At 53.2% G+C, this 57,671-nt stretch carries 51 protein-coding genes and 1 tRNA gene (2 of these 52 running past the window's edge); 28 read left to right on the forward strand and 24 right to left on the reverse strand.

The window, feature by feature from the left end; genetic code table 11:
• The 3 genes from yieE to QMZ30_RS03490 form a co-directional block, all read right to left on the reverse strand.
• Positions 1 to 260, reverse strand: the start of a protein-coding gene (gene yieE / locus QMZ30_RS03480) for a DNA-binding transcriptional regulator YeiE (protein WP_039333762.1). It extends 607 nt beyond the left edge of the window; 260 of the gene's 867 nt are visible here — the first part of the coding sequence; it begins with the start codon at positions 258 to 260; its stop codon lies off the left edge, out of view.
• Positions 235 to 645 (reverse strand): YkvA family protein, encoded by a 411-nt coding sequence (locus tag QMZ30_RS03485; protein WP_283226425.1) that lies wholly within the window; start codon positions 643 to 645, stop codon positions 235 to 237. The genes yieE and QMZ30_RS03485 overlap by 26 nt, the downstream gene beginning before the upstream one ends.
• A gap of 82 nt (positions 646 to 727) precedes the next feature.
• Positions 728 to 1,117, reverse strand: a complete 390-nt coding sequence (locus QMZ30_RS03490) for a hypothetical protein (protein WP_283226426.1) — start codon at positions 1,115 to 1,117, stop codon at positions 728 to 730.
• Between the two features lie 137 nt (positions 1,118 to 1,254).
• Here QMZ30_RS03490 and nfo point away from each other — a divergent pair, with 137 nt between their 5' ends.
• On the forward strand, positions 1,255 to 2,100 hold the full coding sequence (gene nfo, locus QMZ30_RS03495) for a deoxyribonuclease IV (protein ID WP_283226427.1): 846 nt from the start codon (positions 1,255 to 1,257) through the stop codon (positions 2,098 to 2,100).
• A gap of 52 nt (positions 2,101 to 2,152) precedes the next feature.
• On the opposite strand, the gene fruA is transcribed toward nfo, so the two are convergent.
• The 4 genes from fruA to QMZ30_RS03515 form a co-directional block, all read right to left on the reverse strand.
• On the reverse strand, positions 2,153 to 3,847 hold the full coding sequence (gene fruA, locus QMZ30_RS03500) for a PTS fructose transporter subunit IIBC (protein ID WP_283226428.1): 1,695 nt from the start codon (positions 3,845 to 3,847) through the stop codon (positions 2,153 to 2,155).
• A gap of 16 nt (positions 3,848 to 3,863) precedes the next feature.
• Entirely contained in the window at positions 3,864 to 4,802 is a 939-nt protein-coding gene (gene fruK / locus QMZ30_RS03505; RefSeq protein WP_038645831.1) for a 1-phosphofructokinase, read from the reverse strand.
• Positions 4,799 to 5,929, reverse strand: a complete 1,131-nt coding sequence (gene fruB, locus QMZ30_RS03510) for a fused PTS fructose transporter subunit IIA/HPr protein (protein ID WP_058969210.1) — start codon at positions 5,927 to 5,929, stop codon at positions 4,799 to 4,801. Before fruB ends, fruK begins: the two co-directional genes overlap by 4 nt.
• 279 nt (positions 5,930 to 6,208) lie before the next feature.
• On the reverse strand, positions 6,209 to 6,463 hold the full coding sequence (locus QMZ30_RS03515) for a YkgJ family cysteine cluster protein (RefSeq protein ID WP_071885732.1): 255 nt from the start codon (positions 6,461 to 6,463) through the stop codon (positions 6,209 to 6,211).
• 152 nt (positions 6,464 to 6,615) lie between these two features.
• Here QMZ30_RS03515 and yeiP point away from each other — a divergent pair, with 152 nt between their 5' ends.
• The 9 genes from yeiP (at position 6,616) to yejF (ending at position 17,552) form a co-directional block, all read left to right on the forward strand.
• Entirely contained in the window at positions 6,616 to 7,188 is a 573-nt protein-coding gene (gene yeiP / locus QMZ30_RS03520; RefSeq protein WP_039333751.1) for an elongation factor P-like protein YeiP, read from the forward strand.
• Positions 7,189 to 7,283: 95 nt separating this feature from the next.
• Positions 7,284 to 8,258: a CobW family GTP-binding protein gene (locus tag QMZ30_RS03525; RefSeq protein WP_283226429.1), complete on the forward strand. Its 975-nt coding sequence runs from the start codon at positions 7,284 to 7,286 to the stop codon at positions 8,256 to 8,258.
• A gap of 45 nt (positions 8,259 to 8,303) precedes the next feature.
• Positions 8,304 to 9,011, forward strand: coding sequence for a phosphatase PAP2 family protein (locus tag QMZ30_RS03530; RefSeq protein ID WP_058969209.1), 708 nt, complete (start codon positions 8,304 to 8,306; stop codon positions 9,009 to 9,011).
• Positions 9,012 to 9,527: 516 nt separating this feature from the next.
• On the forward strand, positions 9,528 to 10,103 hold the full coding sequence (gene mepS, locus QMZ30_RS03535) for a bifunctional murein DD-endopeptidase/murein LD-carboxypeptidase (RefSeq protein WP_039333745.1): 576 nt from the start codon (positions 9,528 to 9,530) through the stop codon (positions 10,101 to 10,103).
• 298 nt (positions 10,104 to 10,401) lie between these two features.
• Positions 10,402 to 11,967: a cyclic di-3',5'-guanosine monophosphate phosphodiesterase PdeN gene (gene pdeN, locus QMZ30_RS03540; RefSeq protein ID WP_283226430.1), complete on the forward strand. Its 1,566-nt coding sequence runs from the start codon at positions 10,402 to 10,404 to the stop codon at positions 11,965 to 11,967.
• A 65-nt stretch (positions 11,968 to 12,032) separates the two neighbouring features.
• Positions 12,033 to 13,841: an extracellular solute-binding protein gene (locus QMZ30_RS03545; protein WP_283226431.1), complete on the forward strand. Its 1,809-nt coding sequence runs from the start codon at positions 12,033 to 12,035 to the stop codon at positions 13,839 to 13,841.
• A 10-nt stretch (positions 13,842 to 13,851) separates the two neighbouring features.
• A complete protein-coding gene (locus QMZ30_RS03550) occupies positions 13,852 to 14,943 on the forward strand; it encodes a microcin C ABC transporter permease YejB (protein WP_283226432.1) in 1,092 nt (363 codons plus the stop codon).
• A complete protein-coding gene (locus tag QMZ30_RS03555; protein WP_283226433.1) occupies positions 14,943 to 15,965 on the forward strand; it encodes an ABC transporter permease in 1,023 nt (340 codons plus the stop codon). Before QMZ30_RS03550 ends, QMZ30_RS03555 begins: the two co-directional genes overlap by 1 nt.
• A complete protein-coding gene (yejF, locus tag QMZ30_RS03560; RefSeq protein WP_283226434.1) occupies positions 15,966 to 17,552 on the forward strand; it encodes a microcin C ABC transporter ATP-binding protein YejF in 1,587 nt (528 codons plus the stop codon).
• Here yejF and QMZ30_RS03565 read toward each other — a convergent pair.
• The 3 genes from QMZ30_RS03565 to rsuA form a co-directional block, all read right to left on the reverse strand.
• Positions 17,549 to 17,875 carry a YejG family protein gene (locus QMZ30_RS03565; RefSeq protein ID WP_058969199.1) on the reverse strand — a complete coding sequence of 109 codons (327 nt, stop codon included), beginning with the start codon at positions 17,873 to 17,875 and terminating at the stop codon, positions 17,549 to 17,551. The genes yejF and QMZ30_RS03565 overlap by 4 nt on opposite strands.
• A gap of 359 nt (positions 17,876 to 18,234) precedes the next feature.
• Positions 18,235 to 19,425 carry a Bcr/CflA family multidrug efflux MFS transporter gene (locus QMZ30_RS03570; RefSeq protein WP_283226435.1) on the reverse strand — a complete coding sequence of 397 codons (1,191 nt, stop codon included), beginning with the start codon at positions 19,423 to 19,425 and terminating at the stop codon, positions 18,235 to 18,237.
• A 12-nt stretch (positions 19,426 to 19,437) separates the two neighbouring features.
• A complete protein-coding gene (rsuA, locus tag QMZ30_RS03575; protein WP_283226436.1) occupies positions 19,438 to 20,160 on the reverse strand; it encodes a 16S rRNA pseudouridine(516) synthase RsuA in 723 nt (240 codons plus the stop codon).
• Between the two features lie 165 nt (positions 20,161 to 20,325).
• Between rsuA and radD the strand changes: the two genes are divergently transcribed.
• Positions 20,326 to 22,080 carry a DNA repair helicase RadD gene (radD, locus tag QMZ30_RS03580; RefSeq protein WP_283226437.1) on the forward strand — a complete coding sequence of 585 codons (1,755 nt, stop codon included), beginning with the start codon at positions 20,326 to 20,328 and terminating at the stop codon, positions 22,078 to 22,080.
• Positions 22,081 to 22,210: 130 nt separating this feature from the next.
• Entirely contained in the window at positions 22,211 to 22,495 is a 285-nt protein-coding gene (gene rplY / locus QMZ30_RS03585; protein ID WP_039333718.1) for a 50S ribosomal protein L25, read from the forward strand.
• Between the two features lie 57 nt (positions 22,496 to 22,552).
• Here rplY and yejK read toward each other — a convergent pair whose 3' ends face one another.
• Positions 22,553 to 23,557 carry a nucleoid-associated protein YejK gene (gene yejK, locus QMZ30_RS03590; protein WP_058969192.1) on the reverse strand — a complete coding sequence of 335 codons (1,005 nt, stop codon included), beginning with the start codon at positions 23,555 to 23,557 and terminating at the stop codon, positions 22,553 to 22,555.
• Positions 23,558 to 23,715: 158 nt separating this feature from the next.
• Here yejK and QMZ30_RS03595 point away from each other — a divergent pair, with 158 nt between their 5' ends.
• The 3 genes from QMZ30_RS03595 (at position 23,716) to QMZ30_RS03605 (ending at position 25,869) form a co-directional block, all read left to right on the forward strand.
• Entirely contained in the window at positions 23,716 to 23,943 is a 228-nt protein-coding gene (locus QMZ30_RS03595; protein ID WP_034824987.1) for a YejL family protein, read from the forward strand.
• Positions 23,944 to 23,965: 22 nt separating this feature from the next.
• Positions 23,966 to 25,720, forward strand: coding sequence for an LPS biosynthesis-modulating metalloenzyme YejM (gene yejM, locus QMZ30_RS03600; RefSeq protein WP_283226438.1), 1,755 nt, complete (start codon positions 23,966 to 23,968; stop codon positions 25,718 to 25,720).
• Between the two features lie 72 nt (positions 25,721 to 25,792).
• Positions 25,793 to 25,869 (forward strand) — tRNA-Pro (locus tag QMZ30_RS03605).
• Positions 25,870 to 25,936: 67 nt separating this feature from the next.
• Here the strand turns inward: QMZ30_RS03605 and QMZ30_RS03610 are convergent.
• A complete protein-coding gene (locus QMZ30_RS03610) occupies positions 25,937 to 26,488 on the reverse strand; it encodes a GNAT family N-acetyltransferase (RefSeq protein ID WP_283226439.1) in 552 nt (183 codons plus the stop codon).
• Between the two features lie 210 nt (positions 26,489 to 26,698).
• On the opposite strand from QMZ30_RS03610, the gene QMZ30_RS03615 reads away from it, so the two are divergent.
• Together QMZ30_RS03615 and QMZ30_RS03620 are read left to right on the forward strand one after the other, a co-directional pair.
• Complete coding sequence (locus QMZ30_RS03615) at positions 26,699 to 26,902, forward strand: hypothetical protein (RefSeq protein WP_039328329.1); 204 nt, start codon at positions 26,699 to 26,701, stop codon at positions 26,900 to 26,902.
• Between the two features lie 77 nt (positions 26,903 to 26,979).
• The gene (locus QMZ30_RS03620; RefSeq protein ID WP_283226440.1) at positions 26,980 to 27,723 is read left to right on the forward strand and encodes a 4'-phosphopantetheinyl transferase family protein; all 744 of its coding nucleotides are present in this window, start codon (positions 26,980 to 26,982) and stop codon (positions 27,721 to 27,723) included.
• A 136-nt stretch (positions 27,724 to 27,859) separates the two neighbouring features.
• Here the strand turns inward: QMZ30_RS03620 and QMZ30_RS03625 are convergent, their stop codons facing one another.
• The 3 genes from QMZ30_RS03625 to apbE form a co-directional block, all read right to left on the reverse strand.
• Entirely contained in the window at positions 27,860 to 29,512 is a 1,653-nt protein-coding gene (locus QMZ30_RS03625; RefSeq protein WP_283226441.1) for a multidrug ABC transporter permease/ATP-binding protein, read from the reverse strand.
• 70 nt (positions 29,513 to 29,582) lie between these two features.
• Entirely contained in the window at positions 29,583 to 30,239 is a 657-nt protein-coding gene (gene alkB, locus QMZ30_RS03630) for a DNA oxidative demethylase AlkB (RefSeq protein ID WP_283226442.1), read from the reverse strand.
• 15 nt (positions 30,240 to 30,254) lie between these two features.
• Positions 30,255 to 31,292: an FAD:protein FMN transferase ApbE gene (gene apbE, locus QMZ30_RS03635; protein ID WP_283226443.1), complete on the reverse strand. Its 1,038-nt coding sequence runs from the start codon at positions 31,290 to 31,292 to the stop codon at positions 30,255 to 30,257.
• A gap of 404 nt (positions 31,293 to 31,696) precedes the next feature.
• Between apbE and QMZ30_RS03640 the strand changes: the two genes are divergently transcribed.
• Positions 31,697 to 31,849 carry a hypothetical protein gene (locus tag QMZ30_RS03640; RefSeq protein WP_283226444.1) on the forward strand — a complete coding sequence of 51 codons (153 nt, stop codon included), beginning with the start codon at positions 31,697 to 31,699 and terminating at the stop codon, positions 31,847 to 31,849.
• Between the two features lie 3 nt (positions 31,850 to 31,852).
• Here QMZ30_RS03640 and QMZ30_RS03645 read toward each other — a convergent pair whose 3' ends face one another.
• The gene (locus tag QMZ30_RS03645; RefSeq protein ID WP_283226445.1) at positions 31,853 to 32,308 is read right to left on the reverse strand and encodes a nuclear transport factor 2 family protein; all 456 of its coding nucleotides are present in this window, start codon (positions 32,306 to 32,308) and stop codon (positions 31,853 to 31,855) included.
• Between the two features lie 93 nt (positions 32,309 to 32,401).
• Between QMZ30_RS03645 and QMZ30_RS03650 the strand changes: the two genes are divergently transcribed.
• On the forward strand, positions 32,402 to 32,962 hold the full coding sequence (locus QMZ30_RS03650; protein WP_283226446.1) for a TetR/AcrR family transcriptional regulator: 561 nt from the start codon (positions 32,402 to 32,404) through the stop codon (positions 32,960 to 32,962).
• 56 nt (positions 32,963 to 33,018) lie between these two features.
• On the opposite strand, the gene ompC is transcribed toward QMZ30_RS03650, so the two are convergent.
• Positions 33,019 to 34,119 (reverse strand): porin OmpC, encoded by a 1,101-nt coding sequence (gene ompC, locus QMZ30_RS03655; protein ID WP_283226447.1) that lies wholly within the window; start codon positions 34,117 to 34,119, stop codon positions 33,019 to 33,021.
• Positions 34,120 to 35,036: 917 nt separating this feature from the next.
• Here ompC and QMZ30_RS03660 point away from each other — a divergent pair.
• Genes QMZ30_RS03660 through rcsB form a run of 3 tightly spaced genes read left to right on the forward strand, consistent with a single transcriptional unit; the run spans position 35,037 to position 39,524 of the window.
• Positions 35,037 to 36,191, forward strand: coding sequence for an MFS transporter (locus tag QMZ30_RS03660; protein ID WP_283226448.1), 1,155 nt, complete (start codon positions 35,037 to 35,039; stop codon positions 36,189 to 36,191).
• Positions 36,192 to 36,214: 23 nt separating this feature from the next.
• Positions 36,215 to 38,872, forward strand: a complete 2,658-nt coding sequence (rcsD, locus tag QMZ30_RS03665; RefSeq protein ID WP_283226623.1) for a phosphotransferase RcsD — start codon at positions 36,215 to 36,217, stop codon at positions 38,870 to 38,872.
• 1 nt (position 38,873) lies between these two features.
• Entirely contained in the window at positions 38,874 to 39,524 is a 651-nt protein-coding gene (gene rcsB / locus QMZ30_RS03670; protein ID WP_039328341.1) for a response regulator transcription factor RcsB, read from the forward strand.
• Positions 39,525 to 39,667: 143 nt separating this feature from the next.
• On the opposite strand, the gene rcsC is transcribed toward rcsB, so the two are convergent.
• Positions 39,668 to 42,520 carry a two-component system sensor histidine kinase RcsC gene (gene rcsC / locus QMZ30_RS03675; protein WP_283226449.1) on the reverse strand — a complete coding sequence of 951 codons (2,853 nt, stop codon included), beginning with the start codon at positions 42,518 to 42,520 and terminating at the stop codon, positions 39,668 to 39,670.
• Between the two features lie 166 nt (positions 42,521 to 42,686).
• Positions 42,687 to 45,323: a DNA topoisomerase (ATP-hydrolyzing) subunit A gene (gyrA, locus tag QMZ30_RS03680; protein WP_283226450.1), complete on the reverse strand. Its 2,637-nt coding sequence runs from the start codon at positions 45,321 to 45,323 to the stop codon at positions 42,687 to 42,689.
• A 177-nt stretch (positions 45,324 to 45,500) separates the two neighbouring features.
• On the opposite strand from gyrA, the gene ubiG reads away from it, so the two are divergent.
• Entirely contained in the window at positions 45,501 to 46,226 is a 726-nt protein-coding gene (gene ubiG, locus QMZ30_RS03685) for a bifunctional 2-polyprenyl-6-hydroxyphenol methylase/3-demethylubiquinol 3-O-methyltransferase UbiG (RefSeq protein WP_283226451.1), read from the forward strand.
• Between the two features lie 253 nt (positions 46,227 to 46,479).
• Here ubiG and lsrG read toward each other — a convergent pair whose 3' ends face one another.
• Entirely contained in the window at positions 46,480 to 46,770 is a 291-nt protein-coding gene (lsrG, locus tag QMZ30_RS03690; RefSeq protein ID WP_283226452.1) for a (4S)-4-hydroxy-5-phosphonooxypentane-2,3-dione isomerase, read from the reverse strand.
• 208 nt (positions 46,771 to 46,978) lie between these two features.
• Between lsrG and lsrK the strand changes: the two genes are divergently transcribed.
• From lsrK to yfaE, 4 genes are all read left to right on the forward strand, one after another.
• Positions 46,979 to 48,550: an autoinducer-2 kinase gene (gene lsrK, locus QMZ30_RS03695; RefSeq protein ID WP_283226453.1), complete on the forward strand. Its 1,572-nt coding sequence runs from the start codon at positions 46,979 to 46,981 to the stop codon at positions 48,548 to 48,550.
• Positions 48,551 to 49,016: 466 nt separating this feature from the next.
• Entirely contained in the window at positions 49,017 to 51,302 is a 2,286-nt protein-coding gene (nrdA, locus tag QMZ30_RS03700; protein WP_058969170.1) for a class 1a ribonucleoside-diphosphate reductase subunit alpha, read from the forward strand.
• A gap of 65 nt (positions 51,303 to 51,367) precedes the next feature.
• Positions 51,368 to 52,498 carry a class Ia ribonucleoside-diphosphate reductase subunit beta gene (gene nrdB, locus QMZ30_RS03705; RefSeq protein WP_039328348.1) on the forward strand — a complete coding sequence of 377 codons (1,131 nt, stop codon included), beginning with the start codon at positions 51,368 to 51,370 and terminating at the stop codon, positions 52,496 to 52,498.
• 2 nt (positions 52,499 to 52,500) lie between these two features.
• Positions 52,501 to 52,761: a class I ribonucleotide reductase maintenance protein YfaE gene (yfaE, locus tag QMZ30_RS03710; RefSeq protein WP_039328349.1), complete on the forward strand. Its 261-nt coding sequence runs from the start codon at positions 52,501 to 52,503 to the stop codon at positions 52,759 to 52,761.
• 70 nt (positions 52,762 to 52,831) lie between these two features.
• Here yfaE and QMZ30_RS03715 read toward each other — a convergent pair whose 3' ends face one another.
• Together QMZ30_RS03715 and elaB are read right to left on the reverse strand one after the other, a co-directional pair.
• Complete coding sequence (locus QMZ30_RS03715) at positions 52,832 to 54,028, reverse strand: nicotinamide mononucleotide deamidase-related protein YfaY (protein ID WP_283226454.1); 1,197 nt, start codon at positions 54,026 to 54,028, stop codon at positions 52,832 to 52,834.
• A gap of 152 nt (positions 54,029 to 54,180) precedes the next feature.
• Positions 54,181 to 54,489: a stress response protein ElaB gene (gene elaB / locus QMZ30_RS03720; RefSeq protein WP_039328351.1), complete on the reverse strand. Its 309-nt coding sequence runs from the start codon at positions 54,487 to 54,489 to the stop codon at positions 54,181 to 54,183.
• Between the two features lie 291 nt (positions 54,490 to 54,780).
• Between elaB and QMZ30_RS03725 the strand changes: the two genes are divergently transcribed.
• Complete coding sequence (locus tag QMZ30_RS03725) at positions 54,781 to 56,439, forward strand: glucan biosynthesis protein D (protein ID WP_283226455.1); 1,659 nt, start codon at positions 54,781 to 54,783, stop codon at positions 56,437 to 56,439.
• A gap of 28 nt (positions 56,440 to 56,467) precedes the next feature.
• On the opposite strand, the gene QMZ30_RS03730 is transcribed toward QMZ30_RS03725, so the two are convergent.
• Together QMZ30_RS03730 and nuoN are read right to left on the reverse strand one after the other, a co-directional pair.
• Entirely contained in the window at positions 56,468 to 56,920 is a 453-nt protein-coding gene (locus QMZ30_RS03730) for a GNAT family N-acetyltransferase (RefSeq protein WP_283226456.1), read from the reverse strand.
• Between the two features lie 258 nt (positions 56,921 to 57,178).
• A protein-coding gene (gene nuoN, locus QMZ30_RS03735) for an NADH-quinone oxidoreductase subunit NuoN (protein WP_039328356.1) crosses the window boundary here: on the reverse strand, positions 57,179 to 57,671 show its 3' portion. The gene runs 971 nt beyond the window's last position; the window shows 493 of its 1,464 coding nt (coding positions 972-1,464); its start codon lies off the right edge, out of view; its stop codon occupies positions 57,179 to 57,181.

The raw sequence follows: 57,671 nt of genomic DNA on the forward strand, positions 1-57,671 counted from the left end.
TCTTCTTTAAACAGTTGCTCGATCTCACCGGCCTGCTCCAGTAATCCGACCGCCCGCGGGTAAAGCAGACGCCCATGCTCGTTCAGGACTAATCGTTTACCGACGCGATCAAAGAGCTGCACGCCAAGCTGATTTTCAAGATCGGCCAGCGCCGCACTGACGGCTGACTGCGACAATGACAATACCTGTGACGCCTGGGTGGTCGAACCGCTTTTCAGCACTTCTGTAAAGACTTCAATCTGACGCAGCGTAATGTGCATGCGCCCTCCTCACATTGCGTATCGCTTCACAAGATAAACCACCACCGCCAGCCAGATCAGTACCGTCAGGCCGAATCCGGCCCAACTGACGATTTTCTTGCCGCGCGCGCTGCACCTCCGCTCGCTCCGCACTGCTAATGCGGATTTCACGTGGCAATAAGCGCAGCAGGATAATGACGCCAAGCGGAACTATGATGGCGTCATCCAGTAGACCGATGATGGGAATGAAATCAGGGATGAGGTCGATAGGGCTAAGTGCATACGCCACAATGCCAAACGCCAGCAGCTTAAACCACCATGGCGTACGCGGGTCGCGGCAGGCAAACCACAGTGTTAACACATCACGTTTGATCAGCCGTGCCCAGCGGCGCAAGCGCATGAACATCCCATCGTCCCTTATTACTTATTCTGGTTGGTGATAAATATATTACCAATATTACGTTTAAACCAGCCAGATTGCAGGGCGGCTAGGATTTCAATCCTATCAACTCTTCCAGAGCGGTGTCACAGGCGGTGAACTCATCGGTGATGGTGCGGATCAGCCAGTCTTGATAGCCGAAGTTTTCTCGACGTGAGTAGAGGCATTCCGAGCGATATAACTTTTTAGGCTCACTGTGATTCACGCCATAGCGGTAAAAATGCACCAGTGAGTTATCGGTTTCGGGAACGGCCAGGGTGAACCCGACGGTGCCGTTTCCATTATAAAAGAGGGTAATATCTTTGCGATTACCTAAAGTTATTTTATGGATAACATTGAAGTTTTCATGCTGTAAAGCGGTATCAAAGGTACTTCTATAGGCTGTTTTCATAGTTATAGTTAAAAGAAACTGATTTGTGAAACTATAGTTAACTTGCAAAATCTTGCACCTGCCAATTTTGGTAGGTGTTTCATTGTGCCGTTTTTCTGTCAGGGGCCAATGCAAGATGTCACGGCGCTATTGCATCCGCTATGATGTTCCCTTTGCAGCAGCAATCGCCCAACCAGGAGAGCGGCATGAAATATATCGGCGCACACGTCAGTGCATCAGGCGGCGTAGACCTGGCAGTTATCCGTGCCCATGAACTCGAAGCCACAGCCTTTGCGCTGTTCACCAAGAACCAGCGCCAATGGAAAGCCGCGCCGCTGTCAGGTGAAGTCATCGATGCCTTCAAAACGGCCTGTGAGCAGTATCACTTCACCTCAGCGCAGATTCTGCCGCATGACAGCTATCTGATTAACCTCGGCCATCCGGTGATGGATGCGCTGGAGAAATCCCGGGATGCGTTCCTGGATGAGATGCAGCGTGCGGAGCAACTTGGTCTGACGCTGCTGAATTTCCATCCCGGCAGCCATTTGCAACAGATTGAAGAAGATGCCTGCCTGAAGCGCATCGCCGAATCGATCAATATCGCGCTGGATAAGACAAACAATGTGGTGGCGGTGATCGAGAATACTGCCGGTCAGGGGAGCAACCTTGGCTTCCGCTTTGAGCATCTCGCCGCCATTATTGAGCACGTAGAAGATAAATCGCGTGTCGGCGTGTGTATCGATACCTGCCATGCTTTCGCCGGGGGTTACGACCTGCGTACGGAAGAGGATTGTGTGGCGACCTTTGCCGAGTTTGAACGCATTGTCGGCTTCCAGTATCTACGTGGCATGCACCTGAATGATGCCAAAAGCACACTCGGCAGTCGGGTCGACCGCCACCACAGTTTGGGTGAGGGCAACATTGGCAAGACGGTATTTAGCTGGCTGATGAAGGATAAGCGTTTCGACGGCATTCCGATGATTCTGGAAACCATTAATCCTGATATCTGGAAAGATGAGATTGCGTGGTTGAAGTCGGAACAGCAGGGTTAAAATGATAGCGGCGCAATAAATGCGCCGCTACTTTATGTGCCTGGTTTTGAGATTAAGCTGCTTTCGCCAGCTCTTCTTCTGGACGTTTCAGCACTGCGTAGCCCAGGCCCGCCACGGCGGTACCGATGATGATTGCCATCAGGTAACCCAGCACCGGCGTAATCGCCCCCGGAATCAGCAGCACGAACAGACCACCGTGTGGTGCCATCAGTTTCGCGCCAATCGCCATGGAAATCGCACCAGTCACTGCGCCACCCACGATGCAGCACGGCAGTACACGCATTGGGTCACGGGCGGCAAACGGAATCGCACCTTCTGAGATGAAGCACAAGCCGAGTACCAGTGCCGCTTTTCCGCCTTCTTGCTGACCTTTGTTGAACTTACGGCGTGCAACAATCGTCGCCAGGCCCATCGCCAGCGGTGGCACCATACCGGCCGCCATAATCGCTGCCATCGGCGCATAGGTTTGCGAACTCAGCAGACCAACACCAAAGGCGTAAGCCACTTTGTTCACCGGACCGCCCATATCGGTACACATCATGCCACCGAGAATAGCGCCGAGCAGAACCGCGTTGGCGGTGCCCATGTTTGCCAGCCAGTGGGTCAGGCCGCTCATGATACCCGCAACCGGTTTGCCCACCACGTAGATCATCAGCAAGCCGGTGATCAAACTCGCGACCAGCGGAATGATCAAGATCGGTTTCAGCGCTTCCATACTCTGTGGCAGTTTGACCTTACTGCTTAGCATCTTCGCAGCATAACCGGCGATGAAACCGGCAATGATACCGCCAAGGAAGCCCGCGTTAATGCTGGTGGCGATCATACCGCCAATCAAACCCGGCGTCAGACCAGGACGGTCCGCAATCGAGAAGGCAATAAAGCCTGCCAGCACTGGCACCATCAACGCAAACGCGCTGCCGCCACCGATTTGCATCAAGGCTGCGGCTAACGTGCCCTGCTCTTTAAACGCCGTGATACCAAAGGCAAAGGAGAGCGCAATGCTCAAGCCGCCTGCGACGACCATTGGCAGCATGTAAGAGACGCCCGTTAACAGGTGACGATAGGCACCGGCTTTCTCTTTGCTGTCGCTCTGCGTACTCGCCGCCTGGTTGCCACTCGGCTGATAGGTTTTGGCTTCAGCCTGTGCTTTGTCCAGTTCCTGCGCGGTCTTTTTCAGTGCCAGGCTGGTCGAGGTGCGATACATCGGCTTACCGGCGAATTTCGCCAGGTCAACGTCAATATCGGCTGCCACGATCACCAGATCGGCCGCGGCCACTTCTTCCGGTGTAATGGCATTCCCTGCACCGACAGAACCGCGGGTTTCCACTTTCACCCACCAGCCACGTTTGGTGGCTTCGGCCTGAATCGCCTCTGCGGCCATAAAGGTGTGCGCCACGCCGGTTGGGCAAGCGGTCACAGCAACGATGCGTTTCTGCCCGCTACTCTGCGCGGTTACCGGTGCGGTTGTCACCGCCGCCGATTGCCATACCTGCGCGCTCGCCTTGGCCTGATTGATTGCCGCCAGCGGATCACGCAGCGCCTGCTGGACATCCACCAGGGCCACAGATTTCCCCGCCAGCCCTGCATCATTTGGCACGTTTTGGCCAGCCACGAGCACCAGCTCAGCGTCGGCCACGTTATCGGTCAGGGTCAGGTCCGCCTGAGCAGCGGTAGCCCGCAGGCGTTCTAAAGCCAAGTGTCCTGATGCCAGTCCCAGTAAAGAATCTTTTATCAGCAGCGTTTTCATTATCGCTCTCCTGCTGTTAGTTAACGGGTTGTAAGTCGACACGCGCCATCATCGCGGCCAACTGGGTACGGTCGGTAACGCCAACGTTGCTCTGGCTAACCGCCATCGCGGCCACGGCGGTGGCAAGGCGCAGCGTATGCTCGCTGGATTCGCGCATCAGCAGGCCGTAAATCAGGCCGCCAACCATCGAATCACCCGCGCCTACGGTGCTGACCACTTCACAGGCTGGCGGTTTGGCGATCCATTCGCCAGAGGCGTTCACCCACAGTGCGCCTTCCGCACCAAGGGAAATCACCACATGAGCAATACCCTGCTCACGCAGTTCATGCGCAGCTTCGATCACATCCTGCAGGGTTGGCAGTTTGCGATCGGCCCAGATTTCCAGCTCACGGCGGTTCGGTTTCACCAGCCACGGAGCGGCTTTCAGGCCGGCCACCAACGCTTCACGGCTGCTGTCAAAAATGATGCACGGGCACAGGGTGCGCAGGTCGCTCATCCATTTAGTAAACGCTTCTGGTGCCACGCCCGCAGGCAAGCTGCCGCTGACGCACACCATGTCAAACTGCCCCAGCCAGGTGAGAGAATCTGCGGTAAAGCGATCCCAGTCCTGCGCTGTGACATTAAAGCCAGAGAAATTCAGGTCAGTGACTTCACCGTCTTTTTCCGTCAGCTTCACGTTGATACGGGTACGACCCTGCACCACCTGGAAACGGTTGGCGATACCCAGCTCGCTAAATAATTGCTGGAAGCCATCCTGATTCTCTTTACCGAGGAATCCGCCAACCGTGACGTCGATACCGAGATCTTTCAGCACCTTGGCAACGTTAATGCCTTTACCCGCAGCGTGCAGACCGGTGGTTTTCACCAGGTTAACTTCACCACGCTCGATTTCTGGCGTGTAACCCACCAGATCATAGGCCGGGTTGAGAGTGATTGTGGCAACACGACGGCTCATGCAACCCCCTCGCCCAAGCCCGCATTAATGGCTTCTTCAATGGCGTTTAAGGCTTGCTGTGCGTCTTCACCGCTGGCGGTAAAGCGCAGGCGATGGCCTTTCTTCACGCCCAGCGCCACCACTTTCATCAGGCTGCGTCCGTTAGCCGGTTTGCCGCTGCCATCAAGGTTAGTGACGGTGATATCGCTGTTGAACTGTTTGATGACGGTGACCAGCGCCGTGCCTGGACGCGCATGCAGTCCGTGCTCATTACGAATGGTGAATTCAGCGGTCAGCAGGTCTGCCGTCTCGTCCACTTCACTGGTCAGGAGTGCCAGAATGCCTGCCGCATCTGCTTTCAGCAGGCGTTCAGCTTTGTTGTTCAGCAGCAGGTTGCTCAGGTAGCCGAGCACCTCCAGCGGGCGTTCATCGCTGGCGGCAACCGTCACTAACAGTGCAACGTTCTCACCCTGATGAACAAATGGCGTGGCCGTACGGCTCACCGCAACGGCACTGTTGAGGTTGCCGTGAGTACTGTCGCTCAACCAAATCCCCTGGCCGAGACTGAGCGGTGTACGGGATACCACATCAGCCACAAACGACGCTTCTACCGCGCCTGCGGCCTGTAAACGTCCTGCGTTCAGCGCCTGTAGGGTAATGAGGTCACTGGCTGCGATATCTACCGCAATCAGCGAAGTGTCGAATTTGAATTCCGCCGCCTGCTTCTCGCCCATCAGCAATGCACGCAAATCTTCAGCTGAGGCGGTTTTCAACTGCTCAGCAATGCTGTCATCACTTAAAACGTGGGTGAGCTGACGCAGCAGCGCAAGATGTTCATCAGATTTTGCGGCGATACCGATGGCAACATAGGCCGTCTGGCCGTCGCCCCAATCCACGCCTTGCGGGAATTGATAGACCTGCACGCCCGTTTTCAGCACCAGATCACGCGTATCGGTGGTGCCATGGGGGATCGCGATGCCATTGCCCAGAAACGTGGTGGTCTGCTGTTCGCGCGCCAGCATGCCGTTAACGTAGCCTTCCGACACATTGCCTGCCGCGGTTAACGCAGCTGCAACCTGGCGGATTGCCTCTTCTTTATTTTGTGCCTGCGCACCGGTATGAATGGCCTGAACTTCGAGCTGGAACATATTTCTCCTCGCTTGCTGAAACTGAATCGGTTCAGCTTAATGGCGAAAAAATACGCTGTGCGCTGCGGACTTAGCCGCGACGACAACGCTGAAACGTTTCAGGGAATATGGTACAGCAACGTCAGGCAGGCAAGAAAATGCGCAATCGGCGTAGCAGATTTTTGATGTTCCGCACACTTCAGTTTGGATTTCGGATTTTTCATACCCTTAAAGCTGACGTTTTTGCTGTAACGCAATAGTCAGTTTAGGCCAGTTCTTCAGCAAAGCGTCAGCAACGACTCAGGGAGCGGTATCGGCTTCCAGCTTCAGCAGGAACGTCATCGCCGCATCACGACTACTGCCGCACATTTCAGCGCTGGGTTGTAATCCGGCACAGACTGCTGGGCGCAAAGGAGAGCCAAATATCTTGCAACGTTGATTGTCGTCAAGCTGAACGCAACGGGTATTGGCCGGCTTGCCGTGCGGCATTCCGGGAATGGGGGAAGAGATGGAAGGGGCTGTGCAACAGGCACCGCACTGGTCACGACAAAACATCATGCGCTCCTGCAAGGATTTCGCCGCGACAATAGCAGCCCAGCACGGGGAATGCTATGCACAGACAACAATTTTACGTTGCCTCACTTGCCTGTTTTTCACGGCGCGAGTAACGTGGCGCGCATTAACCTTCATTAAGCGAGTCACACACCATGCCAAAGGCAAATGAAATCAAAAAAGGGATGGCTGTCACCTGGAACGGCAAACTGTTGCTGGTGAAAGACATTGATGTGCAGAGCCCTAGCGCACGCGGTGCGGCAACCCTGTATAAGATGCGTTTTACCGACGTGCGCACTGGCCTGAAAGTAGAAGAGCGTTTCAAAGGCGACGATATTATCGATGCCATCCAGCTAAGCCGTCGCGCCGTCACCTTCTCCTATATAGACGGTGACGAATATGTGTTTATGGATGATGAAGACTACACACCTTACATCTTCAAGAAAGAGCAGATTGAAGAAGAGCTGCTGTTCATCCCAGAAGGCGGCATTCCGGGTATTCAGGTATTAACCATGGAAGGTCAGGTGCTGGCGCTGGAACTGCCGCAAACTGTGGACATGGAAATTGTCGATACCTCGCCGGGCATCAAGGGCGCATCTGCCAGTGCACGTACCAAACCCGCAGGGATGAGCACCGGATTGTCCATTCAGGTGCCTGAGTATTTGAGCAATGGCGATCGCATTCGTATCCATATTGCTGAACGCCGCTATATGAGTCGCGCGGATTAACCGCACGATTTTATCCGGCCGCCGAAGGTTGTTATAGTATAACAACGGGGTGCGCGCCGGATGTGTTGTCCGCGCGCCTGAATAGGGAGTTTGTCATGACGCGCGTTAACGTAATAACCGGATTTCTCGGCAGCGGTAAAACCACTACGCTGCTCCATCTGCTTGCCAACAAACCAGTCAACGAAAATTGGGCGATCCTGGTTAACGAGTTTGGCGAGATCGGCATTGATGGCGCGCTGCTTGCCGATCGAGGCGCCACGCTGAAAGAGATCCCCGGCGGATGTATGTGCTGCGTCAACGGTCTGCCGTTACAGGTTGGGCTTAATATGCTGTTGAAGCAGACCAAACCCGACCGCCTCATTATTGAACCCACCGGCCTTGGTCATCCCAAACAGTTGCTCGATATGCTGCGTGCAGCCGTCTATCAACCCTGGATTCAGGTTGATGCAACCCTCACTCTGCTTGACCCGCGCCAGTTGGCCGATCAACGCGTGGTCGAAAATGAAAATTTCCGCGATCAGCTGACCGCTGCTGATATCGTTATTGCCAACAAAAGCGATCGCTGGAGCGATGAAGATCGCCAGCGTTTAGCCACATGGCAACAGCAGAATCTGGGTGATCGTCAGTTAGTGGAATCTGCCTGGGGCCATATCGACCCCACGCTGTTGTGCCAGCCTGGATTGGCGGATCGTGCGGTTCCCGAAGCAGCACATCACCACCACTCTTCTCGTCCTCAGGGGCTTGCGGCGCTGAAGCTGGACGGGTCTGCACGCTGGCGACGCGCGCTTAATGAAGGCCAGGGATACGCAGCCTGCGGCTGGATTTTTGATGCTGATACCGTATTCGATACCATCCCCGCGCTAGAGTGGGCGCGGCATGCGCCGGTTGATCGGGTGAAGGGTGTGCTGCGTACCCCTGATGGTCTGGTGAACATCAATCGCCAGGGTGAGGACTTCTTTATGGAGACCCGCACGACGACGCCACCGGACAGCCGCATTGAGTTAATCCATCATCAATCCGTTGACTGGAATCTTTTGCAAACCGCTTTGTTGAAGATTCGTTTAAAATAGCTGCGTTAGGTTGCCCCGTTATTTTTCATTTTGAGTCTATTTTTTATGCGCGCATCTCGTCTAATCACCATCCTGCTGCTGAATGCATTGGGTTTGATGTTGTTCTTTTCCTGGTATCTGCCGCCAGACCACGGATTTTGGTTTGGTGTCGATAAAGCGATCTTCTTTGGCTTCAACGATCAGATGGTGGTGCACCACGGTTTTGCACTGCTGGTGGCGATCACCAACTTCCGCGGTTTTGACGCGGTTTCGCTGCTGGCCATGGGCCTGCTGTATCTGTGGTTCTGGCGTCGTGAAACTCCTCAGGGTCAGCGTCGTATGCTGGCCATCGGCATCACCATGCTACTGACGGCGGTGGTGTTGAATCAGTTAGGTCACCTGATTCCGGTACAGCATGTCAGCCCGACGCTGTTCTTTGAAAACGTCCATCGTGTGAGCGAGCTGACCGGTATTCCAGCCAAAGATGCCTCCAGCGCCAGTTTCCCGGGTGACCACGGCATGATGCTGATTATTTTCGCCTGCTTTATGTGGCGCTATTTTGGTTTCCGCGCCTTTCTGGTGGCATTGCTGATTGTGGTGATATTTGGCCTGCCACGCATCATGGCGGGCGCGCACTGGTTTACCGATGTTGCGGTGGGATCACTGTCCGTAGTTCTGGTGGGATTGCCCTGGTGGTTATTAACGCCAGCCAGCGACAAACTGGTGAATTGGCTCAATCGCACCCTTCCAGGCAAATATAAGCCGCGCACATAATTGTTAAGCGCGGATGACAATAACCATAAAAGTCGATCATCCGCGCTTATCGAATTCTGAAATTCATTATTAGCACGCTAAGCTTTTTCTATTAAAAGAAAACATTATGATGAAAAATTGATAACAATAGCCCTTTTCCTAAGCTGTCCAGTCAGAACCCTCTCAAAATCGGCCTTAGCGCCAGAATTACCCCCTTATAACACCGCTTATTGGTCGCTAATTCGCTACCAGTTGATGATAAAGTAGCCATTGTGTTACGAATTGATTTCACATCAATAAAACCTATAAAAATTTATATAAAAGCACTCGCCACGCGGTCTGTAATCGGTTAACCTCAAATCCGATTAGTAAGAGTGCAGCATAAAATTCGGTGCCTTATGAAACAAAAATGTGTTCATTAACACATTTTAGTAATTAAGGAATTGTCTTAAGCGGTCGTACTTATTAATCTCGAACCCGTTTTGTCATCTGGCTGACGACATTGTGTCGTAAGGACATCAAAGGAACACACGTATAATGGTCAAGTCTCAACCAATACTGAGATACCTCAGGCGGATCCTTCCCGCAGTAGCATTAGCAACACTTTTATCGGCATGTAGCAGTACGCATAACGGTCAGAACGCGAATAACGAGAATCATGAAGTTAACAACCAGAATGGTTTTTTACTTCAAGCGTCTCAGGACGAATTTGAACAAATGGTGCAGAACGTGGACGTTAAGTCCCGCATCATGGAACAGTACAGTGACTGGAAAGGTGTACGTTATCGCTTAGGCGGCGACACCAAGCGCGGCATTGATTGTTCTGCTTTTGTTCAGCGCACCTTTCGCGAGCAGTTTGGTTTAGATTTGCCACGCTCGACATCCGAGCAGCAGGACACCGGTAAAGAAATTTCACGCAGCAAACTGCGTCCGGGTGACTTAGTCATGTTCCGCGCAGGTTCGACGGGTCGTCATGTTGGCATCTATCTCGGCAATGACAACTTCGTACACGCGTCCACCAGCAGTGGTGTGATGATCTCCAGTTTAAACGACAGTTACTGGAAAACGCGTTATCGCGAAGCGCGTCGGGTTTTAGCTAAAAACCCGAGCTAACGTATCCTTTTGAAGATCCTCTCAGCCAGAGAATCAGAAAACGCTGCCCCGGCAGCGTTTTTTTTCGCCTGCAGTTTCTTAACTCAAATCCAATAGATAAAAAGTAATTGAGAATCAAAAATATAACGAGACTTTTCGCGCGACCTCGTTATATTCTCGTTTGCTTACTGGCCGAAGCAGTTTGCGTTCCAGCCCGGTGCACAACGCCGTGAATACGCAGCGCTCAACGCCAGACACCAGCGAGCAGTAGTGCACGATGTACATAATAAAAATGGCACCACAAAGGGGAATGCACTCCATGCCACTGTCGGGGACGTTAAAACGTCATGCAACCTATTCGCGCCGTATCGCCTGGAGTAGTGCGATTATCGGCGGCGTGTTCTTTTTGTTGTTTGTGACGGTTCTGCTGACGCTAACCTGGCAAAAACGCGTACAACAACATGAACAGTTGCTGATTCATAGCCGCGACGATTTACAACAGGTGATGTCAACCCTGGTCGATACCCTGTATCCCTTACAACAGTACACCCAATTATCCTGCAGCAGCGTCAGCCGTGAACTGACCTCCCGTGCCGCTTTTGCCGGCAACATTCGCGCCATATTGCTGGTGCGCGACAGCAATGCCTATTGCTCCTCTGCCACTGGTGCTTTCCTGCTGCCTGCTAATGATATTTCTCCAGACTCTGAGCTGGAACGCGACCGCGACATAAAACTGATGCCAGGCACGCCATTGCTGCCGACCAAACCGGCACTGGCGCTGTGGATGAAAAGTCCAGGTTCAGCGGAAACCGGCATTCTTGCCACCATGAATATTAGTCTGACGCCTTATCAATTGATGGCGTCTTACCACCCAGAGATCACCGGAATGGCGCTGGTGATTGGCAACAAAGCGCTGCTCAGCGGTAAAAACCAGGTGGTGAACGTCAGCGATCTCCCCCCTGCTCTGGCTGAAATGCGTTTTAAAAATAATGACATGCGCTTCGTGGTCTATGGCAGCACTCTGGCGCAACGTGACTATCATCTGATTCTGCTGACCGGGCTACTGGCCACGCTGTTTATGATCGGTGCCAGTTGGATGCTGCTGACCCTTTATCAGCGCCCTGGTAAAGAGATTATGCAAGGGATTAAACGCGGACAGTTTCATGTGGAATATCAGCCACTGGTGACCGCCCACGACGGCCAACCTTACGGTGTAGAAGCGCTACTGCGCTGGACACATCCCACTGAAGGAATGATCCCTCCTGATGCCTTTATCAGTAATGCCGAAGCACAAAACCTGATTATTCCCCTCACCCAGCATCTGTTTAAACTGGTCGCGCGTGATGCCCGATTTTTAAGCCAACAGTTGCCGCGTGGCACACGCATGAGTTTAAATCTTTCCCCTTTGCATCTCGCTTCAGACAGCTTCCGCCAGCACGTACAGGAGTGGATTGCCGAGATGCCCGCTGACCACTTCAAGTATGTGTTTGAAATCACGGAACGCACCATGGTGGGTGAAAAGAATGCTGGCGAAATCTTTGCCTGGCTGCATGAGCATGACATCAAGATAGCCATTGATGACTTCGGTACAGGCCACAGCGCATTGATCTATCTTGAAAGATACCCGTTTGACTACCTGAAGATCGATCGCGGTTTTGTACAAAGTATTGGCACCGAAACAGTGACCTCACCAGTGCTGGATGCGGTGTTGCTGCTGGCGAAGAAACTCAATCTGAAAACCGTGGCTGAAGGGGTTGAAACCGGCGATCAAGCCGCATGGCTGGTCAATCGCGGAGTGACGCATTTACAAGGCTATCTGTTTAGCCGCCCGCTGCGCCCGGAATACCTGATCAGTTACTATCAGCAACAGGCCGCGTTGGGTTAACGTCACGCCATCGTCACGAAACTGCTACCATACAGTGCGGAACACCAGAGGAGAGCGCCCCACTTATGCTGCTGCGTCTTGTCACAGCGTTGCTGGTTTGTATGGCTATTGCGCCACTGCATGCTGAAACCATCAATGAGAGTTATGCCTTTGCCAAGCTGGGCGAGCCGAAGTATGCGGTGAATTTCAGTCATTACGATTACGTTAATCCTGCTGCGCCGAAAGGCGGCAAGATGACGCTGGCCGTGGTGGGCACTTACGATAACTTCAACCGCTACGCCTCACGTGGGAATCCAGGTGCGGGTACCGACACGCTGTATGATGGGCTCTTCACCACTGCTGATGATGAACCGGGCAGCTTCTACCCCCTGATCGCCGAATCCGCGCGCTATCCCAGTGATTACCATTGGATGGAAGTTTCAATCAATCCGCATGCGCGCTTTCAGGATGGCACCCCGATTACCGCACAGGACGTTGCCTTTACTTTCCAGAAGTTTATGACCGAAGGCGTGCCGCAATTCCGCATTGCATTCCGCGGGGTAGAGGTGAAAGCACTGAACCGCCTGACGGTGCGCATTGATATGGCCAAGCCCGACAAGGACCTGATTTTAAACTGGCTGACGCTCCCCGTGCTGCCCGAGAAATTCTGGCAGAATAAAAAATTCAATGAGCCGATTGGCTATCCCCCGCTCGCGAGTGGGCCTTACCGCATCACTGCCTATAAGTCTGGCCAGTTCATCGAATACAGCCGGGTAAAAAATTACTGGGCCGCCAATTTGCCGGTTAACCGCGGCCGCTTCAATTTTGATACTTTGCGCTATGACTACTACCTCGATGACAACGTGGCATTTGAAGCCTTCAAAGCAGGTGCCTACGATCTGCGTGAGGAAGGTTCGGCAAAAAAATGGGCCACGCAGTATCGTGGTCGTAATTTCGAGAGCCGTGCCATTGTTAAATCAACCACACCGAATACTGCTGCCACGGATACGCGCTGGCTGGCGTTTAACAATGAGAAACCGTTGTTTGCCGATCGACGCGTCCGTCAGGCGCTGACGCTGGCATTTGATTTTGAATGGATGAACAAGGCGCTGTTTTATGGCGCCTATAAGCGCACCAGCAGTTACTTCCAAAATACCGAATATGCGGCGGTGGGCTATCCGAAAGCAGAGCAACTGATCCTGCTCGCCCCTTACAAAGCCCAGTTGCCGCCTGAAGTGTTTGACAGTGAGTACGCGCCCCCGAAATCGGATGGCAGTGGATTTGATCGCGGTAACCTGCTGAAAGCCGTGGACCTGTTGAAACAAGCGGGATGGCAGATTAAAAACCAGCAACTGGTGAATGATAAAACCGGTCAGCCTTTCCGCTTTGAACTGCTAATGCGCAGCGGCCCCAATAATGACTGGGCTTTGCCCTTCCAGCACAGTCTGGCGCGTCTTGGCATTCAAGTGACACTGCGTCAGGTAGACAGCTCACAGTATCTACGCCGTTTACGTGAGGGGGATTACGATATGATCCCGTCGGCTTATCAGGCGATGCCGTGGCCCTCAACAGATTTACAATATTTCTGGCAGTCCGATTTCATCAAATCCTCATGGAACACCGCGCGGGTGCAGGATCCGCTTATCGACCACTTTATTAAACAGATTGTGGCTCACCAGGGTGATGAGAAAGCCTTGTTACCACTGGGCCAGGCACTGGATCGTATCCTGCTGTGGAATGCCTATATGATCCCAATGTGGTACAACGCAGAGCAGAGGCTGGCATACTGGGACAAGTTTTCGCGTCCTGAAATCAAGCCTGCCTATGCCACCGGGCTGGAAAACTGGTGGTATGACGTGAACAAAGCCGCACAGTTGCCGGCCGACAGACGCTGAGGAGAGCGGTTTGGGTTCCTATTTCCTACGCAGGTTGCTGCTGATTATCCCCACGCTGTGGGCGATCATCACCCTGAACTTTTTTATCGTGCAGATTGCGCCAGGCGGTCCAGTTGATCAGGCGCTGGCCAACGCGCAGTTTGGTCACAGCACTGGGTTTTCCGCCTCCGGCGGTGCCGATAGCGGCGGGCGTGGTGCATTAGTGCGAGATAACCCCGGCGACAGCCAATATCGCGGCGCGCGCGGGCTCGATCCTGAAGTGATCGCAGAAATTAAACATCGCTACGGTTTTGATAAACCCCTGCTGCAACGTTATGGCGAGATGCTGTGGAATTACCTGCGTTTTGATTTCGGCGACAGCCTGTTCCGCAGTGCTTCGGTGCTGCAACTGATTAAAGAGAGTTTGCCGGTTTCGATCAGCCTCGGTCTGTGGAGCACACTGATCATCTATCTGGTGTCGATCCCGCTTGGCATCAAAAAAGCGGTGCGCAACGGCAGCGCTTTCGACATCTGGAGCAGCACCTTCATTATCATTGGCTACTCCATTCCCGCCTTCTTGTTTGGCATCATGCTGATTGTGCTGTTTGCCGGTGGCAGTTATTTAGACTGGTTCCCGCTGCGTGGCCTGACGTCACCCCAATTCGATACCCTGCCCTGGTACGGTAAAGTCGGTGATTATCTGTGGCACATCACGCTGCCGGTATTGGCAACGGTGATTGGTGGCTTTGCCACGCTGACCATGTTGACCAAAAACTCCTTCCTCGATGAGATTCGCAAGCAGTATGTCGTCACGGCTCGCGCGAAAGGAGTGGATGAGAAACGCATTTTGTATGGACACGTCTTCCGCAACGCCATGCTGTTAGTGATTGCAGGCTTCCCCGCCACTTTTATCAGCATGTTCTTCACCAGTTCCGTGCTGATTGAGGTGATGTTCTCGTTGAATGGATTAGGTCTGCTGGGCTACGACGCCACCATTCAGCGCGACTATCCGGTGATGTTTGGCACCTTGTATATCTTTACGCTGATTGGGTTGCTGATGAATATTCTCAGCGACCTGACTTACACGCTGGTCGATCCGCGCATCGATTTTGAGGGACGCTGATGGCCATATCGCTTATTAACCAACAGCGCTGGCAGCGCTTTCGTCACAACCGCCGTGGCTACTGGTCGTTGTGGATTTTTCTGGTGATTTTCGTGTTGTCACTGGGTGCGGAGTTACTGGCCAACGACAAACCTTTGATAGTGCACTATCAGCAGCGCTGGTATATGCCACTGCTGTTTAACTACAGTGAAAGTGATTTTGGCGGTGACTTTGCGACGCCCGCTGATTATCAGGACCCCTGGCTCAAACAGCGCATTGACCACCAAGGTTGGGCACTGTGGGCACCGATTCGCTTCAGTGACAGCACCATCAATTTTGCCACCGATGTACCCTTCCCTTCTCCGCCGTCGAAACAGAACTGGCTCGGCACCGATGCCAATGGCGGTGATGTGCTGGCACGTCTGCTCTACGGTACGCGCGTATCCTTGCTATTTGGTATTCTGCTGACGCTGTTTTCCAGTGTGATTGGCATTGTGGTCGGTGCGGTGCAGGGTTACTTCGGCGGCCGCGTTGATTTGGTCGGTCAGCGTCTGATTGAAGTCTGGTCCGGTATGCCCTCTCTATTCCTGCTCATTTTGCTCTCCAGCGTGATCCAGCCCGGTTTCTGGTGGCTGTTGCTGGTGACAGTGATCTTTGGCTGGATGAGCCTGGTCAGCGTGGTACGCGCGGAATTTCTGCGCACGCGTAACTTTGATTACATTCGTGACGCGCAGGCGCTGGGCGTTAGCGATGGACGCATCATGCTGCGACATATGTTGCCTAATGCGATGGTGGCGACGCTGACTTTCCTGCCCTTTATTTTGTGTGGTTCGATCACCACGCTGACATCCCTGGATTTCCTCGGTTTTGGCCTTCCGGTGGGATCGCCGTCGTTGGGTGAACTGTTACTGCAAGGCAAAAATAATCTGCAAGCACCCTGGCTGGGGCTTTCTGGCTTCTTCGCACTCGCCCTGCTGTTATCACTACTGATCTTTATAGGTGAAGCGGTACGCGATGCCTTTGATCCAAGTCGGGGACGCTAAATGAGCTTACTGACCGTTAATCATCTGGCCGTGGCGTTTAATCAACGCCGGGTGGTGGAAGATATCTCACTGCACATTGATGCGGGTGAAACCCTGGCATTGGTCGGCGAATCAGGATCGGGCAAAAGCGTGACTGCCCTGTCGATCATGCGCTTGTTACCTCAGCCACCCGTGACCTATCCGCAGGGCGAAATTGTGTTCAATGGACAGAACATCCTGCAGGCCAGTGAACGTGAGATGCGCGGCTTGCGTGGTAACCAAATGGCGATGATTTTCCAGGAGCCGATGGTCTCGCTTAACCCGCTGCATAACGTTGAGAAACAGCTGTATGAGGTGCTGTCTCAGCATCGGGGAATGCGCAAAGAAGCGGCGCGCGGAGAAATTCTCAGTTGCCTGGATCGCGTGGGAATTCGCCATGCCGCGTCTCGGCTGCAAGATTTTCCCCATCAACTCTCCGGCGGGGAACGTCAGCGCGTGATGATCGCCATGGCGTTGCTGATGCAACCCAAGCTGCTGATTGCCGATGAGCCCACCACCGCGCTCGACGTCACGGTACAAGCGCAGATTCTGCAACTGCTGCGAGAGTTGCAGCGAGAGCTGAATATGGGCATGCTGTTTATCACCCATAATCTGAATATTGTGCGCCAGTTGGCGCATCGTGTGACGGTGATGCGCAATGGGCGAGAAGTCGAACACAACCGCTGCGACGCGCTCTTCAGCCTGCCGACTCATCCTTATACCCGCGAACTTTTGGCTGCCGAACCCGATGGTCAACCGGTTCCCCTCACGAATCCGCAACCGCTGTTGCAGGTTAAAAATCTGCATGTGGGCTTTCCCATTCGCCGCGGATTGCTGAAGCGGGCAGTGGCGGAAAAGACGGCGCTACAGGATTTGAGCTTCACGCTTCGCCGGGGAGAAAGCCTGGGACTGGTCGGTGAATCCGGTTCCGGCAAAAGTACCACCGGCCTGGCACTGCTGCGTTTGATCGCCGCCCGCGGCGAGATCTGGTTTGACGATCAGCCTCTGCATACGCTGACGCGCAAGCAACTGATGCCGCTGCGCCCTAAGATTCAGGTGGTGTTTCAGGATCCAAACTCTTCACTCAATCCACGTATGACGGTGCAGCAGGTGATTGCTGAAGGGTTAGCTGTCCATCGCCCAGAGCTGAGTGCTGCCGAACAGGAAGCGAAAGTGATTGCGGTGATGGAGGAAGTGGGACTGGATGCCGAAAGCCGTTTGCGCTATCCCGCAGAGTTTTCCGGCGGCCAGCGCCAGCGTATCGCGATTGCGCGCGCGCTAATTTTAGAGCCACAGTTGATCGTACTGGATGAACCGACTTCATCGCTGGATCGCTCAGTGCAGAAGCAAATTCTCACACTGCTCCGTCGTTTACAGCAGCAGCATCAGCTGGCTTATCTGTTTATCAGCCATGATTTGCAGGTGGTGCGAGCACTCTGTCACCAGCTGATCGTGTTGCGTCAGGGAGAGGTGGTGGAACAGGGAGAATGCGAGACGCTGTTTAATGCGCCAGCCACCGATTACACCCGTCAGTTGCTGGCTTCAGCGCAAGGTCAGCCCTTGAGTTAATGACCTTCAAAAGTTTCGGCTATCGCTACGCCCTGATTTTTCAGGCAGCAGTTGGTGGCACTTTCATCACCGCGCTGAATCAGCAGACACGGCTGCCCTTCACACCGGGCAATTTTGCATTCCACCTGAATCTGCGCCAGCGTTTCTTGCAACTGGTGCAGAATTTCCAGCGCGGGATGGCCATCATGGCTGAGCAGGCGGAGTACCACTAAATCTTCATCGTGCACACCGTTTGCCGCTTCCTGACACTCAATTTCCCCCGCATGATCTGACGACCAGCGATAGTGTTGCGGTAAGCGATGCATAACCGAAAGTTGCAGCATAAGTACGGTCCCCAGAGACGTTAACTCTTATTCACGACGACGGCGGTAACGCGTGAATCCTTACCTGGTTAGCTCAGAATACGGACGTCAAGGTTTGCCTTCTCGTTTTAAGCACAAAGCATGTAGCAAAGTTATTATTTGCGAGTCTTCTCGCATTTGTGCCTATGTGTACCCTGTTCGGCGGCAGTTAACAATCATTTTAGACGCAATGTCGTTACTTTTTTATCTCTTAATTTTCACATTATGGAAACATTAAGCATAACGAATATGTGGGGATTCGCGAATTTGCGGGGGAGTGTTGTGTTTGAAGATGTCAGTCATAAATCAGTAGCGGAGCAATTTATTGCGCCGCTACAAGATTATGCGTGGCGTGGACGTGAGGCGTAACTGAACAGCACGATGGACACCGTGGCGCACAGCGCAATGGTTGCCACCATCGGCCAGGCACTGTTAATACTGACCAGTGACAGCAGTGCCCCCACCAGAGCACCTACCCCGAAGCGTAATGTGCCGGCCAGCGAAGAGGCCGTGCCCGCCATATGTGGGAACTCATCCAGTATCACCGCCATGGCATTGGACGAAACGGTCGAGACACAACCGATAAACATCGCGACGCCCAGCACCAGTGACAGGAAGCCCAGATCCAGCGCGCTGGAAATTAACAGCCAGATACCCATGGCGAACTGAATGATCAGACCAATACGGAACATCGCCAGCGGGCCAAATCGACGCACGGCACGGCTGTTAATCAAAGTCATCACAAACAAGAACACCACATTAAGGCCAAAGTAGTAGCCAAAGTTCTGTGGCGAGACGTGATTCACTTCGATGTAAACAAAGGGTCCGGCATTGAGAAAGGTAAACAGTCCGGCAAAGGAGAAGCCGCTTGCCAGCATGTAACTGAACGCGCGCTTATGACGGAACAGTGCCACAAAATTGCTCAGAGTGGTGCGTAAATGAAAACGCTGCCGCTGCTCGGGCTTCAGGGTTTCACGGATCTGCGTGACCACCAGCACCGTGGTAATCAACGCGGCGACCGATAATGTCCAGAAAATGGCATGCCAGTTCCACAGCAGCAGCAGCCAGCCACCAATAATCGGGGCCAGCAGCGGTGCAATGGTGGTCACCAGCATCACGAAGGACATCATGCGTGAGAAGTCCTCTTTCGAGTAACTATCACGCATCAGGGCATTAATCACCACGCTGGCCGCTGCCGCCGAGAGACCGTGCAGGAAGCGCATAAAGATCAGTTGATCGATAGATTGCGACAGCGCGCAGGCGGCGGCTGCGCAGGCAAAGATCAATGTGCCCAGCACAATCACCGGTTTACGTCCGTAGCTGTCCGCCAGTGGGCCATAAACTAACTGACCAATGGCGAAACCAAGGATGTAGAGGTTGAGCGTCATCTGCACGCTGCCCGCAGAAACGGCAAACTCACGTGCAATTTGCGGCATCGCTGGCAGATACATATCAATGGACAGTGGCATCAACATCGCCAGCAAACCCAGAATCATAACCAACCCTATCGGTGAATTCTTTTCCTTACGCACCGCTTTCTCCCGCTATTTGCGCTTTTTCAGTTCTTCTGGCAGTCCGATGCTGTCGATCTCTTCGGCGGTGAGTTCACGGTATTCGCCTTCACCGAGTTCCTCATCCAGCATGATGTCACCAATACTTTCGCGATGCAGCGCGGATACATGATTACCCATGGCTGCGAACATGCGTTTCACCTGGTGATAACGCCCTTCGCTGATGGTTAAGCGTGCCGCTTTTTCATCGAGAATTTCGAGCACAGCCGGTTTAGTCAGCTCGCGCTCATTGTGCAGTTGAATACCCGCCGCAAATTTCTCAATCAGCGAAGGATCGATCGGCTCTTCCACTTCCACCAGATAGGTTTTTTCCAGATGATGGCGCGGAGACGTAATACGGTGCGACCATTGGCCATCGTCGGTCAGCAGCACTAAACCGGTGGTATCAATATCCAGTCGACCCGCCGCATGCAGCTTGAACGCCGCCGGTTCTTCAATAAAGAACAGCACAGTAGGATGATCGGGATCGTCAGTGGAACAGACATAACCCTGCGGCTTGTTCAGCATGAAATAACGGGGACCTTGCTGCACCACCAGCGGGGTGCCGTCATATTCGATTTCGTCGTCTGGCTGCACTTTGTAAGCCGCATCACGTACGACTTCGCCGTTGATGGTGACTTTTTTGGCGCGGATTTCGCGGCCAGCGATAGCACGGCTGACTTCCAGTTGCTGAGATATGAATTTTTCGAGTCGCATGAATTCGTTTTGCCTGTTACTGCGGAGGGAAACTGAAACGGCGTTTTGTCCGTTAAAAAAGTGGGGTCAGTATAGCTTGATCCTTCGCCTGCTAACAGTAGCGATCCTGTGTTTCAGATGCTTTCATGGCATAATACGCCCCCGTTCCAGAAAAAGTTTGCCCCGATGTCTTTCACCCTGCGCCCTTACCAGCAAGAAGCCGTTGATGCCACCCTGCAACACTTCCGCCGTCACCCTACGCCAGCGGTGATTGTGTTGCCGACGGGCGCCGGTAAAAGTTTGGTGATTGCTGAGCTGGCACGCGTGGCGCGCGGTCGGGTGCTGGTGTTGGCCCACGTCAAAGAGTTAGTCGAACAAAACCACAGCAAATATCAGGCTTACGGTCTGGAAGCGGATATTTTCGCTGCTGGTTTGCAGCGCAAGCAAAGCGAGAGCAAGGTGGTATTCGGCAGCGTGCAATCGGTGGCGCGTAATCTTGACCGTTTTGACAGCGCCTTTTCGCTGGTGATCGTCGATGAGTGCCACCGCATCAGTGGCAATGAAGAGAGCCAGTACCAACAACTCTTTGCCCACTTGCGCCAGCACAATCCGCAACTGCGCCTGCTCGGTCTCACTGCCACCCCTTTCCGCCTCGGCAAAGGCTGGATTTATCAGTTTCATTACCACGGTATGGTGCGTGGCGACCAGCAGGCACTGTTCCGTGACTGCATTTATGAACTGCCGCTGCGCTATATGATCAAACACGGCTTCCTCGTACCTCCCGAACGACTGGATATGCCGGTGGTGCAGTACGATTTCAGCCGCCTGATCCCACAAAATAATGGCTTATTCAGTGAAGCCGACCTCAATCGCGAGTTGAAGCAACAAAACCGTGTCACCCCGCACATCATCCGCCAGATTGTAGAATTCGCTGAGGATCGGCGTGGGGTGATGGTATTCGCGGCGACGGTGGAACATGCGCGCGAAATTCTGTCGCTGCTGCCAGAAAACAGTGCGCTGGTATCGGCAGAAACGGTGGTGAAAGAGCGCGATCGAATTATTAACGCTTTTAAAGCGCAGCAGCTGAAGTTTCTGGTGAATGTCGCGGTGCTGACCACCGGTTTTGATGCGCCGCACGTGGATTTGATCGCCATTTTGCGCCCGACCGAATCCGTTAGCCTCTACCAGCAAATTGTTGGGCGCGGCCTGCGCCTGTCACCGGGTAAAACAGATTGCCTGATTCTGGATTATGCCGGTAATCCGCACGACCTTTTCACCCCTGAAGTCGGCACGCCAAAAGGTGCCAGCGACAATCAACCGGTACAGGTATTCTGCCCTTCCTGCGGATTCGCCAACACTTTCTGGGGAAAAACCACCGAGGATGGCCATATCATCGAACATTTTGGTCGTCGCTGTCAGGGGGTGCTGGAGGATGACGAGGGAAACCGTGAGCAATGTGATTACCGTTTTCGTTTTAAAAGCTGCCCGGATTGTGGGGCAGAAAATGATATTGCCGCACGGCGCTGCCATCAGTGTGACCGCATTATGGTGGACCCCGACGATATGCTTAAAGCAGCATTAAAACTGAAAGATGCCCGTGTATTGCGCTGTGGTGGCATGACGCTGGAACAAGGCCGCGACGAGAAAGGGGAATGGCTTAAAGCCACCTATTTCGATGAGGATGGCACCAGCGTCAGCGAACGTTTTCGTCTGCAAACGCCAGCACAACGCAAAGCCTTTGAGCAATTGTTTATGCGCCCACATCAGCGCGCGCCAGGCGTTGAGTTGGGCTGGCAAACCGCTGCCGATGTCATCGCGTTGCAACCTCTTTTGCGTCATCCCGATTTTGTGGTGGCGCGCGCCAAAGGCCATTTTTGGCAAATTCGCGAAAAGATGTTTGATTATCAGGGCCGCTATCGCCGTGCCAATGAATTGCGTTAAGCGGCAGAATCATTTGCCCCGCCCTCTGAATATGGCTATAATCCCGCCCGCTTTTGCATCCGTAAAAGCATTTGAATAACCGTCCTGTTGCTGGGTCGCCTGTAGCAGGAACTATTGAAGAGATACAAGAATGACCACTTTCAACGCTGAAGTACGTAAAGAGCAGGGTAAGGGTGCGAGCCGCCGTCTGCGTGTAGCAAATAAATTCCCAGCCATCATCTATGGCGGAAACGAAGCACCAGTTGCTATCGAACTGGACCACGACGTTGTGATGAACCTGCAGGCTAAGCCTGAGTTCTACACCGACGTGCTGACCATCGTTGTTGATGGTAAAGAAATCAAAGTTAAAGCTCAGGCGGTGCAACGTCATCCGTTCAAGCCAAAACTGCACCACATCGACTTCGTTCGCGCTTAATCGCTAACGAGTTGAAAAGAGAACGCCGCATATGCGGCGTTTTTTTTATGCCAAAATTCAGTTGCCGCCGGTTCGACGCTGCAACTGATCGCGCAGATTCGGCGGTGTACCTTTGATGGTCAAGGTATCGGTAGCCGGATCCCAGAAAATGCGCTCACCCAGCAGCATGGCATCAAAATTCAGGGTCATCCCCCCGCCGCTTCCGGCAAATTTGGTGAGCTGACGCAGTGTGCTGCGATCCGCCGGGAAGTGTTCCTCCAACTCGTAACCTTGTTCCTGCGTAAAGGCCTGGAAGGTTTTCTCGCCTAATGGCGGAAGTTCACTGGAAAGATCCTCCAGCGCGATCTCTTCACCCGCCTGCAATTGATCGTTGCAGTAGCTGTATACCTGCTGACGATAATTCTGGCGTTCGTTTTTATCGAGATTCGACTCCGCACAGTAATCATCCACCGCCTGCAGTAAACCGCGGTTTTGCGCTTTCGTATCAAGACCGACACTGGCGCCGAGGAAATCCATGAAGAAGTCTGCCACTTTGCGCCCCACGCGGCCGCGCAGGAAAGTCAGATAGCGCGTCGATTCAGGATTGGTTTCCCATTCAGTGAGATCGATACGTGCCACAATGTCAGCGTGATTGATGTCGAGATAATGGGTGCTGCTGATATCCAACTGCTCGTTCACACGCATGCTCGACTGGCTGCTCAACATCGCCACCAGCAGATACTCCACCGCCAGATAGCGATAGTGTAAAAACAGCACCACGCCACTTTCGGCAAACGGATACTTGCCCAGTTCGTCACGCAGACGGCCGGTCGCGGCGCGGCTGAAAGCCAGAAAGTCATCTTCCCCTTTGCGGCAGTTGCGCAGCGCATCGGCTAACTCACTCTCTTCGTTGAACAAGCCATAGGCTTTACTCTTCGCGCTGTAAACCCGGTGCAACTCTTCCGCCATCTCTTCCACCGCACGGGTCGTCGGCAGCAAGGTATCGCGCAGGACCAGTTCAAGCTGGTTTTCATCACGTTTAACTAACTGATGCAGGGCAATCTGGTCGATATCCAGACTCATGGTAGACTCTCCTTTGGGCTCAGCCGCGTATTCAAACACCGCCTGCCGCTGCTTTCAACTGCGCGCACAAACTGATCGTTCTGCTTGCGATAAAATTGCGGAAAAAAGTGCGTTGTTACGGTAATATACCGCCTTTTCACACTTGATTAGTCGACGATATGCCACAATCATCCCGTTACAGCGACGAGCGCGTAGAGAAGCTTCTCGCGCAGATGGCGCAGATTCTTGAAAAAGACAAAGCGCCAACCGACCTTTCCCTGATGGTTTTAGGGAACATGGTAACTAACTTGATCAACACCAGTGTCTCTCCGGCGCAGCGCCGTAGCCTGGCGAAATCTTTCGCGGAAGCGTTGCAGTCTTCCGTACGCGATGACAACGCCCATTAAATTGCAGATCTGACTTCATAATATGGTAACCAACCGGCAGCGCTACCGCGAAAAAGTCTCCCAGATGATTAGCTGGGGGCACTGGTTTGCGCTTTTTAACATCATCTTTGCGCTGATTTTAGGTAGCCGCTATCTGTTGGTCGCTGACTGGCCCGCTTCGCTCGCGGGTCGCATCTATGCGTACACCAGTTGGATTGGCCACTTTAGCTTTATCGTGTTCGCCGGTTACCTGCTGGTTATCTTCCCGCTGACCTTTTTGGTTATGTCTCAACGCTTGCTCAGGGTGCTATCGGCGATTATCGCCACCGCTGGGCTGACGTTGATCATGGTCGACAGCGCGGTGTTTAACCGCTTCCACCTGCACCTTAATCCGGTGGTGTGGGAGTTGGTCATCAACCCCGACCAGAGTGAAATGGCGCGTGACTGGCAGCTGATGTTTATTAGCGTGCCGCTGATTTTCCTGGTGGAGATGTTGTTCGCCACCTGGAGCTGGCAGAAGCTGCGCAGTCTTAATCGCCGCTCGTTCGGTAAGCCGTTGGCTGCGCTGTTTATTTCTGCCTTTTTTGCCAGCCACTTGATGTATATTTGGGCCGATGCGAACTTCTATCGCCCGATCACCATGCAGCGTGCCAATCTGCCGCTCTCTTATCCCATGACAGCACGACGCTTTCTGGAGCGTCATGGCTTGCTGGATGCGCAAGAGTATCAGCGCCGCCTGGTACAACAAGGCGATCCTGAAGCGCTGTCAGTGCAGTACCCACTCAGTGACATTACCTTCCGCGATGGTGGCACACGCCATAACCTGCTGTTGCTGACAGTGGATGGTTTGAGCAATGAAAACCTGGATAAATCGCTGCCTTCACTGAATCAATTCGCCAGTGACAATGTCCGATTCACGCAGCATTACAGTGCCGGGTTGCAGCCAGAAAAAGGCCTGTTCGGTTTGTTCTATGGCATCTCGTCCAGCTATATGGATGGCGTACTGGCGGCACGAATGCCTTCGGCGCTGCTCAGTGCCTTGAACTCTCAAGGCTACCAATTTGGGCTGTTCTCGTCTGATGGCTTCAGCCAACCGCTGTATCGCCAGGCCCTGTTAGCCGATTACAGCCTGCCGGATGCCGATACCCAACCAAACAGCAGCACCGTTAACCAGTGGCAAAACTGGCTGAACGGTCAGAAAGGCAATGGATCCCCGTGGTTCTCATGGATTGCCTTAAACGGCGTGACGGTAAATGGTGACAGTGCCAAAGTTCGCCAGCGCAGCTACCTGCGCCAGGCTGCAGGTATTGATGAGCAGATCGCCGCAGTATTGCAAACATTGCAACAGCGCGACTTGCTGAAAAATACCGTGGTGGTGGTGACGGCACAGCGAGCGGTGACGTTGAATGGCAATGATGACAATCCTGGCAATCGTGCAACGCTACAAGTACCGCTGGTGGTGCACTGGCCGAATACGCCTGCGCAGACGATTGATCGTCTGACCGATCAGCAGGATGTGATGACCACGCTGATGCAGCGTCTGCTGCATGTGCGCACTAACCCGGCGAACTATTCACAGGGTGAAGATCTGTTTGCGGCCCAGCGCAGTCACAATTGGGTCGCGAGCAGTGAAGATGGCAAGCTAGTGGTCACCACACCAACAGTGACGTTGGTGCTGAATAATAACGGCAGCTACAGCGCTTATGACGCACAAGGCAAACCGTTGAAAGATCACAAGCCGCAACTGGCTCTGCTGTTGCAGGTGTTAACGGAAGAGAAGCGTTTCACGGCAAACTGATTAAATATGAGGCAGTTAAAACCTGCACATATTGCAATCGGTAGTGGAACCAGTAGACTACTGCCTCACGTTCGGCACGTAGCGCAGCCTGGTAGCGCACGGTCATGGGGTGTCCGGGGTCGGAGGTTCAAATCCTCTCGTGCCGACCAAAATCCCAAAAAAGCAGCCTTAATGGCTGCTTTTTTATTGTCTTAAGCCTGACCAACTCTATCAATCTCAGTCTGATGTTTGGCGTGCCAGCCACTCTTCACGCGTTAACTCCCACGTCCCTGCCTCCAGCTCGCCCTCAACAAAGGTTTTGCGATAGGTATCGACTAAACGCATGCCGGTGCGTTCAGATATGCGGCGTGAGGCATGATTATCCATCGCCTTAGGCACGCGCAAACGTGGCTGCTGTAAATGTTCAAACCAAAATGCGGTCACCGTTTCGCAAGCTTCACTCATTAAGCCCTGCCCTTGCCATTCAGGCACCAGCCAAAACCCGCGATTATCTTCCGCGCCCAAACGTAACGAAATCAGGCCAATGAGATTATCCGGCTGCGAACGATGACGTAGGCTCCAGTGCCAGGCCTGTCCCGCAGCCATCGCAGGTAAGGCCATATCATCAATGTAACGACTGGCCCCGTCAGCAGGATAAGGCCAAGGTATGGCATTCACCAGATGACGCACGATTTCCCAGCGCGGGAAAACCTGTTGAACCTGTATGGCATCGCTGCTTTGCAGCGGCAGAAGAATAAGACGGGCGGTGTCCAGACGGGTGATTTCCATTATGACCTCCTTGGTTAACCCTTTCAGTCATATCGGGAAATTGCACTTAAGGAAACCTTTTTTTATGTTTATCAGTCACCCAACGAAAGCAACCAAAACGAAGCGGGATCACATTTCTCATCAAATATGACAGCATTTCACCTGATTGAAACAAAACTGTCATACAGTTTAATTACTCTTATCCTTCCTGTTTTTAGATGGACAATGATTATGGTCATCAAGGCAAAAAACCTGCAGGATGCGGAAGAACTCCTGCACTCAGGTATCAATAAAGTTGAACTGGCTTACGATATTGGCAGCGACGATTTCTTCCGTCTGGCCTCCCAGTGGTGTGAGCGCGGTGCGCGCATCACGAAAGGCAATCAGCACTTTGTGGTGCAGATCAAAGGCATGTCGATTCCGCCAAACCGTTAAAAGTCGGCAGTCCCTTTGACTTGCTCTCCTCGCAGCTGACTGGTAAAACTACGTTTTTCCGTCGGCTGTGATGTTTTATGTTTGCTTCTGAAAATCCACTCGCATTGCCCTCTCCCCCGTTTATCACCGCGGCTGCCATCCTGGCGGACAACGTGTCGATCGCTTGGTGTCAGTTTGATCAGCTCGCATGGAACAAAGACCTGCATCAGCAATGGCAATTGCCGCTGCCGGTATCCCTGGAGAGTGCGGTAACCAAACGCAAGGCAGAACATCTGGCAAGCCGCTGGCTGGCACAGCAGATGCTGGCACGCTTTGCGCTGCCGGATTTTGTGCTGCGCAATGCGCCCGACCGATCCCCAGTCTGGCCTGCAGGTGTCCAGGCTTCGTTATCCCACTCGCAGCAGATGGCAGTTATCGCCGTGACGCAGGCACCGCTGTGCATTGGCGTAGATGTGGAACAGGTGATGGCGGAACAAACTGCGCTAGAGACGGTGGATTTACTGATGAGTGACAAGGAGCGCAGATTGCTGGAAACGCTGCCGCTGCCCTTTGCCGTCGCCGCGACCCTGCTGTTTTCAATGAAAGAGAGCCTGTACAAAGCGCTCTGGCCGCAATTGCATCAGCCTATGGAGTTCCTGCAAGCCGAGTTGGTTAATCTGGATATGTCGCAAGCGCAGGCGACGCTGCACCTGACGCAGGATTTCTCAGCAGACTTTACCGCGCAAACCCCTCTTCATGCCCAGTTCTGGCTGCGTGATGATCGCATCATTACGCTGGTCAGCCACCCACTGCCAGACAATAAAAAACCGGCTCAGAAATAAACCCGAGCCGGTGACAACACAAGACGACAGAAGTGTTCCAGGGAGACAGAGACTAGGAATCTCTGTTGGAATTCACCTTACCTGTCAGGCAACACTTTGCCCAATAAGGCTTTTCGCTAAGCTATCCCGCGTGGCGTTAATGGCCGGTGTCGGTGCGTTTGACGGCATCCAGTGTTGCCATTTCGCGCTCGTTGCCGGTCAGTTCGCTTAACTGGCCTTCACGCATCTCCAGTAAACGATCGGCATGAATGAAGTAATGATCATCATGGCTGATAGCAAACACGGTTTTGCCTGACGCCTGCAACCACGGCAGTAATTCACGGTAGAAGATGCGGCGGAAGTGCGGGTCCTGATCGGCGGCCCATTCGTCAAGCAACAAGATGTCACGCTCTTCTGCCGCCGCTAACAGTAGCGCCAGGCGTTTACTCTGTCCTTTAGACAGTTGCAGATTAAGTACCTTATTCCCTTGCAACTTCAGTTTGTCTTGCATCTTCAGGCGTTCAAGCCATTGCTGCACCAGCGCCGGATTGGCAGGCTGACCACCGTGGCTGATAAGACGATCAAACAGATGCACATCCGTAAACACTGCCGAGAAATGTTTGCGATAAGCATCAAGATTATGCCAATCCACCTCTTTCCCATCCAGCAACAGGCTGCCGGACTGCGGCTGATACAGGCCGGTCAGTAGCATGGCCAGCGTCGATTTTCCGCTGCCGTTACCACCAATCAGAAACACCAGCTCACCCCGACGCAACGTCAGATTAATCGGCCCCACCTGGAAACCGTGCTCGCCATAATGGAAGCTGACATCACGCATTTCCAGAGTTTGCCAGTCACGAGTTTGCGGCAGCGACTGGAACTGAGCATCGTAAGGCGCAAGGTCGAAGCTATTAATTTTGCGGTACGCCACCTGGGCGCTCAACAGGGTTGGTAAGGCCCCAACGGCCGCCAGCAACGGAGTGCGTAAGAACAACAGGGTTAACGAGTAGGTTGCCGCGACCGCCGTGTTCGCCCAGCCCAGCCCATTCGCCATAAAGAACACAATGCCGATCGCACCCAGCATCATGATATTTGACCAGTTAACCGCACTCAGATGGTAAGTATCGGCACGCACAATATGGTGGCGATAGCCCTTGGCATTTTCCTGATAAACCGTGTCATAAATCAGCTGCGCACGTTCGCGGTTAAGCTGCAGTTCTTTACGCCCTTCAATAATGGTCTGGAAATCGCGGTACAGGTCATCCTCAATTTCACGCAGCTTAGCCATGTGCTGATAAACACGCGACACCAGCAACCAGCCGCCCACCAGCGTCACCACCAGCCACAGCGAAGTGATCATCAGCATTTTGGGTGAAAGCCACGCCATATAGAGTGCAGAACCCAAGGTGATAATGATGCCCTGAATCAGTTCAGGCAGCCGGACAAAGGCGATGGTGATTGCGCGGACATCGCTGGTGAGACCGGCCAGCAAATGCGCATTGCCAATCTGTTCAATACGCTCGATACGAGTATCCAGAATACGCTTGATGAATTCGCCACGCAGACGCCAGACAAAATGATGCCCCAGTAAGGTCAGCGCCAGCTGCGAGCCCAGTGTGACGGCCATGAGCAAAAACAGCTGGCCAAGGAAGCTCGGCAACACCGCAATAGAGGTATTCACCGCGACGATCAGTTCGTTATTGATATAGGCGATCAGCCCGATGCCCAGTGCAGCACTTAACAGGGTGAGAAGAATGACACCAATAAAAGGCCAGCGATACTGGCGATAAACCACATGCAGCAATGCCATTAACAGATTCCGGAGGTCAATAAAGCAGCCTGCAGTTTAATGGCGCATCAATTGATAGCAAGAATAATTCTCACCCCACGGCCGGATAATGGGCGCGTCGGAAAGTCAGGTTGTAACGGAAGGCGCCCGCATCAGGATGAATGCCCGGTTTAAGCGGTAAAATACCGTGATAGCGCAAGCGTGAAGGCCCGCCCCACACCACGATATCACCATGTTCCAACAGGACACGTTGCGTGGCATCACCGCGTTCGAAACCACCAAACTGAAAGACAGCGGGCAATCCTAATGAGACGGAAACGATCGGCTGGCGCAGGTCCTTCTCATCTTTATCCTGATGCAATGTCAGCTTTGCCCCGGGTTCGTAGCGATTGATCAGGCAGGCGTCTGGGTTAAAGCCGGCAAAACCGGCCTCGCGCGCGGTCTGCTGTGCCAGTTCAAGGAACAGCGCAGGCATCGGCGGCCATTTGTGACCACTGCTGTTGTCCTGCTCAGTGTATTGATAACCGCGCGAATCGCTCGACCAGCCTAAATACCCGCAGTTGGTCATCGCCACCGACATACGGTGACCACCCGGTGTGATGCGATGGGCAAACGGGTTCTGTTCAGCGATGCTATGAATTGCATCCAAAAGCGCATTGGCCTCATCGCGTGCGCGGCGGCGCAAAATCACCGCGCCTTCCGCCAGCGGCTCCTGCCAGGGAGCCTCTTCACTAAACAGATCCAACATATGCGCCTCCCGGGCTTACTTGTCTTCCTGATCGATCAGGAACGATTTAAATTGCGGTGACATCCAGTGCGTAAACCCCTCGCCCTGTTTGGTGATGAGATACACCGCCAGATGCTCTTTTATAGCTAATGCTTTAGCGCGTTCAGTGCCCAGCACCATTAAGCCAGTATCCCAGCCGTCGGCTTCCAGCGCGGTGGTGGCTATCACCGTTGCCGAGACCAGTTTATGGTCGATTGGACGCCCTGTCGCGGGGTCGATCACGTGCGAAATTCGTTTTCCATCCAGTTCATAATAGTTGCGATAGCTCCCCGAGGTGCTGATACCGTGCCCTTGCAAATCCACACGCGCTTCCACCGCATTTTCCCGGTCGGTGGGTTTCTGGATCGCCACACGCCAAGGCTGATTGCTGGCATTTATGCCGCGACTGAGTACAGCCCCCCCCACTGAGACCAAATAATGGGTGATGCCCTGTTGTTCCATCAGCCGGGCCAGGTGATCGGTGGCATACCCTTCCCCCATGGTCGAGAGATCCACATAAAGCGCGGGCAGATCTTTTTGCAGCCACTGCCCGTCAACCGTCTGGATAACGTGCAGGTGTTGCAAGCCCGTCTGCGCTTTGGCAGCGTTAATCTCCGCATCCGTTGGGGTATGCGCGGGCTGTTTTACTGGCCCAAAGCCCCATAAATTCACTAACGGCCCAACGGTGATATCCATCGCGCCGCTGGTCTTCTTCCCGATGCGCAACGCTTCAACCACAATATCCGCCATATCGGCGCTGATCGGCTGGGGTTTGCTGCCCTGATATTGGTTAAAGCGCGACAGCACTGAATCTTTTTTCCATGTTGAAAGCGCGTGGTCATCCTGATCTAACTGCTGCTGAATAACCTGCTGCAATGCGTCTTTACGTTGGGGATCAACGTCTGCCAGACTGACACGCCATACCGTGCCCATGGTTTTACCTTCCAGCACCATTGCCGAGCGCGTTGGCGATTGGTCACAGCCACTCAGACCAACTGCTAACGCACTAATCAGCAGAATATTCTTAAAGTACATCTACACCTCATCTGTAACGCATTCATTCATCCTGTTTCAAAGCATAAACAACTTGTAAAACAGGCTAAAGCTGCTTGATGTTAAACCAACGCTGACTCAGGATATGTCGTTCCCGCACGACAACGAATACAGGAACGCCAGATGATGATTTATATGATTGTTGCCGTATCCGCCGGCCTGTTTATTTTTGGGGCTTATCGCTGCTGGCAAACTTATCGCCATCGCCTTATCCAACACTACCCCTCCCGTCGGCGTTAAATTTTTGCACCACTAACTATCATTCTGCACCGCGTCAGCGCTGGCGCACTATAGCAAACTCGCGAAGAGCCGCGTGGCGCTGAGAGCGGTGATCTGGCATGAATTCTGCACTGTTGACACTGGGTTGAACATCAGCGAGGTGCAGAATGGAAAAGAGCAAAACAGAAAAGACCTGGCAGCAATGGCTGCGTTTCTCAGCGTTTACGCTAGCAGGCGTAGCGATGGAAGGTAGCGCGCCGGCGCTCAGCATGCCGGCGCAAGCCGCGCCCAAAGCAAAGAAATGGCGATCGATGCAGTAACGCCTACAACCCCAAATCACTCAAGCCCGGATGATCCTCCGGGCGCCTTCCCACAGGCCAATTAAACAGACGTTGCTCTGGCTTGATCGGTAGATCATTAATGCAGGCGAAACGCTGAATCATCAAACCGTCTGCTCCAAAATGCCAATTCTCGTTGCCGTAACTGCGGAACCAGTTGCCGCTGTCATCGTGCCATTCATAGGCAAAGCGCACCGCCAGTTTGTCTTCATGCCACGCCCACAACTCTTTGATCAGGCGATACTCTAACTCTTTCGCCCACTTTCGCTGCAGAAATGTCACGACTTCAGCGCGACCGTTAACGAATTCGCTGCGGTTACGCCACCGCGTATCTTCACTGTAAACCTGCGACACACGCTGTGCATCGCAGCTGTTCCAGGCGTCTTCCGCCATACGCACTTTCTGCAGCGCAGTTTGTTGATTGAATGGGGGCACCAGCATGATTTTCTCCTCTGCATGTAGACAGGTCTGTCTACTTGATTCATCCTGCCGTATGTAGACAATTCTGTCTACCTGTAAGATCGGAAAATTTATATGCTTGCTCCGTTAGAACTTGATGCCAGCGCCACTGCCAGTGAACGCATTCTTCTCAGCGCTCAGCAATTGTTTTATCAACATGGCATCCGTGCCACCGGTGTGGATAAGGTGATTGCCGCAGCTGGGGTGACGAAAGTGACTTTTTATCGCCACTTCCCGGCGAAGAATGCGCTCATTGTGGCGTTTTTGCAGTTACGTCATCAGCGCTGGATGTCAGCATTTAGAACGTCTCTGGCGCAGGATAGCGACCTGGTTAGCGCCCTGCCCGCGACCTTACTGAGTTGGTTTAATGATGCTGATTACCGTGGCTGCGCCTTTATTAATACGGCAGCAGAGTTGGGGAATTCGCTCGAAGAAGCCAGCATGCTGATTCGTCAGCATAAACAAGACATGGCGCAGGCAATTGCAGAGAGGCTGACGGCTGAGCAGCAGTGGAAAACCGCGCAGATTGTGCTGCTGATCGAAGGGGCTATCGTTCAGGTGCAGATTGGAGAAGATGCGGCAACGATTGTTGGGGTATTAAAAGAGGCTTTGGCGCATTTGCTTGGTTCAGCGTAGCGGCGGCCCTTGGGCCGCCGAAGAGCGCACCGAAGTGCGCTGCTACAGAGTCGGTATTAGAACTGGTAAACCAGACCCAGCGCCACAATGTCGTCAGTGTTGATGCCAGCCGCATTGGTGAAGTTGTTGTCGTCCAGCAGGTTGATCTGGTAATCAACATAGGTCGACATGTTTTTGTTGAAGTAGTAGGTTGCGCCCACATCAACATATTTTTTCAGGTTCTGATCGCCATAGTTCTCTACGTTGCCGCGAGAAGAGATGAACGCCAGGGATGGACGCAGACCGAAGTCGAACTGGTACTGAGCAACCAATTCCCAGTTATCAGCGGTATCAGCGTAGCCGTAAGAGGTGGCACTGCTTGAGCCGAAGCGAGTTGCGTTATTGGTACGGGTGTACATTGCCGCCAGGTAGATATTGTTGGCGTCATATTTCAGGCCGCCGGTGTAGGCTGCCGCTTTATCACCACGTCCCAGGATAGCGCCGGTGTTCTGGTTGTTAGTACGGTCGGACTGGAACATCGCCGCACCAATACCAAAGCCCGCACCCAGATCATAAGTGGTGCTCAGGCCGTAACCATCACCGTTCTCACCCAGCACGTCACGGCCGGTAGAAGATTCGGTTGGGTTGTCATTTTTGCCCTGGTACTGCACTGCAAAGTTCCAGCCGTCCACCAGACCAAAGAAGTTGGAGTTACGGTAGGTCGCCATGCCGTTACCGCGCTGGAACATGAACTGATCCGCGCCGTAAGTATCACCACCAAACTCTGGCAGTACGTCAGTCCAGCCTGCAACGTCATAAATTACGCCGTAGTTACGGCCGTAGTCGAAGGATCCAGCATCACCGAATTTCACACCAGCAAAACCGACACGGGTAAAGCTGTTGGCGGTGCCTTCAGCTTCAGAGGTGTTCAGGGCTGCCTGGTATTCCCACTGGCCATAGCCAGTGATTTGATCAGAAACCTGAGTTTCGCCTTTGAAACCAAAACGCAGGTAGGACTGGTCACCATCTGAGCCAGAGTTGTCAGAGAAATAGTGCAGACCATCAACTTTGCCGTAGAGGTCTAATTTGTTGCCATCTTTGTTATAAATTTCAGCTGCGCTTGCTGATCCTGCAACCAGCAATGCAGGGATCATCAGGGAGATAACGCGACGTTTCATTTTATTACCCTCTGTAATGTGCCTTTATTTATGCCACTGCGAACTGAACGATTAAAAACTCAGCCGGCAAGCCATTGTTATTTTATACGGAGCAATAATCTATCACGAAAATGATACTAAATTTCCAAAAGTGTTTCATTGTATTTAATAGTTATTTCTAAATGTAAATAACGGGGAACTTATAAGCAGCACAGATCAACAAAAAATAGAGCACACATTGATAAACCAATTTTTTATCATTTAAAAACAAAATCTTAAATACACATAACCCTCCGCACTGAATGATAAAACAAATGGCCACTCAGCGCATACAATTACTCCCGCTATCATCATTTATTTCATTATTATCTTCATTCACCCCGAATGAGTTGTTTTACCCTAATTCCCGCCGGACATCATTGTCCGGCTTTTTTTTGTCTGCCATTCTGCGCCCAAAATTAATACCACGTAAAGATAGTTTACTGCCTTAAATTAAGACCTCATACATTAGACATTATTTGTTAATTTTAGCACTTTTTGTTAAATAGTTAGCAATAAAACCGCAATGTTAATTTTTCCACGCAACAAAGATCGCTTAAATATTACCCGGCCTAAGAGGTTAATAATCCTGCGATGATTCTCTCACGTTATTCAGTCGTTTAAGTAAGAAGTTCTGGTGCATTTGTGACCATTCTTTAATTCAAGATTATTGCTTCTGGCGGGCATGTCGCAGAGGAAAGAATTTAACTTAAGTCACTCACCCGATGCTCGAGTCTTGCCAGGAAAGTTCTGGAAAAGCATAACGTCAGGCAAAATATCGGTAATATGCCTGTTTCTGACGATAACGGCTGCGGCCAGACCGCCCCAGATCTGAGGTGTGACGCCCGCTTTAGTGCTAAACTTCGTCGCTCTAACAGTTAAAGATAAAACCACTTTTTATGACAGCACTGGACGCCGCACAGCACAACAATTTGCATCAACGAGTCAATCTGGGTACACGCATCGTTTTCCTGATCGCCGGGTTAAGCATGTCCGCGTGGGCCCCCCTGGTGCCGTTTGCCAGCCAGCGCCTGGCGCTGAGTGGTGCATCACTCGGTGGCTTACTGTTGTGCCTTGGCATTGGTTCGCTCGCCGCGATGCCGGTGACGGGCGCACTGATTGCGCGCTTTGGTGGCCGAAGTGTCATGCTAAGTTCCACATTGGTGGTGCTGGCCATATTGCCGCTGCTCGCCATTCTTAATCAGATATGGCTAATGGCCGCCACCCTGATGATCTTTGGTGCCGGACTGGGCATGCTGGACGTCGCGATGAACGTGCAAGCGGTAGAAGTAGAAAAAGCGGCACGCAAACCGATGATGTCGGGTTTTCATGGTTTTTTCAGCCTCGGCGGGATTATCGGAGCGGGAAGCGTGAGTTTGCTGCTGAGCAGTGGATTGACGCCATTGCAGGCGGTGGCGGTGGTGATGATATTGATCGTCGCGCTACTCTTTATCTGCCTGCCGACTCTAATGACAGAACGCCTGCATCAACCTGATCAACCCTGGCTGGTGATCCCGCGTGGCTGGGTCGCTTTCCTCGGCCTACAGTGTTTCATCCTGTTCCTCGCGGAAGGGGCGGTGCTCGACTGGAGTGCCCTGCTGCTATTGCAAAGCCCGGAAATGAGTGTGGCGCATGCGGGATTGGGCTACGCCATCTTCTCCATTGCGATGACGCTGGGCCGTCTGACAGGGGATAAAGTCATCCAGCGCTTTGGTCGTTATCCGGTGATGTTGACGGGCGCACTGGCAGCCGCAGCAGGGATGACGCTGGCGGTATTACTTCCCTGGCCACAGGTTGCCTTGCTGGCTTTCCTGTTAGTCGGCTTCGGTCTGGCAAACACTGTGCCGATGCTGTTCAATGCGGCGGGGAATCAACATGATATGCCGTCGAATCGGGCGATTTCTGCCATGACAACCTTAGGCTATGCAGGTATTCTTTCAGGTCCGGCTTTAATCGGATTTATTTCCCAGTGGCTCAGTTTGAGTGGCGCATTTTTGTTTATCGCCCTACTGCTACTGGCCGTTGCCGCCAGTGCTCGCCTGGTGGCGCGCTAATCGCAGGATCCTGAGACACTATGCTGCCTTATAAATTTCCTTTGACCTCCGGTAACGTCACCCGCTTCTTCGTGGTGTTTAACCTGGTGCTTTTTTTGGCGCTGGGCGCGATGGTGCACAACAGCGTCAATGCCTGGATAACCGAGAAGCGCTATGCGATGACCGACTTAGCGCGCGCCATTCAGAAGCGCATTGATGCTTCTCGTTTTGCCACCTGGCAGATTTATGAAAATCTCGCGACGACTGCCGCCGGTTCTACCCCGAACAGTAATCTGCAGGAAACCCGACTACGCCCGGATGTCTACTACCTGGAAAAGACGCGCCGTAAAACGGAAGCGTTGATCTTTGGTTCACACGACAGCAGCACACTGGACATGACCATGCGTATGTCCAACTATCTCGATACGCTGTGGGGCGCTGAGAATCCCACCTGGTCGATGTATTTTCTCAATGGTCAGGACAATAGTCTGATCATGATCTCCACGCTGCCGCTGAAAGACATGGCAACACGCTATAAAGAGAGCGCGATTAATACGCTGGTCGATAGCCGCCGTGCCGAAATGCTGCAGCAGGCGAATGCACTGGATGAACGCGAAAGCTTTTCGCCACTGCGACATTTTGCCTGGCAGAACGATCACTACTTTACGCTGCGCACCACCTTCAATCAGCCGGGTCACTTAGCGACCGTGGTGGCATTTGATTTACCCATCAACGATCTGATCCCACACAGCATGCCGCTGGAGAATTTCCAGCTGATTCAGGATGCGACGCAGACAACCAGCACCAGTAGTGATGATGCCAGCAGCGAAAGCACACATGTCACGCTGGCGAATCCTAATCTTGAAATTGCTGCATCATTGCCAAGCACCTCGCTGCAGCTGGTTTATCGTGTGCCGCTGACCAGTCTGGCGCTGGATACCCTGCACAACCTGATGTGGCCACTGTTGATTAACCTGGTGCTGTTCCTGCTCTCGATTGCCGGCATCACCCTGTTACGCCAGCAATCGCTGCGCCCGAATGAGAACCAGAGTGCGGAACTTGACTCGCTGCGGATGTTAAATGAAGAGATCGTGGCCAGTTTGCCGGTTGGCCTGCTGGTATATGACTTCGCCACCAACCGTACGCTATTGAGTAACAAGATTGCCGAACACCTGTTACCGCACCTGAATCTGCAAAAAATCATCAATATGTCCGATCAACATCAGGGCGTATTGCAGGCGACCATTAACAATGAAGTGTATGAGATTCGCCACGCGCGCAGCGTGCTGTCCGCCCATACGCAACTGTTCATGATGCGCGATCAGGATCGTGAATTACTGGTCAATAAAAAGCTGCAAAAAGCGCAGCAGGTGTTAGATCGTAATCATCAGATGCGCCAGCAGTTGATGCAAAATTTGGGTCACGCGTTGAATCGCCCGCTTGAGAGCATGGTGGCGCAGTTAGTGCAGCTTAGTCAGCGTGATGATGATGAAACAGTGCTGGATCTGCTCGATGAAAGTCAGGGTCTGGCACGATTAGTGGATGACATTGTCTTGCTCAACCGCCTGGAAGCACACGACTGGTCACCGGATGCCAGCGTGTTCAACTTGCAAGAGCTGCTGGACGAAATCGCCTTAGAAAGTCTGCCATTGATGCGCCGCAAAGGGCTGTCACTGGTGATGAATAATCACCTTGCCAGCGACGAGATGCGTTTTGGCGATCGCCGCGCGCTGCGTAAGGTGCTGACCACGTTGATGCACTATGCTCTGACGACCACGCAATGGGGCAAGATTACGCTGGAAATCAAAGCCAGTGAAAGCAAGCCGAACAGCGTACTGCTGCAATTAGTCGACACCGGCTCCGGACTGAGTGTGGATGAACTGGCGAATGTCGATTTCCCTTACCTGGGCGAAACCACGCAGGACCGCTTTGGCCAGGCCTCAGGCATGGCATTCTTCCTGTGCAAGCAGCTGTGTAAGCAAATGGGTGGGCAGCTTGAGATCATTGCCAAACCCGATATCGGTTCGCGCTACAACATTCAATTGCCGCTGGCGCTGGAACAGCAAGGCGAGCAGGAAGAGAAGCTGCTGGAAGGTGTCACTGCACTGGTCGATATCGCGGTTGAAGACGTTCACAAAATTGTTTGCCGCCATCTGGAAAACTGGGGAGCAAATTGCCTGACCTCTGACGAACGTCTGTCAGGGCAGGAACATGACGTGCTGGTCACCGATGACCCAACACGCCTGAGCGGCTGGTCATTACTGCTGGCCGATGACGAAATGGGATATCGCGTTCTCAACGAGCAGCAAATTCGGGTCAACTTCAACCTGAGCAATGCGCTACTCGATGCGTTGCTCGCGCTGATTGAGAAACAAATGGCGCATGATTTGATAGAGGAGAGTAGCGAAGATGAAGCTGCCACCCCGCTATTAAGCGGCGGCTATTTCCAGCTGTTTACCGAGACAGTACCGCCTGATGTGAAGAGACTGTATACTGAAGCCGCGGAAAAGGATTATCCCTCGCTTGCTCAGACAGCACATCGCCTGAAAGGCGTATTTGCCATGTTAAATCTGGTACCAGGTAAACTGCTATGTGAAGCGTTAGAACAACACATAAAAGCATGTGACGATTTAACCATTAAAAATACCACCAGTGAAATTGACGCGTACGTCAACCAACTGCTGCAGCAAGGTAACCAATAAGATGAATAACTTGAACGTAATTATTGCCGATGACCATCCGATCGTTCTGTTCGGTATCCGTAAATCTCTGGAACAGATCGAATGGGTCAACGTTGTAGGTGAGTTCGAAGACTCAACAGCACTGATCAACAGCTTGTCCAAACTCGATGCGAACGTGTTAATCACCGATCTCTCCATGCCTGGCGAGAAGTACGGTGATGGCATCACCCTGATTAAATACATTAAACGTCACTATCCGGATCTCTCAATTATCGTTCTGACCATGAACAATAACCCAGCGATCCTGAGTGCCGTGTTGGATTTGGATATCGAAGGGATCGTGCTGAAACAAGGCGCGCCTACCGATCTGCCAAAAGCGTTGGCGGCCCTGCAGAAAGGCAAGAAATATACGCCGGAAAGCGTGGCAAAACTGCTGGAGAAGATCAGTGCCGGTGGTTACGGAGACAAACGCCTGTCACCGAAAGAGAGTGAAGTACTGCGTCTGTTCTCAGAAGGCTTCCTCGTGACTGAGATTGCCAAAAAGCTCAACCGCAGTATCAAAACCATCAGTAGCCAGAAGAAATCAGCGATGATGAAACTGGGCGTGGATAACGATATCGCGCTGCTGAACTACCTCTCGTCTGTTAGTGCCACCCAGATCGACAAAGACTAATCGCAGCAGGCGCACTTCGGTGCGCCTGTTTGTGGCTACACAATGTCCATCTGTTTACGGTAGCGGCGCAATTTATTGCACGATAAATCGCGCCGCTGCAGCTTGAACGCTTATCTCATTGATAGCATTGTTATTCCTTTGCATTACCCTTCCCTGCTTTTCCTGACCCGCTCCGCGTAAATCGCTAAGGTTGTTTTCAACACATCCAACGTAACCGGTTTAGACAGACAGTTATCCATACCCGCATCCATACAGCGCTGCTTCTCTTCTGCCAAAGCATTTGCGGTAACACCAATCACCGGGAATGCATGTCCCAGCTGGCGTAAGCGCTGAGTCAGTCGGTAGCCATCCATATTCGGCATGTTGACGTCACTCAGCACAATGTCGATATGGTTGCGACTCAACACGTTCAGGGCATCGACACCATCCTGCGCGGTTTTGGTTTGGTAGCCCAACGTGCCCAACTGCTCTGACAGCAGCATGCGGTTAATGGGATGGTCATCAACTATCAGCACCATGATGTCATCGTAGTTTGCGGCTTCCTGCACCAGCGGCAGCTGCGGAGTGCTGGTGGTATCACTGTTAATATTGATGCGGTAGATGCGGCCTAACAGCAGCGGCAGGTCATGTAAGGTCGCGGTACTGTGCACCCATTGGCCCGGCGCGCTTTCCAGCGGCATATCGATATGCGCACCGCAAATACGGATGCGGGCGCCCACGGGATGCGCAGGAAGATCATCATGATCGCTGATAATGACATCATCACTGGACGCCTGCCCCTGATAGTCGGCGACCTGGATGCCCTGCTGTTGCAGTAAACGTTGCAGGAATTTGGCGAGATAGTCATTGCGCAGGTCAAGCCAAATGGCCTTTTCCTGCAATCCATCCAATAACGGAGGTGCCGGCTGCTGGCCCGCGTAAATCGGAATACGCACCACAAACTGGCTGCCCATACCTGGCTCGGAGTCGACCTCTATATCGCCATCCATCATGTTGATCAGCTTTTCGCAGATAGCCAGACCCAGCCCGGTTCCCTGGAAGTTGCGCTGCACACCGGATCCAACCTGGAAGAACGGGTCAAACAGGCGCGTGACCTCTTTAGCGGGAATACCTACCCCCGTATCACGCACACGGAAGGCCAGATATCCATCCCTCACATAGGCATGCAGAATAATGCAGCCGGTATGGGTGAACTTGATCGCATTGTTCAGCAGGTTGGAAATCACCTGTTGCAGACGCATCGGATCGCCTTCCAGCGTCAGCGGCACGTCATTCTCAATAAACACATACAGCGTCAGGCGCTTACGCACCACCAGCGAGAGATAGTTACCGGCAATGTGATTGATGACTTCACGCGGGGAGAAGGGACGCGGCTCGATCTTCAACTGCTCAGATTCAATTTTCGAGAAGTCGAGAATATCGCTGATGATTTTCAACAGCAGGCTCGACGAGTTATTCATCGCCGTCACCAGTGAATCAACACCTTTCGGCAATGCCTTGGTTTGCAATAAATCGAGGTTACCAATAATACCGTACAGCGGCGTGCGCAACTCGTGGCTAACGGTGGCAAGGAACATGGATTTCGACTGGCTCGCCTGTTCCGCCGCATGCGCCATTTCCTGCAGCGACTGCTCCATTCGAACACGAGCGGAAACATCAACCAGCACGCAAATCGCCACGTTTTCGTTGCGATAGCGCGAATGGACAAAGCTGATTTGCAGGTTAGTGTTGGTACCCGTCAGTACGTCGACGAAGTTGACCTGCTGGCCGCCGATGATCTCGTTCAGGCGCTGGCGATCTTCCTGCGTCAGCATTGTCAGATAGTTGTGCGCCAGTTCATTACTGAGAATATTGGTGCCATCACTGGTGCGCAGAATACAGATGCCCACCGGTGCCGAAGCGACAATTTTACGGTTGAACTGCTCATGCTCTTCCAGCCGATGCGCATTGTCTTCGGCGGGCAGGAACATGCGGCGCTCGAAAATCCACGCCAGGGTGAACAGCACCAGCGCGCTGAGAATATTCAGCAGCAGCGCGTTAATCAGCATGAGCTTAAGCTGATCCATCAATACATCCGTCGACAGTGACCACACCACGTTGAGGTTGGATGGCGGCAACGGTTTCTTCAACACCAGTTGACGGTAACTATCCAGATAACCAAACCAGGTGCTGTCATCGGGTAAATCGTCGAGTGAATAGCCAGGACCACCGCGGCGCGAACTGAGCAGTGGTCGGTAGTTTTCATCAGTGATGGTCGCCACCAGCGGCAGTCCGCCGGGTTGAATGAACTCGTCCAGACGAATATTTTGTTCAACGCCTAACAGCGCCTGCAATTTATTAGCCACGTAAACCGGCATCACCATATAGAAATTTCCCACGCCAGGCTGGCTGCTGGGGGTAATCCAATACATGGGGTTACGCCGCTCTTCTTCATTACCACTGCGATAGTGCAGCACGCGTTCACGCAGCGCCTTCAGGCTGCGTTCGCGATCAACGGAGTTGTTGTTACCAATGGTGAAATCCGCCAGGCACTGATTCTCGCCACCAATAAAGAACACCCGGTTCAACTCATAGGCGGAGGCGAAGTTGCTTTTCCAGTAATTAATGAAGTAGCTGAGCGAATCGAGCGAGTTGCGCCAGGTGTTGCTCATTGAGGTGCAATCACCGTCTGAGAATAACGGCGTGAACTGCGGTAACGTACCTTTGCTGGTGGGTAAACCGTTCAACACATCCAGCCCATTAGCACTGTTACTCAGGCGATTTTCCGTGATGTACTTCAATTCGCGCATCACATCCGCGGAATGACGAACATACCACTCCGCCTGACCATAATTTGTCGCAAACTCCTGACGAACCGCGTTCTCTTTCTCATGCAGCACGTTGATGATGAAAAAGGTGGTCAGTAAGGCACCCAGCGCCCAAAGCAGCAACGCCAGCGCGCGAAAAAGATAGCGCGAGATGCGAAGCGTGGTACGGAAGGAGACGAGATATTTCAAAAGAGGCTCACTGGCGGCAAGGTGTTGTCAGGATGTTGAAAAGTCCTCATACACTAGCTTTATCGGGGTTAAAAAGCCAGCCAGCACGCGACTTTGGGAGTAAAACTCAGATAAAAAAACGGCAGGTCAGTTACCTGACCTGCCGTTAAATAATCCAGGGGATGGATTACTCTTCGTCGTCCGCTTCCGGCGCGTCATCGCTGTCCACTTCTGGCGCGATGTCATCTTCACCTTCCGCTACGCTACCGTCGATGGCGTCGAGTTCTTCCTCTTCCACCGGCTCAGCGACACGCTGCAGACCAACAACATTTTCGTCTTCTGCGGTGCGGATCAGGATCACGCCTTGCGTGTTACGACCCACCACGCTGACTTCTGACACGCGGGTACGCACCAGTGTGCCCGCATCAGTGATCATCATGATCTGATCGCCATCCACCACCTGTACCGCACCAATCACTGGCCCGTTACGTTCGGTGACTTTAATTGAGATCACACCCTGAGTGGCACGTGATTTAGTTGGGTACTCGCTGTTAGCGGTACGCTTACCGTAACCATTTTGCGTCACGGTGAGGATAGCGCCCTCTTCACGCGGCACGATCAACGACACCACTTTGTCATTCTCAGCCAGCTTAATACCACGCACACCGGATGCGGAACGGCCCATGGCACGAACAGCAGTCTCAGCAAAGCGTACGACTTTACCCGCGGCAGAGAACAGCATCGCTTCGTCGCTACCGTTGGTCAGCGCAACGCCGATCAGCTCATCATCTTCACGCAGATTGATAGCGATGATACCGGCGCTACGTGGACGGCTGAACTCCTGCAGGGCTGTTTTCTTCACGGTACCATCAGCGGTTGCCATAAAGATGTTGAAGCCTTCGGTGTATTCACGCACTGGCAGAATGGCGGTGATACGTTCGTTGGCTTCCAGTGGCAGCAGGTTGACGATTGGACGACCACGCGCTCCACGGCTCGCTTCTGGCAGTTGATAGACTTTCATCCAGTACAGACGGCCACGGCTAGAGAAGCACAGAATGGTGTCATGGGTGTTGGCCACCAGCAGACGATCAATAAAGTCTTCTTCTTTAATACGCGCAGCAGATTTGCCTTTGCCACCGCGACGCTGAGCTTCATAGTCGGTCAGCGGTTGGTATTTGACATACCCTTGATGCGACAAGGTGACCACAACGTCTTCCTGATTGATCAGGTCTTCGATGTTGATGTCAGCGCTGTTCGCGGTGATTTCGGTACGGCGTGCATCACCAAACTGATCGCGCATTGCCACCAGCTCTTCGCGGATCACTTCCATCAAGCGCTCAGCGCTCTGCAGGATGTGGATCAATTCTGCGATCTGGTCCAGCAACTCTTTGTATTCGTCGAGCAGTTTTTCATGCTCAAGGCCAGTCAGTTTCTGCAGACGCAGATCCAGAATCGCCTGGGCTTGCTGTTCAGTAAGATAGTACTGACCATCGCGAATACCGAACTGTGCTTCCAGCCACTCTGGACGGGCGGCATCATCGCCGGCACGTTCCAGCATGGCGGCAACGTTACCGAGATCCCATGGCTGCGCCAACAGGCCCGCTTTCGCTTCGGCTGGGGTCGGTGCACGACGAATCAGTTCGATGATCGGGTCGATGTTAGCCAGCGCGATCGCCAGACCTTCAAGGATGTGTGCACGGTCACGCGCTTTGCGCAGTTCGAAAATGGTACGGCGCGTCACCACTTCACGGCGATGGCGCACGAAGGCTTCAATGATGCCTTTCAGCGTCATGATCTTCGGCTGGCCCTGATGCAGCGCAACCATGTTGATGCCGAATGAGACCTGCAACTGCGTCAGCGAATAGAGGTTGTTCAGCACCACTTCGCCCACCGCGTCACGTTTGATCTCGATAACGATACGCATACCGTCTTTATCGGATTCGTCACGCAGACCGCTGATGCCTTCAACGCGTTTTTCTTTCACCAGCTCGGCAATTTTCTCGATCAGGCGCGCTTTGTTCACCTGATACGGAATTTCATTGACGATAATGGTTTCGCGGCCGGTCTTGGCGTCGGTCTCGATCTCACCGCGCGCGCGGATGTAAATCTTGCCGCGCCCCGTGCGATAAGCTTCCTCGATACCACGACGACCATTGATGAAGGCTGCGGTTGGGAAGTCCGGGCCGGTGATGTGTTCCATCAGGCCTTCAACGGTGATCTCTTCATCTTCGATGAACGCCAGACAGCCGTTGATCACTTCCGTTAAGTTGTGCGGCGGAATATTGGTCGCCATACCTACGGCGATACCGGACGAACCGTTTACCAGCAGGTTAGGAATTTTGGTCGGCAGAACTTCAGGGATCTGCTCAGTCCCGTCATAGTTCGGGACGAAATCGACGGTTTCTTTTTCCAGGTCAGCCAGCAGCTCTGAGGAAATTTTCGCCATACGGACTTCGGTATAACGCATCGCTGCAGCAGAGTCGCCATCAACGGAACCGAAGTTACCCTGACCATCTACCAGCATGTAGCGCAGGGAGAACGGCTGGGCCATACGAACGATACTTTCGTAAACAGCAGAATCACCGTGTGGGTGATATTTACCGATTACGTCACCGACCACACGGGCCGATTTCTTATAAGGTTTGTTCCAGTCGTTGCCGAGTTCGCTCATGGCAAACAGCACACGGCGGTGCACCGGCTTCAGGCCATCACGCACATCGGGTAAGGCACGGCCAACGATGACCGACATGGCGTAATCGAGGTAAGAGTTCTTTAACTCTTCTTCGATATTGACCGGTGTAATTTCTCTCGCAAGGTCGCTCATGGAGCCGCTATCCCTCTACATAATCCCGGATTTTAATGGTGCGAAACTATATCACATTGCTTGCCCACGGTGAACGTTAAGCAGGGTTTAATCCCGCTTTTCCTTTCAGGTGAGAGATGCGCTGGCGAGACTTAAGCGTTTATACTGAGGGAATATTTTGTCAGGAGTCTTGATTCAATGAGTGAACAACCGCAGGAAAGCCGCCAGAACGTCGACCACGCTGAGATCGCTAAGTTTGAAGCGGTGGCATCACGCTGGTGGGATTTAGAGGGTGAATTTAAGCCGTTACACCGTATCAATCCCCTGCGACTTGGCTGGATTGCTCAGCACAGCAATGGCTTGTTTGGTAAGAAGGTGTTGGATGTGGGTTGCGGCGGCGGCATCCTGGCTGAAAGTATGGCGCGTGAAGGTGCCAATGTGACTGGACTGGATATGGGTGCAGAGCCGTTGGAAGTGGCGCGTTTACATGCGCTGGAGAGCGGCGTCACCGTCAATTATGTGCAGCAAACCGTGGAGGACCACGCCGCCAGCCATGCCGGGCAGTATGACGTGGTGACCTGCATGGAGATGCTGGAGCACGTGCCCGATCCGCGTTCGGTGGTGCTGGCTTGCGCGCAGTTAGTGAAACCCGGCGGCGAAGTGTTTTTCTCGACGATTAACCGCAATCCAAAGGCGTGGCTGCTGGCGGTGTTCGGTGCCGAATATGTGATGCGTATGGTGCCGCGCGGGACGCATGATGTTAAGAAGTTCATCCGTCCGGCTGAGCTGCTGAACTGGGTCGATGAAACGCCATTGCGCGAGATGGGTATGATTGGCTTGCACTATAATCCGCTGACCAATCAGTTCCGTCTGGGGCGTGGCGTGGATGTGAATTATATGGTGCATACGCATCGCCAGGATTGAGTTTTTGCGCGGGTGCGGTGGAAGCGGCGACTAGGTGCTGTGGGATCGGCGAGTTGGCCAGTCACCCCCCGCCCGATCGCAAAGGAATCATGCATCCATGCAGATCGACCGCCGCATCCCGGCGGCGGACGCTTTGCTCTTCGGGCGGGGGGTTACTGGCCCTGTAGGTTTATCATGGCTTTATAAACGGCCTAAAAGCCGTACCCAGCAGGTCTATACTTCAAGTTCAGGTTCAGGACGTCAATCGCTAAACTTATGGGAAAATCCCCTTAAACGCGGTTTTCTTTCTCGGTTCGCTCATCAACGCCTCTAGTGCCTCGACGCAAGCCAGATAGTGCGGCGTTTTTTTGTGTGCCAAGACTGCGGCTTCATCGGCGTAAGCTTCATAAATAAAGAAGCGCGTGGGTACACTGCTGTCCTGTAGCACGTCAAAACGGAGATTACCCGGCTCCTGCAATGCCCCTAAATGATTCAGCTCGAAAACTCGCAGAAATTCGTCGATACAGTCGGGTTTTACGTTGATTTCGACCAGCGTCACTTCCATCAGTTCGTTCCTTTATCGTGATTCGCAGAGTGGCAATCCTGGCCAGGGTGGTTGAATAAAACTCTTGCAGCGATCACAGTTCGCACTTTCATCCTCTGGCTAACCCCTTCATCTGGAGGTGAAAACCCGCACGCACAGCTATCTTTGCAGTAACACCCGTTGGGCCGTCGGCGTGGAGCACTCGTTCCGTATTGACAGGAGTTTCGTGATGACACACGCCCCGCATTTAATGGCGCTCGACGCTGGCACCGGCAGTATTCGCGCCGTGATTTTCAATCTGCAAGGTGAGCAGGTCACCGTGGCGCAAGCGGAATGGCGCCATCTCGCCCTGCCCGATGTGCCGGGTTCGATGGAGTTTGACCTTAACCACAACTGGCAACTTGCCTGTCAGTGCATCCGCCAGGCGCTGCAACAGTCTCAACTGCCTGCCAGCGCGATTCGCAGTGTGGCATGCTGCTCGATGCGCGAAGGCATTGTGCTTTACGACAAAGCAGGCGAAGCGATTTGGGCCTGCGCTAACGTAGACGCACGCGCCAGCCGTGAAGTGAGTGAGCTGAAGGAGATCCATCACGGCGAGTTTGAGCGTGAAATCTACCATTGCTCAGGACAAACTCTGGCACTGGGCGCGATGCCCCGCCTACTCTGGTTAGCTCACCATCGCCCTGATATTTATCGCCAAGCCGCCACCTTAACCATGATCAGCGACTGGCTGGCGAAGTGCCTCAGTGGTGAACTGGCGGTGGATCCGTCCAATGCGGGCACCACCGGCCTGCTGGATTTACACACTCGGCAATGGCGACCTGACCTGCTGGAGATGGCGGGATTGCGTGGCGATATCCTGTCCCCTGTCGCCGAAACCGGTACCAGGTTAGGAGAAGTTACTGGCGAAGCCGCGCGTCAATGTGGGCTGGAGAAAGGCACAGCAGTCGGCATGGGCGGCGGTGATGTGCAGTTGGGTACGCTCGGGTTAGGCGTGGTGAATGCGGGCGAGACCGCCGTGCTGGGGGGCACCTTCTGGCAGCAGGTGGTGAATTTGCCCCAACCGCAGGTTGACCCTGAGATGAACATCCGCGTCAATCCACATGTCATCCCCGGCATGGCGCAGGCTGAAGCCATCAGTTTTTTCACCGGGCTAACCATGCGCTGGTTCCGCGATGCTTTTTGCGGTGAAGAGAAATTGCTCGCAGAACGTCTGGGTGTCGATTGTTACAGCCTGTTGGAAGAGATGGCCGCACGCGTGCCTGCCGGTTCATGGGGTGTGATGCCGGTGTTCTCCGATGCCATGCACTTCAATAAGTGGTATCACGCCGCTCCTTCATTTATTAACCTCTCCATCGATCCCGAACGCTGTAATAAACAAACGTTATTCCGCGCCCTGCAGGAGAACGCCGCCATCGTCTCTGCCTGTAATCTTGATCAAGTGGCAGCGTTTTCCGGCATGCGTACCTCACAACTGGTGTTTGCCGGTGGCGGGGCCAAGGGAAAACTGTGGAGTCAGATACTGAGTGATGTCACCGGATTGACGGTGAAAGTACCGCAGGTCAAAGAGGCAACGGCCCTGGGGTGTGCGATAGCGGCTGGCGTGGCGGCTGGCATTTACGACAGCCTGCAGGAGACGGGGCAAGCACTGGTAAGGTGGGAGCGTGAATTCGAGCCTAATCCACAACACCATCAACTCTACCAGCAGCAAAAGACGCGTTGGCAACAGGTCTACGCAGACCAACTGACCTTAGTGGACAGTGGATTAACCACCTCGATGTGGAAAGCGCCGGGTTTGTAAATTTACGGCTATCCAGATCAATTTCCTTTTAGACGCGTACCCCCCTTTTTTGTAGGCTGCTTAGGTCACAAAAAATTCATAAGCAATTTTAGATAAGTTCGCTATTGGCGGCCTTGTCAGGGCTTTTTTGACCTCAGAAAAATCCGGAACGGACAAGGTTGAGCAATAAACACGCGCTCGATCAAATTATGAAAAAAAACTGCTTTGCCGTTGACACCAGTTGCAGCCCTTGTCGGATGGGGATCCAGGATTTTCGCCACCCCCCAGGACGGATTTTTTCGCGAAAATCAACTCTTGTGATGATCAGAATGCTGACTAGAATACTCACCATATTGTTGTTCAAACTTCCCGCACCCCCTATATATAGTGTTTATCCACAGGCTTACTCACAACGAGCGGCTTGTGCATAGACCTTGTGAATAGATGGGGGATAACTATGTATTTCATGGACAGGTAAACACGCGACATGAACCAAAGTCTGCTCGTTACTAAACGCGATGGCCGTCAGGAACGCATTGATCTCGATAAGATTCACCGAGTACTGGATTGGGCAGCTGAAGGGCTGAACAATGTCTCCGTGTCTCAGGTTGAGCTGCGCTCCCACATTCAGTTTTACGATGGTATCCGTACTTCGGATATCCACGAGACCATCATCAAAGCGGCTGCAGACCTGATCTCCCGTGATGCCCCAGATTACCAGTATCTGGCTGCACGTCTTGCCATCTTCCACCTGCGTAAAAAAGCCTACGGCCAGTTTGAACCGCCAAAGCTGTATGACCAGGTGGTGAAAATGGTCGAGATGGGCAAATACGATCGCCATCTGCTGGAAGATTACAGCGTTGAAGAGTTCGCGCAGATGGACGAGTTCCTCGACCACTGGCGCGATATGAATTTCTCATACGCGGCGGTAAAACAGCTGGAAGGGAAATATCTGGCACAGAACCGTGTCAGCGGCGAAATCTACGAGAGCGCGCAGTTCCTGTACATTTTGGTCGCGGCTTGCCTGTTCTCTGGTTACCCGCGTGAAACGCGTATGGATTACGTGCGTCGTTTCTATGATGCGGTTTCTACCTTCAAGATCTCACTGCCAACGCCAATCATGTCCGGCGTGCGTACCCCAACCCGTCAGTTCAGCTCTTGCGTCCTGATCGAGTGTGGTGACAGCCTGGATTCTATCAACGCCACCTCCAGCGCTATCGTGAAATACGTTTCTCAGCGCGCCGGTATCGGCATCAATGCCGGTCGCATTCGTGCGCTGGGCAGCCCGATCCGTGGCGGTGAAGCCTTCCACACCGGCTGTATCCCGTTCTATAAGCATTTCCAGACGGCGGTGAAGTCGTGCTCACAAGGCGGCGTGCGTGGCGGTGCGGCGACCCTGTTCTATCCAATGTGGCATCTGGAAGTCGAAAGCCTGCTGGTCCTGAAAAACAACCGTGGTGTTGAAGGCAACCGCGTGCGTCATATGGATTACGGCGTACAAATTAACAAGCTGATGTACACCCGCCTGCTGAAAGGTGAAGACATCACCCTGTTCAGCCCGTCTGACGTGCCGGGTCTGTACGATGCGTTCTTCGCCGACCAGGACGAGTTTGAACGTCTGTACACCAAATATGAGAAAGACGACAGCATCCGTAAACAGCGCGTCAAAGCGGTTGAGCTGTTCTCACTGATGATGCAGGAACGTGCTTCTACTGGCCGTATCTACATCCAGAACGTCGATCACTGCAACACTCACAGTCCGTTTGATCCGGCTATCGCGCCTGTTCGCCAGTCCAACCTGTGCCTGGAAATCGCGCTGCCGACTAAACCGCTGAATGACGTGAATGACGAAAGCGGTGAGATTGCACTGTGTACGCTGTCTGCATTTAACCTTGGTGCGATTGATAGCCTCGACGATCTGGAAGAGCTGGCTACCCTCGCGGTACGTGCGCTGGATGCCCTGCTGGATTACCAGGATTATCCCATCCCGGCGGCAAAACGCGGCGCAATGGGCCGTCGTACGCTGGGTATTGGCGTCATTAACTACGCTTACTACTTGGCGAAGAATGGCGTGCGTTACTCTGATGGCAGCGCCAACAACCTGACGCACAAAACCTTCGAAGCGATTCAGTATTACCTGCTGAAAGCCTCGAACGAGTTAGCGAAAGAGCAAGGCGCCTGCACGTGGTTCAAAGAGACCACCTACTCACAGGGCATTCTGCCGATCGATACCTATAAAAAGGACCTCGATGCGGTATGCAACGAGCCGCTGCATCTCGACTGGGAAGCACTGCGTGAGTCGATCACCACTCACGGCCTGCGTAACTCCACGCTCTCTGCCCTGATGCCGTCTGAAACCTCTTCGCAGATTTCAAACGCCACCAACGGTATTGAACCGCCGCGCGGCCACATCAGCATTAAAGCCTCGAAAGACGGCATTCTGCGTCAGGTGGTGCCAGAGTATGAGCGTTTGAAAGATCAGTACGAACTGCTGTGGGAAATGCCTTCTAACGACGGTTACCTGCAACTGGTTGGCGTCATGCAGAAGTTTATCGATCAGGCTATTTCGTCAAACACCAACTACGATCCAAGCCGTTTCGCCAATGGCAAAGTGCCAATGAAACAGCTGCTGAAAGATCTGTTGACCGCGTATAAGTTTGGCGTGAAAACCCTGTATTACCAAAACACCCGTGACGGTGCGGAAGATGCGCAGGACGATCTGGCCCCATCCATTCAGGATGACGGCTGCGAAAGCGGCGCCTGTAAGATCTAATCCGGCAAACGCCCTATCATGTCAGGGCCGACACACGTCGGCCCCTCTTACTTTTGGACTTAGTCATGGCTTACACCACATTTTCGCAGAACAAAAATGACCAGCTGTTAGAACCGATGTTCTTCGGCCAGTCAGTGAACGTTGCGCGTTTTGACCAGCAGAAATATGACATCTTTGAAAAGCTGATCGAAAAGCAGCTCTCCTTCTTCTGGCGTCCAGAGGAAGTTGACGTTTCACGCGATCGTATCGATTATCAGGCGCTGCCGGATCACGAGAAACACATCTTTATCAGCAACCTGAAATATCAGACGCTGCTGGATTCGATTCAGGGCCGTAGCCCGAACGTGGCGCTGCTGCCGCTGATTTCAATTCCAGAACTGGAAACCTGGATCGAGACTTGGGCGTTTTCTGAAACCATCCACTCACGCTCTTACACCCATATCATTCGTAACATCGTCAACGATCCTTCACTGGTATTTGACGATATCGTCACCAACGAGCAGATTCTGGCGCGTGCGCAGGATATTTCGAAGTACTACGACGACCTGATCGAGATGACCAGCTACTGGCATCTGCTGGGTGAAGGCACGCATCAAGTGGCCGGAAAAACCGTCACCGTTAATCTGCGTGCCTTGAAAAAGCAGCTGTATATCTGTCTGATGAGCGTGAACGCACTGGAAGCGATTCGCTTCTACGTCAGCTTCGCCTGTTCATTTGCTTTCGCCGAGCGCGAGCTGATGGAAGGTAACGCGAAGATCATCAAACTGATCGCACGCGACGAGGCACTGCACCTGACCGGCACTCAGCATATGCTGAACCTGCTGCGCACCGGTGAAGACGATCCAGAAATGAAAGAGATCGCCGCTGAATGTCGTGACGAGTGTTTTGACCTGTTCAAGAAGGCCGCCGAGCAAGAAAAAGAGTGGGCAGATTATCTGTTCAGCGGCGGCTCGATGATTGGTCTGAACAAAGACATTCTGTGCCAGTACATTGAGTACATCACTAATATCCGCATGCAGGCCGTCGGCCTTGACCTGCCGTTCCAGACTCGTTCGAACCCGATTCCATGGATCAACTCCTGGCTGGTTTCCGACAACGTGCAGGTTGCGCCGCAGGAAGTCGAAGTGAGTTCTTACCTGGTTGGCCAGATTGATGCTGAAGTGGGCGAAGACGACTTCAACGACTTCCAGCTGTAAGCATGAGCCGTTCTGTTGTTATTCTGCGCAGTTCCGGCTCCCGGCTGGAGTGCGCAGAAGATCATCCCAATCTGCTGACCACGCTTGAAGCGCATAACGTGTGCGTGGAGTTTCAGTGCCGTGAAGGCTACTGCGGCTCCTGCCGCATGCGTTTGCTGAAAGGCGAAGTGGCTTACGCGGAAACCCCATTGGCGTTTATTCAGCAGGGCGAAATTTTGCCCTGCTGTTGCCGCGCTAAAGGGGAGATTGAAATAGAATTGTGATCACCCAGGTCGCCATTAATGGCGACCCTACATCGTAGATGTACGCATTTATGCGCACCGGGTTAGAGGTTTAATGCTTCACCGTCTCTAACACATCAATCCAGCCATGCCCGGTACTGACTTCGCTACCGTGCAACCAGCGGCGCAGCATGTTCATTGCCATCATTGCCACGACCTTCTGTCGCGTTTCAACGTTATGGCGTCCGTGAGTGAACTTGACACGTTGGCCCCAGCTGGCTTCTGGCGTATGCAGCGCGACAGACACTTCGCCCTCTTCCAGATTTCCCACTGAAATCGCCAATACGGTGCCATGATGCGCGGCTAACGCTCGTGTGCGTTCAACTTGCGCTTCCAGTGTCTCCGCCTGCGGTGGCAAGATCTCTGCGGCACTGAGCGGCACCTCAGCTGACGCCAGCTGCCAGTTCAGCAATCCAGCGGTATATTGTTCGCTTAGTGCCAGGCGGAAACCACGCTCTTGCAGTTCACGCGCCAGCAATGGCGGTAAGCCTTCGGTGCCATGAAAAATCGTGCATTCTGCCAGCAACAGTTTCACTTGCTGCCACGCCTGCTCCATCGCCACGCGCTGGCTGGCTGGACCGGTGAGTTTGATTTCGATGATCGGCATGGAAGAACGATAGCCCATCACGACGCCTTCTGGCAGCGGCAAGGGTTCCAGCTCTGCAGCGATATCACTTTCGCCACGGCCAAAGGTCGTCAGGCGCAAGCATAGCGGCGGCTCGGGCAAATCAAAACGCGCTTTCAGGCGTGGAATGATCTCCTGCTCAACCATCACTTTAAATTCAGAGGGTACGCCCGGTGTGAAGAAAATCCAGCAGCGGTTGAGTTGCAGAGCAAAGCCACACGCAGTGCCGACCGGGTTATCAATCAGCTCGGCATTGGCAGGAATTTCAGCCTGCTTGCGATTGCTGGGCGCCATCACACGGCCACGGCTGGCGAACCAGGCTTCCATTTTTTCCAGCCACGCCTGCTGAATCACAAGTTCAGTCCCACAAGCGGTGGCGGCCGCCAACGCGCTGAGATCGTCACTGGTTGGCCCGAGGCCGCCATTAACGATCAACACATCGGCGATTTGGCTACGGCTCTGTAGCGCATCCACCAATGAAGACATGGCATCACCCACCGTGCTTCGGCTGGTCATCGGCAAACCGTTCTGGAACAGCACATCCGCCAGCCAGGCTGCATTGGTATCAACTATCTGCCCATGTAACACTTCATCGCCCGTTGAGAGCATTTCAACACGTATCACGTTGTATTCTCCTTATCCCTGTCGCATTACTGTAGAAAGCACACAGGCGAAACACAATCGCAAAGGTTGCGAAACAAAGATTTGAAATAAATGGGCGTTAAAGCGGCAGAAAAGAGAGGAATCGGGCGCGCTAAAACTCGCGCCCTTGCGGATTAACGTCGCGCCAGCAGTAAACCGACAAACAGACCCGCAGCGGCACCGATGCCGATACCCTGCCAGGGTTTGTCATGTACATATTCATCAGCGCGGTAGGCGGCTTTTTTGGCACGGTAGTAATAGCTGTCAGACGCCTGACTGACGCGGTTTTTCACGTCTTCCAGCGCCTGTTCCGCCTTCAGTTTCAGCTCGATGTACTTTTGATCGGCGGGATCACCCGACGACTTCAGCACTTCTTCCAGCGTTTCCGTCAGCAAAGCCAGATCGTCATCAAGGCGAGTTTCAAATTGGTCTGAAGATGACACGTTGTACTTCCTCCATGTTCATAACTTATCGTTGTTTAACTATAGTCATTAATTCGTGCCTTGCTGGGCAACGTAGACCAGGAATGCACCTGGTTTTAACTGACTCAGTGCAAAGTTATGTTAAGCCAGGCGTGGCGACGAGAAATCTGCTTCGCTTATTTGATTAATCTGATAAATTTTCGTCAGACTGAATTTTTTAATTTCGCGACTGTCGTAACCCCCTGTAGCCTGACGCTCAGCGTCTTACGAAAGTCACAACACACCAGAGCAGCTAAGGATTAGATTTCCGGCATGAATCGTAGAAAATTTATGAAAGCGTCCATGGCCCTCTCTGCCGTCAGCGGCATGACCGGGCTCTCCTCGCTGTTTGCGCAGTCCGCCTGGGCCGATGATGGTATCGCCGACGGTACCGCAGTGCGCTTCGATTTCGACTCACTGAAAAAGAAAGCCTCCGCACTGGCGAAACAGCCCTGGGGCGGCGCACCCGGCCCCCTACCCGACACGCTGGCCAATTTGACACCCCAGGCCTACAACGAAATTCAGTACGATGCGAACCACTCGCTGTGGAACAACATTGCCGATCGTGAGTTGGACGTGCAGTTCTTCCACGTGGGAATGGGCTTTAAACGCCGTATTCGTATGTTCTCTGTGGATGCAGACAGCCGCGAAGCCCGCGAAATTCACTTCCGTCCGGAACTGTTTAACTATCACAACGCCAATGTGGATACGCAGCAGTTAGTCGGCAAAACCGACCTGGGCTTTGCCGGTTTCCGTGCGTTCAAAAAACCCGAACTGGCACGCCGCGATATCGTTTCATTCCTCGGTGCCAGCTACTTCCGTGCCGTGGATGAAACCTATCAGTATGGATTGTCTGCGCGCGGCGTGGCGGTGAACACCTTCAGTAATGGCCATGAAGAGTTCCCAGACTTTACCGCCTTCTGGTTTGAAACGCCAAAGGCCGATGACACCACTTTTGTGGTCTACGCCCTGCTGGATGGCGCCAGCGTCACCGGTGCGTACAAGTTCACCATTCACTGCGAAGAAAAACGCGTGGTAATGGAGGTGGAAAACCACCTGTTCGCACGTAACGAGATTCGTCAGCTTGGCATCGCGCCAATGACCAGTATGTTCAGTTGTGGCACCAACGAACGTCGCATGTGCAACACTTACCACCCACAAATCCACGATTCCGATCGTCTGGCGATGTGGACTGGCAAAGGTGAATGGATTGCCCGCCCGTTGAATAATCCGCAGCGTTTACAGTTCAACGCCTATCAGGATGAAAACCCGCGTGGTTTCGGCCTGTTACAGCTGAATCATGATTTCAAAGATTATCAGGACGTGATCGGCTGGTATGACAAACGTCCTAGCCTGTGGGTCGAGCCGATTGGCAAATGGGGCAAAGGTGCCATCAACCTGATGGAGATCCCGACCACCGGTGAAACGCTGGATAACGTGGTGTGCTTCTGGCAGCCCACCGAGCCGGTGAAAGCGGGTAGTGAATTCAACTTCCAGTACAAGCTCTACTGGAGCCAGTTACCGCCCGTTCGAAGTGGTCTGGCGCGCGTGGATGCCACGCGTACCGGTATTGGTGGATTCCCAGAAGGTTGGGCGCCGGGAGAACACTTCCCTGACCAGTGGAGCCGTCGCTTTGCCATCGACTTCGTGGGCGGCGATCTGAAAGCCGCTGCACCGAAGGGTATTGAGCCCGTAATCACGGTCAATTCTGGCACCATCAAACAGGTTGAGATTCTCTACGTTGAGCCAATCGACGGGTACCGCATCCTGTTTGACTGGTATCCAAACAGTGACTCAACCAAGCCGGTTGATATGCGTCTGTTCTTGCGCACCAAAGACGAGACGCTCAGTGAAACCTGGCTGTATCAGTACTTCCCGCCACCGCCCGATCAGCGTAAATATACCGACGATCGGCAGATGACGCCGGGCTGATAACCACGGCGAGGAGCAATCCTCGCCGTTACTGTTTTTGCATGCCGATGTGTGGAATGTTGTCTTCCATATAGACGTCCCCCACCGCTTTGAAACCGAGGCGACCGTAGAAACCTTCCAGATGTGCCTGCGCGGACAGATAGATGCCACGCTGCGGCCAGTGCTGTTCACAACTCTCCAGTGCCTTCTCCATCAGGCGATAGCCTAGCTTCAATCCACGCGCTTCTTCCGACACAATCACCCGGCCAATGATCACCGGAGCCGTTTCCTCTACCGGGGTTAACACGCGCGCATAGGCCATTAGTTTTCCGTCAAGAAAACCCAGGACATGGCGGTTGTCTGCTGTAAGATCCTGCCCATCAATGTCTTGATACGGGCAATTTTGTTCGACGATAAACACATGATTGCGCAGCGATAGCAGGGTGTATAACTGCTGTGCGCTAAGTTCACTGTGGTGGCAATCAAGCCATTGCATTTCCATGGTGCTTCCTTGTCTGAGCGAAAAAAGTGATCTCACGAGATTAACACAGTGCACAGCTTACGAGCTGTAAGCAGGCCGACAAATCTGGCAGTTAATTCGGCGGAGTCCAGGATACCGCCGTCAAGCTGATACTGGTTACTGACTCGCCCTTTGGTCGCCATAATTGGCGCCCCGACAGCGACACTGCTCGCTCCTTTAGTATTCGACAGGCAAAAAAAATCAGGCCCGGGGGCCTGATTCTCTGTTAGTCACGCTACATTACATCAGAGGCTGTGCCATCTGCACCAGCGAAATAAGCGGCTGCGGATAGACACCCAGCAGCAACACCAGAATCGCGGAAATCAGCACCACCACACCACCAGCGGTAAAGGCCCAGTTGGCTGGCGTATCACGGTCACGAGTGTGCATCTCAGGAGGGCTGAGGTACAGGCTCACCGTGACGCGCAGGTAGTAGTAAAGACCAATCGCACTACCCGCGACGACTGCCGCAGTCAGCCACCACAGATGCCCATTCACACCGGAAGCAATCACATAGAACTTACCAATGAAGCCCAGTGTCATCGGGATACCCGCCAGCGACAGCATCATCACGGTCATCACCGCTGACAGAATCGGACGGTGCCAGAACAGACCACGGTAGGAGTAAAGCGTGTCAGCATCCGGACCACGGTACGGGCTGGACATCAGGCTCACGACACCGAACGCGCCGAGGCTGCTGAACAGGTAACCCGCCAAGTAAACACCGGCAGTT

Origin of the sequence: Pantoea sp. EA-12, from assembly GCF_030053355.1 — a bacterium.
Classification (GTDB): Bacteria; Pseudomonadota; Gammaproteobacteria; order Enterobacterales; family Enterobacteriaceae; genus Pantoea; species Pantoea vagans_C.

Coding starts and splice junctions, on each gene's coding strand:
- QMZ30_RS03620 (WP_283226440.1), top strand. CDS start 26,980: ATGTTTGCTTCTGAAAATCCACTCGCATTGCCCTCTCCCCCGTTTATC.
- QMZ30_RS03555 (WP_283226433.1), top strand. CDS start 14,943: ATGGCCATATCGCTTATTAACCAACAGCGCTGGCAGCGCTTTCGTCAC.
- mepS (WP_039333745.1), top strand. CDS start 9,528: ATGGTCAAGTCTCAACCAATACTGAGATACCTCAGGCGGATCCTTCCC.
- QMZ30_RS03595 (WP_034824987.1), top strand. CDS start 23,716: ATGCCACAATCATCCCGTTACAGCGACGAGCGCGTAGAGAAGCTTCTC.
- nfo (WP_283226427.1), top strand. CDS start 1,255: ATGAAATATATCGGCGCACACGTCAGTGCATCAGGCGGCGTAGACCTG.
- pdeN (WP_283226430.1), top strand. CDS start 10,402: ATGCCACTGTCGGGGACGTTAAAACGTCATGCAACCTATTCGCGCCGT.
- gyrA (WP_283226450.1), bottom strand. CDS start 45,323: ATGAGCGACCTTGCGAGAGAAATTACACCGGTCAATATCGAAGAAGAG.
- QMZ30_RS03640 (WP_283226444.1), top strand. CDS start 31,697: ATGGAAAAGAGCAAAACAGAAAAGACCTGGCAGCAATGGCTGCGTTTC.
- radD (WP_283226437.1), top strand. CDS start 20,326: ATGTCTTTCACCCTGCGCCCTTACCAGCAAGAAGCCGTTGATGCCACC.
- QMZ30_RS03645 (WP_283226445.1), bottom strand. CDS start 32,308: ATGCTGGTGCCCCCATTCAATCAACAAACTGCGCTGCAGAAAGTGCGT.
- yeiP (WP_039333751.1), top strand. CDS start 6,616: ATGCCAAAGGCAAATGAAATCAAAAAAGGGATGGCTGTCACCTGGAAC.
- QMZ30_RS03485 (WP_283226425.1), bottom strand. CDS start 645: ATGTTCATGCGCTTGCGCCGCTGGGCACGGCTGATCAAACGTGATGTG.
- yfaE (WP_039328349.1), top strand. CDS start 52,501: ATGAGCCGTTCTGTTGTTATTCTGCGCAGTTCCGGCTCCCGGCTGGAG.
- yejM (WP_283226438.1), top strand. CDS start 23,966: ATGGTAACCAACCGGCAGCGCTACCGCGAAAAAGTCTCCCAGATGATT.
- QMZ30_RS03565 (WP_058969199.1), bottom strand. CDS start 17,875: ATGCTGCAACTTTCGGTTATGCATCGCTTACCGCAACACTATCGCTGG.
- QMZ30_RS03615 (WP_039328329.1), top strand. CDS start 26,699: ATGGTCATCAAGGCAAAAAACCTGCAGGATGCGGAAGAACTCCTGCAC.
- ompC (WP_283226447.1), bottom strand. CDS start 34,119: ATGAAACGTCGCGTTATCTCCCTGATGATCCCTGCATTGCTGGTTGCA.
- nrdB (WP_039328348.1), top strand. CDS start 51,368: ATGGCTTACACCACATTTTCGCAGAACAAAAATGACCAGCTGTTAGAA.
- QMZ30_RS03515 (WP_071885732.1), bottom strand. CDS start 6,463: ATGTTTTGTCGTGACCAGTGCGGTGCCTGTTGCACAGCCCCTTCCATC.
- QMZ30_RS03625 (WP_283226441.1), bottom strand. CDS start 29,512: ATGGCATTGCTGCATGTGGTTTATCGCCAGTATCGCTGGCCTTTTATT.
- ubiG (WP_283226451.1), top strand. CDS start 45,501: ATGAGTGAACAACCGCAGGAAAGCCGCCAGAACGTCGACCACGCTGAG.
- QMZ30_RS03610 (WP_283226439.1), bottom strand. CDS start 26,488: ATGGAAATCACCCGTCTGGACACCGCCCGTCTTATTCTTCTGCCGCTG.
- apbE (WP_283226443.1), bottom strand. CDS start 31,292: ATGTACTTTAAGAATATTCTGCTGATTAGTGCGTTAGCAGTTGGTCTG.
- fruK (WP_038645831.1), bottom strand. CDS start 4,802: ATGAGCCGTCGTGTTGCCACAATCACTCTCAACCCGGCCTATGATCTG.
- lsrG (WP_283226452.1), bottom strand. CDS start 46,770: ATGGAAGTGACGCTGGTCGAAATCAACGTAAAACCCGACTGTATCGAC.
- QMZ30_RS03545 (WP_283226431.1), top strand. CDS start 12,033: ATGCTGCTGCGTCTTGTCACAGCGTTGCTGGTTTGTATGGCTATTGCG.
- rsuA (WP_283226436.1), bottom strand. CDS start 20,160: ATGCGACTCGAAAAATTCATATCTCAGCAACTGGAAGTCAGCCGTGCT.
- yejK (WP_058969192.1), bottom strand. CDS start 23,557: ATGAGTCTGGATATCGACCAGATTGCCCTGCATCAGTTAGTTAAACGT.
- QMZ30_RS03530 (WP_058969209.1), top strand. CDS start 8,304: ATGCGCGCATCTCGTCTAATCACCATCCTGCTGCTGAATGCATTGGGT.
- fruA (WP_283226428.1), bottom strand. CDS start 3,847: ATGAAAACGCTGCTGATAAAAGATTCTTTACTGGGACTGGCATCAGGA.
- QMZ30_RS03725 (WP_283226455.1), top strand. CDS start 54,781: ATGAATCGTAGAAAATTTATGAAAGCGTCCATGGCCCTCTCTGCCGTC.
- alkB (WP_283226442.1), bottom strand. CDS start 30,239: ATGTTGGATCTGTTTAGTGAAGAGGCTCCCTGGCAGGAGCCGCTGGCG.
- QMZ30_RS03730 (WP_283226456.1), bottom strand. CDS start 56,920: ATGGAAATGCAATGGCTTGATTGCCACCACAGTGAACTTAGCGCACAG.
- QMZ30_RS03660 (WP_283226448.1), top strand. CDS start 35,037: ATGACAGCACTGGACGCCGCACAGCACAACAATTTGCATCAACGAGTC.
- yejF (WP_283226434.1), top strand. CDS start 15,966: ATGAGCTTACTGACCGTTAATCATCTGGCCGTGGCGTTTAATCAACGC.
- QMZ30_RS03525 (WP_283226429.1), top strand. CDS start 7,284: ATGACGCGCGTTAACGTAATAACCGGATTTCTCGGCAGCGGTAAAACC.
- QMZ30_RS03650 (WP_283226446.1), top strand. CDS start 32,402: ATGCTTGCTCCGTTAGAACTTGATGCCAGCGCCACTGCCAGTGAACGC.
- rcsB (WP_039328341.1), top strand. CDS start 38,874: ATGAATAACTTGAACGTAATTATTGCCGATGACCATCCGATCGTTCTG.
- lsrK (WP_283226453.1), top strand. CDS start 46,979: ATGACACACGCCCCGCATTTAATGGCGCTCGACGCTGGCACCGGCAGT.
- nrdA (WP_058969170.1), top strand. CDS start 49,017: ATGAACCAAAGTCTGCTCGTTACTAAACGCGATGGCCGTCAGGAACGC.
- rplY (WP_039333718.1), top strand. CDS start 22,211: ATGACCACTTTCAACGCTGAAGTACGTAAAGAGCAGGGTAAGGGTGCG.
- fruB (WP_058969210.1), bottom strand. CDS start 5,929: ATGTTCCAGCTCGAAGTTCAGGCCATTCATACCGGTGCGCAGGCACAA.